General features: G+C 77.0%; 40 protein-coding genes (1 of these 40 running past the window's edge). 22 read left to right on the top strand and 18 right to left on the bottom strand.

The features are described 5' to 3' along the window. The 3 genes from uidA to ACYQBY_RS14800 all read right to left on the bottom strand — a co-directional run. A protein-coding gene (gene uidA / locus ACYQBY_RS14810) for a beta-glucuronidase (protein WP_459644647.1) crosses the window boundary here: on the bottom strand, positions 1-822 show its 5' portion. It extends 960 nt beyond the left edge of the window; the window shows 822 of its 1,782 coding nt (coding positions 1-822); it begins with the start codon at positions 820-822; its stop codon lies beyond the left edge, outside the window. A 111-nt stretch (positions 823-933) separates the two neighbouring features. Further along, complete coding sequence (locus ACYQBY_RS14805) at positions 934-3,141, bottom strand: putative bifunctional diguanylate cyclase/phosphodiesterase (RefSeq protein WP_459644646.1); 2,208 nt, start codon at positions 3,139-3,141, stop codon at positions 934-936. Positions 3,142-3,279: 138 nt separating this feature from the next. Continuing rightward, complete coding sequence (locus ACYQBY_RS14800; protein ID WP_459644645.1) at positions 3,280-4,044, bottom strand: SDR family NAD(P)-dependent oxidoreductase; 765 nt, start codon at positions 4,042-4,044, stop codon at positions 3,280-3,282. A gap of 261 nt (positions 4,045-4,305) precedes the next feature. Here ACYQBY_RS14800 and ACYQBY_RS14795 point away from each other — a divergent pair, with 261 nt between their 5' ends. Further along, complete coding sequence (locus tag ACYQBY_RS14795) at positions 4,306-6,789, top strand: SpoIIE family protein phosphatase (protein WP_459644644.1); 2,484 nt, start codon at positions 4,306-4,308, stop codon at positions 6,787-6,789. 10 nt (positions 6,790-6,799) lie between these two features. Continuing rightward, complete coding sequence (locus ACYQBY_RS14790; protein ID WP_459644643.1) at positions 6,800-8,239, top strand: lipopolysaccharide biosynthesis protein; 1,440 nt, start codon at positions 6,800-6,802, stop codon at positions 8,237-8,239. A gap of 17 nt (positions 8,240-8,256) precedes the next feature. Here the strand turns inward: ACYQBY_RS14790 and ACYQBY_RS14785 are convergent, their stop codons facing one another. Both ACYQBY_RS14785 and ACYQBY_RS14780 read right to left on the bottom strand, forming a co-directional pair. Further along, a complete protein-coding gene (locus ACYQBY_RS14785; RefSeq protein WP_459644642.1) occupies positions 8,257-9,399 on the bottom strand; it encodes a glycosyltransferase family protein in 1,143 nt (380 codons plus the stop codon). Beyond that, entirely contained in the window at positions 9,396-10,442 is a 1,047-nt protein-coding gene (locus ACYQBY_RS14780) for a glycosyltransferase (protein ID WP_459644641.1), read from the bottom strand. The genes ACYQBY_RS14785 and ACYQBY_RS14780 overlap by 4 nt, the downstream gene beginning before the upstream one ends. Before the next feature lie 144 nt (positions 10,443-10,586). On the opposite strand from ACYQBY_RS14780, the gene ACYQBY_RS14775 reads away from it, so the two are divergent. The 11 genes from ACYQBY_RS14775 to ACYQBY_RS14725 all read left to right on the top strand — a co-directional run bounded on the left by ACYQBY_RS14775 (position 10,587) and on the right by ACYQBY_RS14725 (position 24,448). Then, positions 10,587-11,909, top strand: a complete 1,323-nt coding sequence (locus ACYQBY_RS14775; protein ID WP_459644640.1) for a nucleotide sugar dehydrogenase — start codon at positions 10,587-10,589, stop codon at positions 11,907-11,909. Next, positions 11,906-13,969, top strand: coding sequence for a DUF6541 family protein (locus tag ACYQBY_RS14770; RefSeq protein ID WP_459644639.1), 2,064 nt, complete (start codon positions 11,906-11,908; stop codon positions 13,967-13,969). Before ACYQBY_RS14775 ends, ACYQBY_RS14770 begins: the two co-directional genes overlap by 4 nt. A gap of 3 nt (positions 13,970-13,972) precedes the next feature. Beyond that, positions 13,973-15,985 carry a glycosyltransferase gene (locus ACYQBY_RS14765; protein WP_459644638.1) on the top strand — a complete coding sequence of 671 codons (2,013 nt, stop codon included), beginning with the start codon at positions 13,973-13,975 and terminating at the stop codon, positions 15,983-15,985. Between the two features lie 99 nt (positions 15,986-16,084). Then, complete coding sequence (gene glf / locus ACYQBY_RS14760; RefSeq protein ID WP_459644637.1) at positions 16,085-17,272, top strand: UDP-galactopyranose mutase; 1,188 nt, start codon at positions 16,085-16,087, stop codon at positions 17,270-17,272. Beyond that, positions 17,269-19,380 carry a glycosyltransferase gene (locus ACYQBY_RS14755; protein WP_459644636.1) on the top strand — a complete coding sequence of 704 codons (2,112 nt, stop codon included), beginning with the start codon at positions 17,269-17,271 and terminating at the stop codon, positions 19,378-19,380. The genes glf and ACYQBY_RS14755 overlap by 4 nt, the downstream gene beginning before the upstream one ends. Before the next feature lie 5 nt (positions 19,381-19,385). After that, positions 19,386-20,282, top strand: a complete 897-nt coding sequence (locus ACYQBY_RS14750; RefSeq protein ID WP_459644635.1) for an ABC transporter permease — start codon at positions 19,386-19,388, stop codon at positions 20,280-20,282. A gap of 15 nt (positions 20,283-20,297) precedes the next feature. After that, positions 20,298-21,029 (top strand): ABC transporter ATP-binding protein, encoded by a 732-nt coding sequence (locus tag ACYQBY_RS14745; protein ID WP_459644634.1) that lies wholly within the window; start codon positions 20,298-20,300, stop codon positions 21,027-21,029. Positions 21,030-21,196: 167 nt separating this feature from the next. Beyond that, positions 21,197-21,793 carry a phosphatase PAP2 family protein gene (locus tag ACYQBY_RS14740; protein ID WP_459644633.1) on the top strand — a complete coding sequence of 199 codons (597 nt, stop codon included), beginning with the start codon at positions 21,197-21,199 and terminating at the stop codon, positions 21,791-21,793. Continuing rightward, positions 21,790-22,656 carry a decaprenyl-phosphate phosphoribosyltransferase gene (locus tag ACYQBY_RS14735; RefSeq protein WP_459644632.1) on the top strand — a complete coding sequence of 289 codons (867 nt, stop codon included), beginning with the start codon at positions 21,790-21,792 and terminating at the stop codon, positions 22,654-22,656. Before ACYQBY_RS14740 ends, ACYQBY_RS14735 begins: the two co-directional genes overlap by 4 nt. Further along, positions 22,653-23,117, top strand: a complete 465-nt coding sequence (locus ACYQBY_RS14730) for a GtrA family protein (protein ID WP_459644631.1) — start codon at positions 22,653-22,655, stop codon at positions 23,115-23,117. Before ACYQBY_RS14735 ends, ACYQBY_RS14730 begins: the two co-directional genes overlap by 4 nt. Next, the gene (locus tag ACYQBY_RS14725; protein ID WP_459644630.1) at positions 23,117-24,448 is read left to right on the top strand and encodes a glycosyltransferase family 87 protein; all 1,332 of its coding nucleotides are present in this window, start codon (positions 23,117-23,119) and stop codon (positions 24,446-24,448) included. Before ACYQBY_RS14730 ends, ACYQBY_RS14725 begins: the two co-directional genes overlap by 1 nt. A 19-nt stretch (positions 24,449-24,467) precedes the next feature. On the opposite strand, the gene ACYQBY_RS14720 is transcribed toward ACYQBY_RS14725, so the two are convergent. The 5 genes from ACYQBY_RS14720 to ACYQBY_RS14700 form a co-directional block, all read right to left on the bottom strand. Then, positions 24,468-24,674 (bottom strand): hypothetical protein, encoded by a 207-nt coding sequence (locus ACYQBY_RS14720; protein ID WP_459644629.1) that lies wholly within the window; start codon positions 24,672-24,674, stop codon positions 24,468-24,470. Between the two features lie 118 nt (positions 24,675-24,792). Beyond that, positions 24,793-25,284, bottom strand: coding sequence for a hypothetical protein (locus tag ACYQBY_RS14715; protein WP_459644628.1), 492 nt, complete (start codon positions 25,282-25,284; stop codon positions 24,793-24,795). A 274-nt stretch (positions 25,285-25,558) separates the two neighbouring features. After that, positions 25,559-26,971 (bottom strand): hypothetical protein, encoded by a 1,413-nt coding sequence (locus tag ACYQBY_RS14710; RefSeq protein WP_459644627.1) that lies wholly within the window; start codon positions 26,969-26,971, stop codon positions 25,559-25,561. A gap of 80 nt (positions 26,972-27,051) precedes the next feature. Continuing rightward, a complete protein-coding gene (locus ACYQBY_RS14705; protein ID WP_459644626.1) occupies positions 27,052-27,807 on the bottom strand; it encodes a decaprenylphospho-beta-D-erythro-pentofuranosid-2-ulose 2-reductase in 756 nt (251 codons plus the stop codon). After that, positions 27,804-29,174 (bottom strand): FAD-binding oxidoreductase, encoded by a 1,371-nt coding sequence (locus ACYQBY_RS14700; RefSeq protein ID WP_459644625.1) that lies wholly within the window; start codon positions 29,172-29,174, stop codon positions 27,804-27,806. Before ACYQBY_RS14700 ends, ACYQBY_RS14705 begins: the two co-directional genes overlap by 4 nt. A 151-nt stretch (positions 29,175-29,325) precedes the next feature. Between ACYQBY_RS14700 and ACYQBY_RS14695 the strand changes: the two genes are divergently transcribed. The 3 genes from ACYQBY_RS14695 to ACYQBY_RS14685 all read left to right on the top strand — a co-directional run bounded on the left by ACYQBY_RS14695 (position 29,326) and on the right by ACYQBY_RS14685 (position 36,618). Then, on the top strand, positions 29,326-31,179 hold the full coding sequence (locus ACYQBY_RS14695) for a SpoIID/LytB domain-containing protein (protein ID WP_459644624.1): 1,854 nt from the start codon (positions 29,326-29,328) through the stop codon (positions 31,177-31,179). 382 nt (positions 31,180-31,561) lie between these two features. Continuing rightward, entirely contained in the window at positions 31,562-33,547 is a 1,986-nt protein-coding gene (locus ACYQBY_RS14690) for an arabinofuranosyltransferase (protein WP_459644623.1), read from the top strand. Positions 33,548-33,579: 32 nt separating this feature from the next. Continuing rightward, complete coding sequence (locus ACYQBY_RS14685; RefSeq protein ID WP_459644622.1) at positions 33,580-36,618, top strand: arabinosyltransferase domain-containing protein; 3,039 nt, start codon at positions 33,580-33,582, stop codon at positions 36,616-36,618. A gap of 124 nt (positions 36,619-36,742) precedes the next feature. Here ACYQBY_RS14685 and ACYQBY_RS14680 read toward each other — a convergent pair whose 3' ends face one another. The 5 genes from ACYQBY_RS14680 to galE all read right to left on the bottom strand — a co-directional run bounded on the left by ACYQBY_RS14680 (position 36,743) and on the right by galE (position 45,517). Continuing rightward, complete coding sequence (locus ACYQBY_RS14680) at positions 36,743-38,947, bottom strand: cell wall-binding repeat-containing protein (protein ID WP_459644621.1); 2,205 nt, start codon at positions 38,945-38,947, stop codon at positions 36,743-36,745. 188 nt (positions 38,948-39,135) lie between these two features. Next, positions 39,136-40,968 (bottom strand): family 43 glycosylhydrolase, encoded by a 1,833-nt coding sequence (locus ACYQBY_RS14675; RefSeq protein WP_459644620.1) that lies wholly within the window; start codon positions 40,966-40,968, stop codon positions 39,136-39,138. A 124-nt stretch (positions 40,969-41,092) separates the two neighbouring features. Then, positions 41,093-42,190: an LGFP repeat-containing protein gene (locus ACYQBY_RS14670; RefSeq protein WP_459644619.1), complete on the bottom strand. Its 1,098-nt coding sequence runs from the start codon at positions 42,188-42,190 to the stop codon at positions 41,093-41,095. Next, positions 42,187-44,205, bottom strand: coding sequence for an N-acetylmuramoyl-L-alanine amidase (locus ACYQBY_RS14665; protein ID WP_459644618.1), 2,019 nt, complete (start codon positions 44,203-44,205; stop codon positions 42,187-42,189). Before ACYQBY_RS14665 ends, ACYQBY_RS14670 begins: the two co-directional genes overlap by 4 nt. Before the next feature lie 343 nt (positions 44,206-44,548). Next, positions 44,549-45,517: a UDP-glucose 4-epimerase GalE gene (gene galE, locus ACYQBY_RS14660; protein ID WP_459644617.1), complete on the bottom strand. Its 969-nt coding sequence runs from the start codon at positions 45,515-45,517 to the stop codon at positions 44,549-44,551. Positions 45,518-45,554: 37 nt separating this feature from the next. Here galE and manA point away from each other — a divergent pair, with 37 nt between their 5' ends. Continuing rightward, positions 45,555-46,724 carry a mannose-6-phosphate isomerase, class I gene (gene manA, locus ACYQBY_RS14655; RefSeq protein WP_459644616.1) on the top strand — a complete coding sequence of 390 codons (1,170 nt, stop codon included), beginning with the start codon at positions 45,555-45,557 and terminating at the stop codon, positions 46,722-46,724. 77 nt (positions 46,725-46,801) lie between these two features. Here manA and ACYQBY_RS14650 read toward each other — a convergent pair whose 3' ends face one another. From ACYQBY_RS14650 to ACYQBY_RS14640, 3 genes are all read right to left on the bottom strand, one after another. Further along, on the bottom strand, positions 46,802-47,725 hold the full coding sequence (locus tag ACYQBY_RS14650) for a hypothetical protein (protein WP_459644615.1): 924 nt from the start codon (positions 47,723-47,725) through the stop codon (positions 46,802-46,804). Positions 47,726-47,942: 217 nt separating this feature from the next. Beyond that, on the bottom strand, positions 47,943-49,646 hold the full coding sequence (locus ACYQBY_RS14645; RefSeq protein WP_459644614.1) for a methyl-accepting chemotaxis protein: 1,704 nt from the start codon (positions 49,644-49,646) through the stop codon (positions 47,943-47,945). After that, positions 49,643-50,398 carry a TIGR03089 family protein gene (locus ACYQBY_RS14640; RefSeq protein ID WP_459644613.1) on the bottom strand — a complete coding sequence of 252 codons (756 nt, stop codon included), beginning with the start codon at positions 50,396-50,398 and terminating at the stop codon, positions 49,643-49,645. Before ACYQBY_RS14640 ends, ACYQBY_RS14645 begins: the two co-directional genes overlap by 4 nt. 65 nt (positions 50,399-50,463) lie before the next feature. Here ACYQBY_RS14640 and ACYQBY_RS14635 point away from each other — a divergent pair, with 65 nt between their 5' ends. The 5 genes from ACYQBY_RS14635 to ACYQBY_RS14615 all read left to right on the top strand — a co-directional run bounded on the left by ACYQBY_RS14635 (position 50,464) and on the right by ACYQBY_RS14615 (position 57,242). Beyond that, positions 50,464-52,623 (top strand): hypothetical protein, encoded by a 2,160-nt coding sequence (locus tag ACYQBY_RS14635; protein WP_459644612.1) that lies wholly within the window; start codon positions 50,464-50,466, stop codon positions 52,621-52,623. 220 nt (positions 52,624-52,843) lie between these two features. Continuing rightward, a complete protein-coding gene (locus ACYQBY_RS14630) occupies positions 52,844-53,302 on the top strand; it encodes a helix-turn-helix domain-containing protein (protein ID WP_459644611.1) in 459 nt (152 codons plus the stop codon). 50 nt (positions 53,303-53,352) lie between these two features. Next, positions 53,353-54,363 carry a glycosyltransferase family 2 protein gene (locus ACYQBY_RS14625; protein ID WP_459644610.1) on the top strand — a complete coding sequence of 337 codons (1,011 nt, stop codon included), beginning with the start codon at positions 53,353-53,355 and terminating at the stop codon, positions 54,361-54,363. Then, positions 54,360-56,291: a glycosyltransferase gene (locus tag ACYQBY_RS14620; RefSeq protein WP_459644609.1), complete on the top strand. Its 1,932-nt coding sequence runs from the start codon at positions 54,360-54,362 to the stop codon at positions 56,289-56,291. The genes ACYQBY_RS14625 and ACYQBY_RS14620 overlap by 4 nt, the downstream gene beginning before the upstream one ends. Before the next feature lie 3 nt (positions 56,292-56,294). After that, positions 56,295-57,242: a lysylphosphatidylglycerol synthase domain-containing protein gene (locus ACYQBY_RS14615; RefSeq protein ID WP_459644608.1), complete on the top strand. Its 948-nt coding sequence runs from the start codon at positions 56,295-56,297 to the stop codon at positions 57,240-57,242. The last annotated feature ends 429 nt before the right edge of the window (positions 57,243-57,671 follow it).

The raw sequence follows: 57,671 nt of genomic DNA, 5'->3' as shown, positions 1-57,671 counted from the left end.
GCGCACCCCGACGCTCTGGTGGTACTCGTCGAGCAGGTCCTCCCCGCGGTGCAGCCGCAGCTCCAGGTCGTGGAGGTAGCCGTCGCCCGGCGCCCAGCGGTGCACGCCCGGAACCTCCAGGACGCCCGAGTCCCCGGTGCCGGTGGCGACGACGGCGCCCGCGGCGTCGCGCAGCACGACCCCGACCCGGAGGTCGCCGGCGCCCACCACCTCGCTCGTCCAGCGCACCAGGCCGAGGTCGCCGTCGAGGTCCGTCACGACGGTCACGCCGGTGAGGTGGGCGGGGTCGGTGCTGTACAGCCACACCGAGCGGTGCAGCCCGGAGTAGTTGAAGAAGTCGTGCCAGTACTTCTGCCGCCGGCCGTGCGGGGTGTCCAGCACGACGCCGGGCGGGATCGTCTGGAACGTCAGGGTGTTGTCGACCTCGACGGTGAGGCGCGCCGGTTCCCCGGGGCTGACGTGGTCGGTGACGTCCACCTCGAACGGCGTGTAGCCGCCCTCGTGGCGGACCACCTCCGCGTCGCCGACCCAGACGGTGGCCCGGTGCGTGGCCGACTCCAGGTGCAGCACGATCCGACGGCCCGCCCAGCCGCGCGGGACCCACACCTCCCGCTGGTACCACGCGGCCCCGATGTGGTCGCGCACCGCGGCGTCGACGTAGAGGTCGTTGTAGCTGGCCGGGACGGGCACGTCGCGGGCCTGCGCGAGCGGCCCGGCGAACCAGGCCTGGTCCCTGCCGTGCCCGCCGGGGTCCAGGCGCAGGCGCCACATCCCGTCGAGGTTCTTGCGCTCACGGCACCGGTTGTCCTGCGGGCGCAGCATGCGGGTGTCCCTCCGTGGTGCGGTGGCCGCAGGTCCGGTCCTGGGCGGCCCGCGACGGCAAACGCTTTCCGGAGGCCGCACCGTATCCCCGCCCCCCGGGGCGCACAAGGCTCAGCGCGGCAGGCACACCGGCGCGGCCAGCAGGAGCTCCGTCTCCGCCGCCGGCTTCGGCCGCCCCAGCAGGAAACCCTGCGCCGACGGGGAACCGAGGCGCCGCAGCACCGCCAGCTGCTCCGGGCGCTCCACCCCCTCCGCGATCACCGGCAGCCCCAGGGCCCCCGCCATCGCGATGACCGCCGTCACGATCTGCTCGTCCGACTCCTGCTCGTGCAGCCTCGTCACGAACGAGCGGTCGATCTTCAGCAGGTCCACCGGCAGCTCCTTCAGCGCGCTGAGGCTCGACCAGCCCGTGCCGAAGTCGTCGATCGCGATGCGCACGCCCAGCCGCCGCAGCGCCTGCAGCGCGGTCCGCGCCGCACCCGGCTCCGCCATCACCGCGCTCTCGGTGACCTCCAGCCCCAGCCGGTCCGCGGGCACCCGGTGCCGGCGCAGCAGCATCGCCACCGTGTCCAGCAGGCGCAGGTCCCCCAGCTGGTGGGCCGAGACGTTCACCCACAACGTCACGTCCCGCGCCTCCGGGGCGCGGGAACGCCACGAGGCCAGGTCCGCCACCGCCGTCTCCAGCACCCGCTGCCCCAGCGCCACGACCAGCCCCGCCTGCTCCGCCAGCGGCACGAACTCCGCCGGGCTCACCGCGCCGTGCCCCGGGCGCCACCACCGGCACAGCGCCTCCACGCCGAGGATGCGGCCCGTGGCCACCTCCACCTCCGGCTGGTACGCCACGGTCGTCTCGCCCCGGTCGATCGCCTGCCGCAGCGCCAGCACCAGGTCGCTGCGGAAACGGGCCCGCGCCTGCAGCGCCGCGTCGCAGCGGCGCACCCGCGCCCGGCCGGCGTCCTTGGCGGCGTGCATCGCGAGATCGGCGTCGCTGAGCATCGCCTCCACCTGCTGGCCCGCCCCGCCGGCGTCCCGCGTCACCGCGCTCGTCGTCATGCCGACGCTCGCGGACAGGCGCAGGTCGTGCCCCGCCAGGCGCACCGGCGCGGCGAACGCCGCGGACGCCGTCTGCGCCAGCACCCCCGCCTCCTCCGGCGGGACGTCCAGCGCCAGCACCGCGAACGCGTCCCCGCCGTAGCGGCACACCAGGTCCCCCGGGCGCAGCCACGCCTGCAGGCGGTTCCCCGTCACGCGCAGGTACTCGTCGCCGGGCCCGCTGCCCAGGGAGTCGTTGAGCTGCTTGAAGCGGTCCATGTCGCACAGCAGCAGGACGTGCTCGCGGCCCCGCGCGGGCGGGCGGACCAGCGCCCGCTCCGCCTGCGCCAGGAACGCCGCCCGGTTCAGCAGCCCCGTCACGGTGTCCCGGGTCGCCAGGCGCGTCAGCTGCGCCTGCGCGCGGGAGCGCTCGATGACCAGCCCCGTCAGGTCACGGAAGTCCTCCAGCGTCGCCCACTCGTAGGCGGCCGGAACCCCCGGCGGGTCGCGGAACAGGGCGAAGGCGCCGAGGACCTGCCCGTCCGAACCCAGCACCGGCAGCGAGGCGCAGAACTCCTCCTCGTGCCCGTCGGCGGGGCAGGCCGCACCCGCGCCGAGGCGCACCGAGCAGCGCACCCCGGAGCTGAACAGCGCCTCGACCTCCCGCACCAGCAGGTCCAGCACGGCCTCCAGGGGACGCCCGGCCGCCACCGCCGCCAGCACCCGCCGCTGCGCGCTCTGCTCCGCCGCCCGCCGCCCCCGCGCCAGCAGCGTGCCCACCTGCGAGGCGATGTCCACCAGGGCGGCCAGCCGGCCGTCGTCGAGGTGCCCGTGCGGCAGCGCGTCCAGCGCGCACACCGTGCCGAGGACCTCCCCGTCGGCGTCGGTCACCGGCACGCCCGCGTAGAAGCCCAGCCGGCCCGCCACCACCTCCGGGTTCCCCGCGAAACGCGGGTCGGCCCGGCAGTCCGGGACGACGAGGGGGCGGCCGCGGGCGACGACGTGCGCGCACACCACCTGCCCCAGCGGGTACCGCGTGCTCGCCGGCAGGTCCGGGGAGCTGCGCCCCACGAACGTCTGCACGTCGGGGGCCAGCAGGCCCACCAGGCCGACGCCCGTCCCCGCCACCTGCGCGGCCAGCCGGGCCAGGCCGTCGAGGTCGGCGGACATCGCCGACAGGTGCAGCGCGGCGCGCTCCACGGCACCGGTGCGGGTGGACGAGGCGACGAGCCGGAGGACCGCCTCGGCCTCCGGGAGCACGACGTGCGTGCCGTCCGTCCGTGCCACCGTGCCACCGTCCCCCCGCCGCGGCCCCCACCGCACGTCCCGGAGGGTACCGCCGGGAGGGCGTCCGGCAGCCCGGGCCCGGTGGACCGGGGGAGCCGGACGGGTGGAAAGCGCCCGTCCGGACCTCCCGGGCCGCCCTCAGCGCGGCGGCATGCGCAGCGCGCCGTCCAGCCGGACCGTCTCCCCGTTGAGGTAGTCGTGCTCCACGACCATGCCCACGAGCTGTGCGAACTCCCCGGGCCGGCACAGCCGCCGGGGGAAGGGCACCCCCGCGGCCAGCGCGGCCCGGAACCGCTCCTCCACGCCCGCGAGCATCGGGGTGTCCACCACGCCGGGCGCGATCGTCACGACCCGCACGCCCACCGAGGCCAGGTCCCGCGCCAGGGGCAGCGTCATCCCCGCCACCGCCGCCTTCGACGCCGCGTACGCCACCTGCCCCACCTGCCCGTCGAACGCCGCCACCGACGCGGTGTTCACCACCACCCCGCGCTGCCCGTCGGGACCGGGCAGCGGATCCGTGGCCGCCATCGCCTCCGCCGCCGCGACGGTCACCGCGAACGTGCCCGTCAGGTTCACGTCGAGGACGCGCCGGAACAGGTCCACGTCGTGCGGGCCGGAGCGGCTCAGGACCCGCGCCGCGGGGGCGATGCCCGCGCAGTTCACCGCGATCCGCAGCGGGACACCGCCGCCCGCCGCCCGCTCGACCGCCGAGCGCACCTGCACCGGGTCCGTCACGTCCGCCGCGAGGAACGTGACGCCCTCGACGGGTTCCGCGCGCTCGCACGCCGCCGGCAGGTCCACGGCGTGGACCTGCGCGCCCCGCGCGGCCAGCAGGCGTGCCGTCGCCGCCCCCAGGCCCGAGGCGCCACCCGTGACGAGCGCTGCCGTACCGGTGCAGAGCACGGGGACCTCCCGAGGGCCGGTGCCGACGACGGCGCCGCGCGACGGTGCCGCCGGCGCCGGCCGGTCCGGCGCCGCGCCCATGCTCCCGCGGGCGGGGGCGCCGCGTCACGGGGCGCGCCGGGTGCCGGCCGGGGCCGGGCGGGGTCCCTCCGGGGCGCGGCGCGGACGGCCCGGCACCTACGCTGTAGCGCGGTCGCCCTGCGGCCGGGCCCGTGACGAGCAGCCACGGGCGGGGACCAACCCTGGAGCGGTGTGCGGTCGGTGGAGGAGCGGGAACGGCAGGAGCCGGCCGCCGAGCGCGTCGAGGCGCTCGCGGCCCGCCTGCTCCAGACGCCGTGGGCGCACCTGAACCTCCTGGGGGCCGGCCCCACCGCCGGCGACGACCTCGACGTGCTCGCCGCGCTCGCCGTCGGCGCCGCCGAGCCGGTGCTGGTGTCCGACGCGGGCGCCGACGGGCGCCTGGCGCACCTGCCGGCCGTCGCCTCCGGCCGCATCGGCGCCTACCTCGGCATCCCCCTGCTGCGCGAGGACGGCAGCGTCGCCGGGGTCCTCGGCGTCCTCGACGCCGCGCCCCGCACGTGGACCCTCGCCGACGTGGCCCTGCTGGAGCAGCTCGCGGCCTCCGCGATGGCCGAGCTGGAGCTGTCCGCGCTCTCCCTGGAGGTCGAGGCCAACCGGCTGCGGTGGGGGCTGGCCATCGACGCCGCCGGGGTCGGCGGGTACGACTGGGACCTGCGCACCGGGGTGCTCACCTGGGACGAGCGCCTCATCGAGCTGTTCGGCTACGAGCAGGACACCTTCGACCACAGCATCGACAGCTTCACCCGCCGGGTGCACCCCGACGACGTCGAGCGCGTCGGCCGGGACCTGCGGGCGGCGATCGACGCGTGCAGCACCGTGGACATGGAGTACCGCATCGTCCGGCCCGGGGGTGACGTGCGCTGGGTGCAGGCACGCGGCCGGGTGCTCGCCGACGCGGAGGGGGCCAGCGCCCGCGTCCTCGGCGTCGCCTACGACACCACCGACGCCAAGGACGCCCAGGCCCGCGTCGTGCGGGTCCTGGAGACCATGCAGGAGGCGTTCTTCGCCGTCGACCGCGACTGGCGCTTCACCTACGTCAACGCCCAGGCCGAGCGGCTGCTGGGCATGGACCGCGACCGGCTGGTCGGCGGGGTCCTGTGGGAGCTGTACCCCGCGGCCGTCGGCTCCCCGTTCGAGGAGCACTACCGCCGCGCCGCGGCCAGCGGCGAGGTCGCCACCTTCGAGGCCTACTACCCCCCGCCCCTCGACGCCTGGTACGAGGTGCGGGCCTGGCCCGGGCCCGACGGGCTGTCCGTGTACTTCCAGGACGTCACCGAGCGCCGCGCCGCCCGGCTCGCGGCGGAGACCTCCGCGCGGCGCCTGGTGCTGCTCTCGGAGGTGAGCGCGCAGCTCGCCGCCACCCTCGACGCGGAGGAGGCGGTCGCCAGCCTCGCCAAGCTCGTCGTGCCCGCCCTGGCGGACTGGTGCGTCGTCACCCTCGTCGGTGACGACGGGACGCTGCGCGACGTGGGCTGCTGGCACCACGACGAGACGCTGCGCCCCCTCGTGGAGCGCTACGCCGAGCTGCGCCTGGACGCCCTCACCGACGCCTCCTACGTCGCCAGCGCCCTGCGCACCGGGCACACCGCGCTCGTGCAGACCCCCGCCGTGGACGCCATCGCCACCGTGCTGCGCCCCGGGGAGGCCCAGGACCTGCTGCGGGCCCTGGACCCCGTCGGCGCCGCCGTCCTGCCCCTGCGCGGGCGCGACCGCACCGTGGGGCTGCTCACCGTCTTCACCGGCCCCGACCGGGGCGTCCTCGAGACCGAGGACCTCACCACCGCCCGGGAGGTCGCCGCCCGGGCCGGGCTGGCCCTGGACAACGCCCGCCTCTACGCCCAGCAGCGCGGTCTCGCCGAGGGGCTGCAGCGCAGCCTGCTCACCGCCCCGCCGGAGCCGGACCACCTCCAGGTCGTCGTCCGGTACGAGCCCGCCGCGGAGGCCGCCCAGGTCGGCGGGGACTGGTACGACTCCTTCCTCCAGCCCGACGGGGCGACGGTCCTCGTCATCGGCGACGTCGTCGGGCACGACACCGCCGCCGCGGCCGCCATGGGCCAGCTCCGCAGCCTGCTGCGCGGCATCGCCTTCACCACCGGGGAGGGACCCGCCGGGGTCCTGCAGCGCCTGGACCGCGCGGTGGAGGGCCTGCAGGTCGGCACCACCGCCACCGCCGTCGTCGCCCGCCTGGAGCAGGACGCGGACCTGCTCGCCCGGCACCTGACGCGGCTGCGCTGGTCGAACGCGGGCCACCCGCCGCCCATCGTGCTGCGCGCCGACGGCCGCATCGAGGTGCTGGCCGGGGAGGACGCCGACCTGCTGCTGGGCCTGTGGTCCGGCGTGCCGCGCGCGGAGGCCACCGTGGACCTGGAGTGGGGGGCCACCGTGCTCCTCTACACCGACGGTCTCGTGGAGCGGCGCGGGCAGTCCCTCGACGAGGGCCTCGCCGCCCTGCGCGACGTGCTCACCGAGGTGGCCGGCGGAACGCTCGACCAGCTGTGCGACGGGGTGCTGGAGCGGCTGCGCCCGCAGGTCCCCGAGGACGACGTCGCGCTCGTCGCGGTCCGCCTGCACCCCCAGGACCGGCCGCGCCCCGCCGAGGCCGGGCCCAACCGCATCCCGCCCGAGGTGCCACCCGGGCCGCGCCCCGCAGACGTCCCCCGGTGAGCGGGCCGCCGTGAGCGGTGCCGTGGCGGCGCTGCTGCGCCCCGTGGACCTCACCGCCCCCGCCCAGGGCACCCTGCGCACCCGGATGCTCGCCGGCACCGTGGGCCTGGCCGCGCAGGGGCTGACGCGGCTGCTGTACAGCGTGCTCGTGGCGCGCCTGGCGGGCGACCAGCGCCTCGGCGAGGTCAGCGGCGCGATCTCCCTGGCCCTGCTCGCGGCCCTGTTCTGGCCCACGGCCACCGGCAGCGCCGTCGCGAAGTTCGTGGCCCGCGAGCGGGGGGCCGGCTCGCCCGAGCGCGCCGCCGCCGCCGCCCGCCTGCTGCGCCGGCGCACCGCCGCCACCGCCGCGGTGCTCGCACCCGCCGCCGCCGCGGCCTGGCTGCTGCCGCACTTCGCCGGCAGCGCCGCCTCCGCCGCCGGGGTCGGGCTGCTCGTCCTGGCCTGGTCGGGGTACACCTTCACCCGCGGGGTGCAGCTCGCCACCGGGCAGGCGCACCGCGCCGCGGCGTGGGACGTCCTCAGCGCCCTGCTCGCGCTCGGCGCCCTCACCGCGGTCCTCGCCGGCGGCCGCGAGGACCTGCTCCTGCTGCCGCTGGCCGCCGGGTACGCCCTCTACGCGGTGGCGAACCTGCCGCGGCTGCCGCGCGCCGCGGCCGCACCGGAGCTGCGCCGCGAGGCGGACGCGTTCACCGCCCTGGCCAGCGTCGGCACCCTGGCCAGCACCGGTTTCCTGCAGCTCTCGATGGTCCTGGCGGCCACCCTGCCGGGCAGGGGCCAGTACGCCGCCGCCCTGCAGCTGGCCACCCCCGCCGCGATGCTGTCGCAGTCCCTGAGCCTGGTGCTGTTCCCCACCATGGCCGAGGCCCACGGGCGCGGGGACGAGACCGGGCTGCGCGCGCGCACGGACCGCGCCACCCGCGGGCTGTTCGTGACGATGACGTCGGTGTTCGGCCTGCTGGTCGTCCTGGCCCCGCTCGCCGTGGGCGTCGTCTTCGGCGCCGGCTACCCCGACGCCTCGCGTGTGCTGCCGTTCCTGCTGGTGGCGGTCCTGGCCTCCACGCTGTCCGTCGCGGCCGTCAACAGCATGACCAGCCGCGGCACCCGCGGCATCGCGCTGTCCGCGGCCTCCAGCCTCCTCGGCCTGCTCGTGGGCGCCGGCGCGTGGGCGGTGCTGGTCGGTGCGCAGGGCCGCGGGGTGGACGGGATCGCGCTGGGCTACCTCGCCGGGGCCCTCGTGGTGGGGCTGCTGCCGCTGGGCGTGGTGTGGCGCCGCGACGCCCACCGCTGGGGGGACCTGGCGTGGCGGCTGGCCCTGTGGGTGCTGCTCGTCGCGGGCTGCCGCGTCCTCGCGGGGGACTCGGTGCCCGCCCAGCTGGGGCTGGCGGCGGCGTTCGCCGCGGTGTGGGCGCTGGTGTGCCGCCGGGAGCTGGGGGCGCTGCTGCGGCGCTGAGCTGGTCCGCCGCCGGCTCAGCCCCGCAGCAGCCCCGAGGCCAGCCGCAGGCCGTGCTCCCACTGCGCCTGCGCGCTCAGCTCGTGCGCCGCCGCGGCCGAGGCGGCCTTGGCCCGCGCCACCCCCGCGTCGTCCAGCGCCGCGATCGCCCGCCCGAGGTCCGCGGCGGTGAAACCGTCCGCCACCCACCCCAGGGAGTGCCTGCGCACCAGCCGCGCCATCTCCGGGGAGGGGCCCACCAGGACCCCCAGCCGGGCCTGGACGAAGTCGAAGAACTTGTTCGGCAGCGCCAGCCGCGCGTTCGTGTTCGACGGCGGCAGCAGGAACACCCCGACGTCCAGGCCGTTCATCGCGCGCGGCAGCTCCGCCGGGGGCACCGGGTCGCGGAAGGTGATGCGCCCGCACCCGGCGGCCTCGCGCCGCAGCTGCGCCAGGTAGCGGCCGCCGTCGCCCGCGGGCATCAGGAACAGGTCCAGGCTGACGTGCTCGCCGGCCTGCGCGACCGCCTGCAGCATCAGGTCCAGGCGCCGCGCGCGCAGCGCGATCCCCGAGTGCACCAGCCGCAGGCGCCCCGGCTCCGGCAGGCTCGGGTGCAGGTCCTGCGCGTCCGGGCAGTTCGCCAGCACCGAGCAGGCCACGCCGTACCGCGCGGTGTACAGCTCCGCGATGCCGTCGCACACCGTCGTCACCGCCGCCGAGCGCGGCAGGTACACCTTGCACAGGTGGTCCGCGAAACCCGACACCAGCAGGCGCCAGCGCAGGTCGTGGGAGAACTCCTCCGCCGCCCACTCGTGCATGTCCGCCCACACCGGCGCGCCCGCGGCCACGTCGTGCGCCAGGGGCAGCGCACGGGCGTCGTTGGCGACGACGAGGTCGAAGCGGCGGCCCGCCAGGCGCCGGGCCGCCGCGGCCAGCGCCGGTGCGGCGCGCTCGGCGCGGCGGTAGCGGCGCAGGCCGAGGTCGGCGACCCCGGCGGGCGTCAGCGGCAGCGACGGCAGGCCCGCGGGGACCTGCAGGTGCTCGGTGGCGGGCTCGGGGTGCGGGCCGAACCCGCACGTCGTCACGTCCCCCAGCGACGACAGCTGCCGCACCTGCCGCAGCACCCGCGCGTCGGTGGCGATGGGGGAGAACGACAGCACCAGGATGCGCGGCCGGCTCACGCGGCACCCCCCTGCCCGGCGCGGGAGGCCAGCCGGGTGCGGGCCCAGCCCGCGGCGGGCAGCGCGAGGGCGGCGGGCACCGCGGCGGCCACCGCCCGCGGGGACATCCCCGCCGCCCGGGCCGCGGCGGCCAGCGTCACCGGCGGGCGCCCCCGCGAGCGGCCCACCGCCAGGCTCCAGCGCAGCGCGACCAGCCGCGCGGCGCGGCGGGAGGCGCGGCGGCGGGTGGCCGCCGGGGCCGAGGCGGCGGCGCGGCCCACGATCGAGGCGTGGTCCAGGACGCTGACCGGCTCGTTGCGCGACTTCGACGTCGGCACCACCCGGTAGCGGCCCACCGTGCGGCCGGTGTAGCGGAACGGGTGCTCGCGGCCCAGGCGCAGCCACAGGTCGAAGTCCTCGGTGGTGCGGACCTCCGCGCGGAAACCACCCGCGGCGCGCACCGCCGCCGCCGAGACCATCGTCATGCCGCCGGGGACGAAGTTGTTCCACGTCAGCAGGTCCAGCCACGGCCGGGCGGGCGTGAGGTAGCGGCGGGCCACGGCGCCCTGCCACGTCTGGGCGGGGCGGCGGTAGCCCAGCGGGCGGCCGGCGACGTCCACGACGTCCAGGTCCCCGAAGTGCACGGCGCACCCGGGGTGGGCGGCGGCGGAGGCGGTGAGCACCTCCAGGGTGCCGGGGACGAGCTCGTCGTCGGCGGCCACCACGAGGAACCAGTCGGTGTCCACGACCTCCAGCGCCTGGTCCAGCCGCGCGGCGAGGCCCGCGTTGGGGCCGGAGTCGATCACGACGGTGCGCGCGGGGTCGAGGTGCGCGGCCGCGGCGGCGCGCAGGGCGTCGGCGCTGCCGTCCCCGGAGGCGTCGTCGAGGAGCACGAACCGCTCGGCGGGGCGGGTCTGCGCCGCCACGCTGCGCACGCAGCCCTCGACGAGCGCGGCCTGCCGGTAGCAGGCCACGACCACGGTGACGCTCGGGGCGGCGCTCCGCCCGCGCGCCGCCGGGAGGTCCGCTGCCGGGGTGTCCTCCGCCGGGGTGTCCGCTGGCACGGGCGACGACCCTAGCGGGCCCGGCGCCCGGCGCGGCGGGGGCGGCCCGGCGCGGCGGGGGCGGCCGCGGGCGCTGGTTAGGGTGGACCGGCCCCGGCCCCGGGAGCCGCCCCGCCGAACGCCCTGGAGCAGGAGGTCGCCCGCGTGGACGTCGCAGTCGTGGCCCTCGGCAAGATCGGACTGCCGCTGGCCGTGGAGTACGCCGCCAACGGGCACGACGTCGTCGGCGCCGACATCGACGCGCGCGTGGTGGACCTCGTCGCCGCCGGCCGCGCGCCGTGGGACGAGGAGGCGCACCTCGCCGAGCGCCTCGCGGACGTCGTCGCCGCAGGGCGGCTGGGCGCCACCACGGACACCGCCGCCGCCGTCGCGCGCAGCGAGGTCGTCGTCGTGGTCGTGCCGCTCGTGGTGGACGGGGCCGCCCGCCCGGACTTCACCGCGATGGACGCCGCCACCCGCGCCGTCGCCGCCGGCCTGCGCCCCGGCACCCTCGTCGTGTACGAGACGACCCTGCCCGTCGGCTCCACCCGCGAGCGCCTCACCCCGCTGCTGGAGGCGGGCAGCGGCCTGCGGGCGGGGGAGGACCTGTTCGTCGCGTACTCCCCGGAGCGGGTGCTGACCGGCCGGGTGTTCGCCGACCTGCGCCGCTACCCCAAGCTCGTCGGCGGCCTCGACGCCGCCTCCGCAGAGCGGGCCCGCGCGTTCTACTCCGCGGCGCTGCGCTTCGACGAGCGCCCGGACCTGCCGCGGGAGAACGGCGTGTGGGACCTCGGCAGCACGGAGGCCGCGGAGCTGGCCAAGCTCGCCGAGACGACGTACCGGGACGTGAACATCGCCCTGGCCAACCAGTTCGCCCTGTACGCGCAGTCCCGCGGCATCGACTTCGCGGCGGTCGCGCAGGCCTGCAACTCCCAGCCGTACAGCCACCTGCACCGCCCCGGCATCGCCGTGGGCGGGCACTGCATCCCCGTCTACCCGCAGCTGTACCTGGCGGGGGACCCCGACGCCGACGTCGTCCGCACCGCCCGCGCCGCCAACGCCCGCATGCCGCGCGCGGCGGTGGACCTGCTGGCCGCGGACGCGCAGGCGGTGGGGCTGTCCCTGGCGGGGGCGCGGGTGGCGGTGCTGGGCGCGGCGTACCGGGGCGGGGTGAAGGAGACGGCGTTCTCCGGGGTGTTCCCGCTGGTCGCGGAGCTGGGCGCCCGCGGCGCGGTGCCCGTGGTGCACGACCCGCTGTACTCCGCCGACGAGCTGCGCGCCCTCGGGCTGGAGCCGCACACCGCGGGTGAGGCCGTCGACGCGGTGGTGGTGCAGGCGGACCACGCGCGGTACGCGCAGCTGTCCGCGGCGGACTTCCCCGGGGTGCGGGTGCTGCTCGACGGCCGGGACGTGACGTCGCCGGCGGGGTGGCCGGGCGTGCGGCGCACCGTGCTGGGCCGGGGGAGCGCGGCCGGCGCCACCCCGTGACCTGGCCGCAGGCCGTGCCGGCGGTCCTGCTGGGGACCGCGGTCCTGCTCCTGCCGGGTGCGGTGGTGGGCTGGGCGCTGCGCCAGCGGGGCCTGGCGCTGCTGGGCGCGGCACCGGGGCTGTCCACCGCGGTGGTGGCGCTCGCGGCGCTGCTGGCCCCGCGCGCGGGCCTGCCGTGGGGGCCGCTGCCGGTGCTGGCCGCGACGGCCGCGGCGGCGCTCGCGGGTGCCGGGGCGTCGCTGCTGCTGCGGGCCGCGGACCGCCCCGGGGCGGGTGCCGCCCGCCCGGCGCGCGCGGGGGAGCCGGCGCAGGCCCCGGCGCGCGGCGCGGCGGCCGAGGGGCCCGACGACCGGGCCGCGCTGGCGGCCGGGATCGCGGGGCTGCTGGTCGCCCTGGTGCTGGCGGCGGCCTCCACCGCGCGGGGGCTGGGCCGCCCGGACGCCGTCTCGCAGACGTTCGACGCGATGTTCCACCTCAACGCGGTGCAGCGGGTCGTGGACACCGCCGACGCCTCGCCCCTGTCGGTCGCGCAGCTCACCTCGCCGTTCTCGGACAGCGCCTACTACCCGGCGGCCTGGCACGCCGTGGCGGGGCTGCTCGCCCAGACCGGGGTGCCGGTCGTGGTCTCCGCGAACGTGCTGGTGCTGCTGATCGCGGGACTGGTGTGGCCGCTGGGGTGCGTGCTGCTGGTGCGGCGCCTGGTGGGCCCGCGCCCGGTGCCGCTGCTGCTCGCGGGGGTGCTGAGCCAGGGGTTCGTGGCGTTCCCCTGGCTCATCGACCGCTGGGGCGCGCTGTGGCCGCAGACGCTGGGCACGGCGCTGCTGCCCGCGGCCCTCGGCGCCCTGCTGCACGCCACCGCCCCCGCGCCCGCCGCCGCGCACGCCACAGCTGCGCCCGTGCCGGCCGGGGACCGGCTGCGCTCGCTGCTGGTCGCGGCGGCCGTGGCGCTGGCGGTGGTGCTGGCCCACCCCGGCTCCTTCCTGCTCGGCCTGCTGCTGGCCGCGGCCCTCGTGCTGGTCACGGCCCTGCCGCAGGCGCTGCTGCCCTGGCGGGCCCGGCCGGCGCAGTGGCGGGCCCTGGCCGGTGCCGCCGCGGGGGTGCTGGCGGCGGCCGGTGCGCTGGCGGTGCTGAGCCCGCGCCTGCGGAACATGACCGCGGCGGACTGGCCCGCGACGCGCACGCTCGGCGAGGCCGCGCTGGAGGAGCTGCTCCACGCGCCCGCGGGCGCGGCCGTCAACGTGGTGGTGGCGGTGCTGGTGGTGGTGGGGCTGGTGGTGGCCGCGGCCCGCCCGCGGTGGCGGTGGCTGGTGGCCGGGCACCTGCTCCTCGCGGCGCTGGACGTGGTGGCCGCCGGCACCGACGCGCCGTTCGCGCAGGTCGTGACCGGTCCCTGGTACAACGACCGGTTCCGGCTGGCGGCCGCGGTGCCCGTCACGGGTGCAGCGCTGGCGGTGCTGGGCGCGGTCGCGCTCGCGGGCCGGGCGGCCGGGGCCGGCGGGGCGGGCAGGACGGGTGCGCACCGGGCGGGTGGGCGCCGGGCGGTGCCGGTGCTCGCCGTGGTGCTGGCGCTGGCCGCGGCCGTGCCCGCGGTGCGCGGCAACGGCGACCAGCTCGGGGCGACGAACGCGCGGGCCGAGCGGCACCCGGTCCTGTCGCTGGTCTCGCCGCAGGAGCAGCGCTTCCTGGAGGGGCTGCGCCGGCACGTGCCGCCCGGCTGGGTGGTGGCGGGCACCCCGTGGGACGGCAGCGCCTACCTCTACGCCCTCTCCGGCGGGGTGGAGGCCCTCTACCCGCACATGCGCGGCAACCTCGGGGAGGACGCCCGCTTCCTCGCCGACCACCTGCAGGACGCCGCCACCGACCCGGCGGTCTGCCCGCTGCTGCAGGCCCGCCGGGTGCGCTACGTCCTGGACATGGGGCCGCTGTGGGACCCGCCGGGCCTGGACCCCGCCGGGTACACGGCGTTCCGGCTGTTCCGCGAGCGGCCCGGGTTCACGCCCGTCGCCTCCGGTGGCGGGGCGCGCCTGTACGAGATCACCGCCTGCGACTGGAAGGGTTGAGCCGTGCCGAGCCCCGCCCCCGACCCCACCGGACCCGACCCCACCGGCCCGCGCGGCGCCGGCCCCCGGGTCGTCGCCGTCGTCGTGGCCCACCAGCGCCGCGAGCTGCTGCTGGCCGGCCTGGCGGCGCTGGCGGCGCAGACCCGCCGGCCGGACGCGGTCGTCGTGGTGGACAACGCCTCCACCGACGGCAGCGCCGAGGCCGCCGGGGCCGCCGCGGAACCCCTCGGCCTCACCGGCCGGCTGGAGGTGGTGCGCCTGGCCCGCAACACCGGCGGGGCGGGCGGTTTCGCCGCGGGCCTGGCCCGGGCCGTGCGGGCGCACTCGGCGGACCTGGTGTGGCTGATGGACGACGACACGGTGCCGCTGCCCGGCGCGCTGGCCGCCGCGCTGGCCGCGCGCGAGGCGGCACCCGGCCGCCCGCCCGCCGTGGTCGCCAGCCGGGTGGTGTGGACGGACGGGCGCGAGCACCCGATGAACACCCCGCGCCGGCGCCCGCGCGTCTCCGCCGCCGAGCTGCGCGACGCGCGGGCCGCGGGGGGCGTGCCGGTCCGCTCGGCCTCCTTCGTGGCGGTGCTGGTGGACGCCGCCGCGGTGCGCGCCGAGGGGCTGCCGGTGGCGGACTTCTTCCTCTGGAACGACGACTTCGAGTACACGACGCGGCTGCTGCGCCACCGCCGGGGCCTGGCGGTGCCCGCGAGCACCGTGGAGCACCGCACCCGCGTCTTCGGCGGCACCGACGCCGACCCGGGCGAGCGGTTCGTGCTGGAGGTCCGCAACAAGCTGTGGACGTACCTGCGCTGCCGGACGCTGGAGCCGGTGGAGCTGGCCCTCTACGGCGGGGCGACGCTGCGCCGCTGGGCGCGGACCCTGGCGCGCTCGCAGCGCCGCGACGTCCTCGTGCGCGGCCTGGTGCGCGGGCTGCGGCAGGGGCTGCTGTCCGGGCCGCGGCCGACGGCGGAGGTGCTGGCGGGCCTCGGGGAGGTCTCCGGGGACGTGGCGGCGGTGGAGGCCGGCGCGGGGCGGGCCACCGGCACCGCCGAGCCGCCGCGCCCGGTCGTGGCCGCCGCGGACCTGCCGCCGTTCTCGGTGCTGCTGCCGGTGTGGGCGGGCGACGACCCGGCCTGGCTGCGCCGGGCGCTGGTCAGCGTCACCGCGGAGCAGGAGCTGCGCCCCGACGAGGTGGTCGTGGTCCGCGACGGGCCGGTGCCGGCGGCGCTGCAGCGGGTGCTGGCCGCGCTGCCCGCCGACGCGGGGGGCGTGCCGGTGCGGCTGGTCCCCCTGGAGCGCAACGTCGGCCTGGCCCGCGCCCTGGAGGAGGGGCTGGCGGCCTGCGCGCACGACGTGGTGGCGCGCATGGACGCCGACGACGTGAGCCTGCCGCACCGCTTCGCCGTGCAGCTGCCGTTCGTCGCCGCGGGTGCGGACCTCGTCGGGGCGGGGCTGCTGGAGATCGGGGCGACGGAGGACGACGTCGTGGCCCGGCGCACGCCCCCGGTGGGCGCCGCGCGGATCGCGGCGTACGCGCGCTTCCACGACCCGTTCAACCACCCGACGGTGGTGTACCGGCGCTCGGCGGTCGCGGCGGCCGGCGGCTACCGCGACCTGCCGCTCATGGAGGACTACTGGCTCTTCGCCCGCATGATCGGCGCGGGCGCGGCCGTGGCGAACGTCGCCGAGCCGCTCGTGCTGTACCGGGTGGGCACGCCGGGCGCGGGCTCGTACGCGCGCCGCGGCGGGCTGCGGCTGCTGCGCTCGGAGCTGACCCTGCAGCGGCACCTTCGCGCCGAGGGCTTCACCTCCCGGGCGCAGCGGGCGCGCAACGTGGCGGTGCGCGGCGGGTACCGCTTCGTGCCCGAGGGGCTGCGGCGCGCGGCGTACCGGCGGCTCATCGCCGGCTCCCAGCGGGGCACCGCCCAGGGGCTCCCGCGGGAGGCCCTGCAGGGGGTCGCCCGCGGGGCCGGGCCGGCCGGCGGCGCGCTTCACGGGTCGCCCACATCCCACCGGCTACCCTGACGGCACCATGCGAGGGCTGACGAGCAGGACCACGGGCAGGCAGGGGGCGGGCGGCGCGCCGGCCCGCGGGACGGCACCGGCGACAGGGGGAGCAGGAGCGTGAACGTCGACCTCGTCGTCGTCGGGTCGGGGTTCTTCGGCCTGACCGTGGCGCGCCGGTGCGCGGAGGAGCTGGGGCTGAAGGTCCTGGTCATCGACCGCCGCGACCACATCGGCGGCAACGCCTACTCCGAGGCGGAGCCGCAGACGGGCATCGAGGTGCACCGCTACGGCGCGCACCTGTTCCACACCTCCAACGAGCGGGTGTGGCAGCACGTCAACCGCTTCACGAAGTTCACGAGCTACCAGCACAAGGTGTTCTCCACCTACCGGGGAGAGGTCTTCCCCATGCCGGTGAGCCTGGCCACCATCAACCAGTACTTCCGCAAGGCCCTGTCGCCGTCGCAGGCGCGGGCGCTGGTCGCGGAGCAGGCGGCCGAGGTCGACACCGCCACCGCCTCCAACTTCGAGGACAAGGCGATCTCCCTGATCGGGCGCCCCCTCTACGAGGCGTTCTTCCGCGGCTACACCGCCAAGCAGTGGCAGACGGACCCGCGGGAGCTGCCCGGGGAGACCGTCACCCGCCTGCCCGTGCGCTACACGTACGACAACCGCTACTTCAACGACACGTACGAGGGCCTGCCCGTCGACGGGTACACCGCCTGGCTGGAGCGCCTCGCCGACCACGAGAACATCGAGGTCCGGCTGTCGACGGACTTCTTCGACGGCGGCCAGGAGGTCTCCAAGGGCAACGTCGTCGGCAACGTGCCGGTCGTCTACACCGGCCCCGTCGACACCTACTTCGAGGACGCCGAGGGCCGCCTGACGTGGCGGACGCTCGACTTCGAGCAGGAGGTCCTGCCCATCGGGGACTACCAGGGCACCTCGGTGATGAACTACGCCGACGAGGACGTCCCCTTCACCCGCATCCACGAGTTCCGCCACTTCCACCCGGAGCGGGACTACCCGAAGGACAAAACGGTCATCATGCGGGAGTTCTCCCGCTTCGCCGGCAACGGCGACGAGCCGTACTACCCGGTGAACACCCCCGAGGACCGCACCCGGCTGCTGGCCTACCGCGACCTGGCGGCCGGGGAGAAGGGCGTGCTGTTCGGCGGCCGCCTCGGCACGTACAAGTACCTGGACATGCACATGGCCATCGGCTCCGCGCTGTCGGTGGTGGACAACAAGCTGACCCCGCACTTCCGGGACGGGGCGGCGCTGACGAGCGGTGGGGTGGACGCATGAGCACGGTCCTGACCGAGGTCCCCGGCGCGCTGTGGCGGACCGTCGCGCGGGTCGTGATGCCCTCCGACAACGACGCCGACGCGCTGCCGCTGTACGTGGACTTCGACCAGGCGGTCTCCGCACCCGGCGTGCAGTCCGCGGACTCGCCCACCACGGGCGGCACCGGCCAGGGCGCGGCCACCGCCGCGGCGCAGGTGTTCTCCGTGCCGCAGGAGCGCCACACCGAGGACGTGCGCGGCCGGCGGGGCCTGGTCGTGCACGCCGGGGACCGGGTGTCCTTCGCGACGTACTTCAACGCCTTCCCCGCCAGCTACTGGCGGCGCTGGACGAGCGCGACCGCCGTGCGCCTGCGGGTGGAGCTGGAGGCCGAGGGCACCGTCACGGTCTACCGCTCCAACGCCCGCGGCCTGCGCCAGCGCGTCACCAGCCGCACCGCCGGCCCCGGTGCGCCCCTGGAGCTGGAGCTCTCCCTCGCCTCCTTCGGCGACGGCGGCTGGTACTGGTTCGACCTCAGCGCCGGGCGCGCCGACACCGCGCTGGTGCGCGCGGAGTGGCAGGTCGCGGACGCCGCCGGCGCGGTGAGCCGGCACGGGGGGGCCGACGGGAAGCCCCCGACGCTGTCCATCGCGGTCACCACCTACAACCGGCCCGACTTCTGCCTGGCGCTGCTGCGCGCCCTGGCGGAGTCCCCGGAGGTCCGCGAGGTCGTCGACGAGATCCTCGTCATGGACCAGGGCACCCAGCTCGTGCAGGACCAGCCCGGCTTCGGCGACGTCGCCGCCGCGCTCGGCGCGCAGCTGCGCATCATCCGGCAGGGCAACCTCGGCGGCTCCGGCGGCTTCTCCCGCGGCATGCGCGAGACCCTGCGCACGGGGCGCAGCGACTACGTGCTCCTCCTGGACGACGACATCATCGTCGAGCCGGAGGGCATCCTGCGGGCGCTGCAGTTCGCCGCCTCGTGCCGCACGCCCACCGTCGTCGGCGGGCACATGTTCGACATGTTCGACCGCAGCGTCCTGCACTCCTTCGGCGAGCGCGTCGACATGTACCGCTTCTTCTGGGGCGCGCTGCCCGGCCTGGCCGAGCGGCACGACCTCGGGGCGCAGAACCTGCGGGTGACGCCGTGGATGCACAAGCGCGCCGACGTGGACTACAACGGCTGGTGGATGTGCCTCATCCCCGTCGAGGTGCTGCGCGAGGTGGGCCTGTCCCTGCCGGTGTTCATCAAGTGGGACGACGCCGAGTACGGCCTGCGCGCCGCCGAGGCCGGTTTCGCCACGGTGAGCCTGCCCGGTGCGGCGGTGTGGCACGTGTCCTGGATCGACAAGGACGACTCCACCGACTGGCAGGCGTACTTCCACGAGCGCAACCGCATCGTGGCGGCCCTGCTGCACTCCCCGTACGAGCACGGCGGGCGGATCTTCCGGGAGAGCGTCTTCACCGACGTCAAGCACCTGATCTCCATGCAGTACTCCACGGAGGCGCTGCGGCTGCTGGCGCTGGAGGACGTGCTGGCCGGGCCGGAGCACCTGCTGCGGACGCTGCCCACCCGCACCGCGGAGGTCCGGGCGCTGCGCAAGGAGTTCCCCGACGCGGCGACGTCCACGGACGTGGAGGCGTTCCCGCAGGCGCGGCGGCGCAAGCCCCCGAAGAAGGGGAAGGAGCCGGAGTCGCCGAACAGGTTCACGCTGCTGCCGTGGGCGGCCTCGGTCGTGGCGCGGCACCTGGCCACGGACCCGGACCCGGCGGCGCTGGAGCGCCCCGAGCGGCGGCTGGCCGCCATGGACTCCACCTGGTGGCGCCTGGCGCACTACGACTCCGCCGTCGTCTCCACCGCCGACGGCACGGCCGCGGCCTGGTACAAGCGCGACCCCAAGCGGTTCCGGGAGCTGCTCTCCCGCAGCGCCGCGGCCCACCAGGCGCTGTGGCGCCGCTGGGCGGAGCTGTCGAAGGCGTACCGCGAGGAGCTGCCCCGCTTCACCTCGCCCGAGGCGTGGGACGAGGTGTTCGACGCGAGCACCGTCTCGGACACCCGGCCCGGTCTGGCGGCGGGCGTGCCCGGGCAGGGCGCGGGCCGCGTCGGCGCCGTCGCGGGAGAGGGGCGCTGAGCCCGGTGACGGGCGCCCCCGCCCGGGCGCCGCGCGCGGGGGAGGACGGCTTCGAGGTCCCCGGCCGCGGCCGGGGGCTGCTCGACGTGCTGGAGCGGCGCTACCTGCTGAAGCTGCTGGTCCGCAAGGAGCTGCGGGTCCGCTACCAGGGCTCCACCCTGGGGCTGCTGTGGTCGTACGTGAAGCCCGCGGTGCAGTTCTGCGTCTTCTACTTCGCCCTCGGGGTCTTCCTGAAGATGGGCGAGACGGTCTCCGACTTCGCGGTGTACCTGTTCTCCGGCATCGTGGTCATCAACTACTTCTCGGAGAGCTTCGGCAACGCCACCCGCGCGGTGGTGGGCAACGCGCCCCTGGTGAAGAAGATCTACCTGCCCCGGGAGCTGTTCCCCGTGGCCTCCGCCTGGGTGGCCGCGGTGCACTTCTTCCCGCAGTTCGTGATCCTGGTGATCGGCACGCTGATCGCCGGGTGGCGGCCCACCCCCGGGCAGCTCGCCGGCGGGGCGCTCGGCTTCGCGATCATCGTGGTGCTCTCGATCGGGCTCGGGCTGCTGTTCGGTGCGATCAACGTCCTGTACCGCGACTTCGAGAACATCGTCGACCTGCTGCTGCTCGTCGTGACGTGGACGTCCCCGGTGCTCTACGCCTGGTGGCAGGTCCGTGACGCGATCTCCGAGGCCGGGCTGCCGGGCTGGCTGATGACCCTCTACCAGCTCAACCCCGTGACCTCGGCGGTGGAGCTGTTCCACTACGGCTTCTGGTACGGCGCGATCGACGAGCCGTTCGAGCTGCCCCCGAACCTGCTGGAGAACGGCCTGCTGTCGCTCGCCATCGCGGCCGGGGTCCTCGTCCTCGGGCAGTTCACCTTCCGCCGGCTCGAGGGCCGCTTCGCGCAGGAGCTGTAGGAGCGCGTGACGACGATGAGCACCACCACGGCCCGGACCACCATCGCGGTGCAGTCCGTCTCCAAGCGCTTCGTGCTGCGCCACGACCGCAGCCTGAAGAACCTCGCGGTCTCCGCCTTCCGCGGCAAGGACCTCGGCAACTCCTTCCTGGCCCTGGACGACGTCAGCCTCGAGGTGGGCGAGGGCGAGGCGGTGGCGCTGCTCGGCCTCAACGGCTCCGGCAAGTCCACCCTGCTCAAGCTCATCTCCGGTGTCATGAGCCCCGACGCCGGGCAGGTCCTGCTGCGCGGGCGCATCGCCGGTCTCATCGAGGTCGGCGCCGGCTTCCACCCGGACCTCACCGGCCGGGAGAACGTCTACCTCAACGGCGCCATCCTGGGGATGGACGAGGCGACGATCCGGCAGCGCTTCGACCAGATCGTGGCGTTCTCCGAGATCGAGCGCTTCATCGACACCGAGGTGAAGTTCTACTCCTCGGGCATGTTCCTGCGCCTGGCCTTCGCGGTGGCGGTGCACACCGACCCGGAGATCTTCCTCATCGACGAGATCCTCGCGGTCGGTGACGCGCCGTTCCAGCAGAAGTGCCTGGGCCGCATCCGGGAGCTGCGCGACGAGGGCCGCACCCTCGTCATCGTCAGCCACGACCTCGACATGGTCTCCACCCTCTGCTCCCGCGGCGTGGTGCTGGAGCGCGGCAGGCTCGTCGCCGACGAGGACATCACCGCCGCCGTGGCCCGCCTGCGGTGAGCCCCACCGCCGGCCCGAGCGCCGGCTCCGAGGACCAGCCCGACCACCAGCACGACCGCCGGCACGCCGGCACGACGCCTGACCGCCGGCACGCCGGCACGACGCCTGACCGCCGGCACGCCGGCACGACGAGGCCCCGCGACGCGGGGCGGGGGAGGACCGACGACGTGACGACGACCGAGGCGGCGACCGGGCTCACGGGCACGGGGGAGACCCCGGCCGTGGCCGTGCCACCCCAGGAGCCACCCACGGGCGCGGACCTGCGGCTGCTGCTGGCCGTGCAGTCCGGGTTGCGCGGCCCCGCCGTGGTGCGCACCGCGCAGCTGATGAGCCACGCCGGGGAGCACGCCGCGGTGTGGATCGCCGCCGGCGCCCTCGGCGCGCTGGCCGACCGGCCGCGCCGACGGGAGTGGGTGGAGGCCACCGCGGCGGTCGTCGCGGCGCACGGCGCCAGCGTCGTCCTCAAGCGCGTCACCCGCCGGGTGCGCCCCCGGCACGACGACCTCCTCGTCCACGCGGGCACCCCGAGCCGCTGGAGCCTGCCCTCCTCGCACGCCACATCCACCACCGCCGCGGTCGTCGCGTTCGGCCGGCTCGTCGGGACCCGGCGCCTGGCGCCGCTGGCCCCGGCGATGGCGCTGTCCCGCCTCGTCGTCGGCGTGCACTACCCCACGGACGTCGCGGCGGGCAGCGCGCTCGGCGCCGCGGTCGCCGCCGCCGCACCCCGCGTGCTGCGCGCGCTGCCCCTCGGGCGGCGCCGGTGAGCACCGCCGCCCTCGTCAAGGCCGGCCGGCCCCGCCAGTGGGTCAAGAACGTCCTGGTCGTCGCGCCCCTGCTGCCCGCCGGCTGGTCCCAGCTCGACGGGAACGCCTTCGCCGGGGTGGGGGTGGCCTTCGGGGTGTTCTGCCTCGTCGCCAGCGCCATCTACATGATCAACGACGTGCGGGACGTCGAGTCCGACCGCGCGCACCCCAAGAAGCGGTTCCGGCCCATCGCCTCCGGCGCGGTGTCCCCGCGCACCGCGTCCGTCACCGCCGTGGTGCTGCTCGTCGTCGCCCTCTCCCTGTCGGCCTGGTGGTCCACGGACCTCCTGATCGTCATGGGCGCCTACACGGCCATCCAGCTCGCCTACTGCTTCGGCCTCAAGCACGAGCCCGTCCTGGAGCTGGCGTGCGTGGCGTCCGGGTTCCTGCTGCGGGCGCTGGCCGGGGGCGTCGCCGCGGGCATCCACCTCTCGCCCTGGTTCCTCATGACCACCGCGTTCGGCTCGCTGTTCATGGCCGCCGGCAAGCGGTACGCCGAGGCGCGCCAGGGCGAGCTCACCGGCCGCAAGGTCCGGCGCGTGGTGGAGCGCTACACCCCCACCTACCTGCGCTTCGTGTGGACCCTGTCCGCCACCGTCGTCGTCAGCGCGTACTCGCTGTGGGCGTTCACCGTCCTGACCAACGGCAGCGCCCGCTGGGCCGTCGTCTCCATCGTGCCGTTCGTCCTGGCGATCATGAGGTACGCCGTGGACGTGGACAAGGGGGAGGCGGAGGAGCCGGAGGAGATCGCCCTGCACGACCGGGTCCTGCTCGTCCTGGCCCTGACGTGGGTCGCGGTCCTGCTCGTGGCGGTGTACCTGTGACCACCTCCGCCTCCGACGGGCCGGCGGGCCGGCTCCCCATCCTGCGAGGTCTCATGCGCGACGAGCGCTTCGGGGAGGTGTTCCGCTTCCTCATGACCGGCGGGATCGCCTACGCCGTCGACGTCATCCTGTTCAACGTGCTGCTGCTCACCGGCACCGACTACATCGTCGCCCGGGTCGTGGCCGCGGTCGTCGCCATCGGCGTCGCCTTCGTCGGCAGCCGGTACTACACGTGGGCGCACCGGCGCAGCGCCCACCCGGGCCGCGAGTACGCGATGTTCTTCCTGCTGTCCGCGATCGCCGCCGGCATCCAGCTGCTGTGCCTGTGGATCTCGCACGACCTGCTGGGCTTCACCAGCGTGCTCGCCGACAACATCTCCAGCAACATCATCGGCATGGCCCTCGCGATGGTCTTCCGCTTCGTCACCTTCCGCTCCCTGGTCTTCCCCGACCGCGGCTGATGCCGGCCCGGCTCCTGCGGCGCTGGGCGGGACGGCTGCGCAGGTTGCCGCCCGCCCTGGTGCTGCCCGTCGCCCTGGCGGTGGCGTGGTGCGCGGTCGTCGTCCTCACGCACCTGACGGCGCAGTGGTGGCAGCCCGGGTACGACATCGCGATCTACCGCCGCGGGGGGCAGGACCTGCTCGCCGGGCGCGACATCTACCTCGCCGCGACCGAGCAGGGCCACTACTTCGTGTACCCGCCGCTCGCCGCCGTCCTGATGGCGCCGCTGCTGGTGTTCCCGCCGGGCGTGGCGCTGCTGGTGTGGGACGCGGTGCTGGTGTTCGCGGTCGTCGTGGGCACCGGCTGGCTGCTGCGGCTGGCCACCCCCGCCTTCCGCGCGGCGCCGCTGGCGTTCGGCCTGGGCACCGCGGCCGTCCTCGTGAGCGACCCCTTCCGCGAGTCGATCGTGCTGGGACAGATCAGCCCGCTGGTCGTCCTCGGGCTCGTCGGCGGCTGCACCCTCGGGGGGCGGCCCGGGGCGGTCCTCGCCGCCCTCGCCGCGTCCGTGAAGGTCACCCCCGCCCTCGCGCTGACCGCGCTGGCCAACCCCGGGGCGCGGCGCCGGTTCGCCGTGCCCCTGGGCGTCGCGGGGCTCCTGCTCACCCTCGCCGGGGCGCTGGCCGCGCCGGCGTCGTGGCGGCACTACTTCACCGACCTGCTGTGGAACTCCGCACGCGTGGCGGAGCCGGACACCCCGTCGAACAACTCCCTCGCCGGCGCCCTCGCCCACGCCGGCGTGCCCGGGGACGTGGCCCTGCCGCTGGCCGGGGCGCTGGCCGTGCCGCTGGTGCTGCTCGTGGTGGCCGCCGTCCGGCGCAGCGACTGGTCCTCGCCCGTGCAGCGGATGCACTTCGGCCTGCTCGTCAGCCTCGTCACGGTCCTCGTCTCGCCCATCGCGTGGAGCCACCACGCCCTCGCCGCCCCGCTGGCGGCGGTGGTCCTGGCGCTGGACCGGCCCCGGCGGGTGCCGCTGCTGCCGGTGCTGCTCGTGGGCCTGCTGCCGTGGCTGCTGCCGGTGCTGGAGTTCGCGGCGGACATGCGCGGCGGCTGGCGGGTGCTCACCGCGCCGCTGGCGCTGACCCGGCCGGTGTCGCTGCTGCTGCTGGTCGCGCTGCTGCTGCCGTGGCGGGCGGGCAGGAACCCGGCGCGGGTGGACCTGCGCCTCGTGGACCTGGTGCGCCCGCGGCAGCGCACCGGGGCCGGGGAGGCGCCGGGCCCGGGGCGGCAGCGCGACGGCGGGCCGGTGGACCGCGATCCGGGCCAGCCGGACCGCCGCAGCGGCGTCGGCTGACGGGCCCGCCCGCGCCAGGTCAGGGGCGGGCGGCGGTGCGCGGCCAGGACGCGGGCAGCCGGTCCCCGTCGTGCGGGGCCGCGGTGGACCGGGACGCCGGGACCTCCGGGGGCAGCACGGAGGCGACACCGGCCGCCGCGCCCACGAGCAGTGCGATCCCGAGGAGCAGGGCGGGCAGGCCGAGGTCCTCCCGCCTCCCGGCGGGAAGGGGCTGCAGAGCGGACACGGGACCTCCCCGGGAGCGGCGGACGCTGGTGACCTCCCATCGGCAGCCGCGGCCCGCTCCACGACCGGTGCGGGTCCCGCGGGCGCCGGAACCACCCGCCCGGCCCAGCACGGACCGCTCAGCCCTCCCCGGGGGTGGTGGGCTCCTCGACCACGGGCGACGGGCGCTCGCGCAGGTAGGCGAAGTTCGGGTGGACATACGCGCGCGGCCGCGGCGGGGCATCTTCCCCGGCCGGTGGCGTCGCGGGAGCCGGGCCGGTGCCGGCCGCGGTCCGCTCCCGGGGCCCCGCCGCCCACACCTGCCGCAGCCACCACCGCAGCGCCCACAGCAGGGGCAGGCCGAAGGACACGGTGATCGTGGTGAACGGCCCGACGGGGCTCGCCAGCCCGGGCAGCATCCACACCGACACCACGAGCGCGGGCGGCACGCTGAGCAGGATCTTGCCGCGCCAGCCGAAGGTCGTGACGGTCGGGCGGGTGCGGCTCGTGCGGTGCAGGTCCGTCCAGGCGATGCTGCCGCTCACGTCGCGCGGGTCCCGCACGTGCGGGGAGGCGGTACCGGCCGCTCCCGGCGCCGTGCCCTCCGGCGAGCCGGGTGCTGACAGGTCCACACCCCCGCATCGGCACGCTCCGCCCGCGCCCTGAGCCGCGGCACGGCCCCACCCGCCCCGTCCCGCCCGCTCGTCCCCATCGCGCCCGCTCCATCGCGCCCGCTCCATTCCGCCCATCTCCGGGTTTCGGCGGGTGAGGGGTGGTGCTGGTGCGCGCAAACCCGGAGATGGGCGGGGTGAGGGGTGGTGCTGGTGCGCGGAAACCCGGAGATGGGCGGGGTGCGGGTGGTGCTGGTGCGCGGAAACCCGGAGATGGGCGGGGTGGGGGCGGCGCTCAGCGCGCCACGAACAGCCGCACCGTCCAGTCCCGCAGCTCCACCTGCTCCACCTGCCGGTAGCGGCGCGCCAGCAGTTCCAGCTTGCGCACGTCCCCCGGCTCGGCGGTGATCATCTCCCCGGGGCGGCCGACCACCCACACCCGCCGCGTCCCGCGCAGCGCGGCCTCGACCCCGGCCGGCCCGTGCTCGACGCCCACGAGGGTCGCGGACTCCACCGGCCCGGCCGCCAGCGCCACGTCCCGCACGTTCCGCAGCGCCCCCGGGTACACCTGCGCCAGCACCCGGTACCGGTACTCCCCGTTCGGCACGAACAGCACCGCATCGCCCGGCCGGGAGCGCTCCGCCAGCAGCCGCGCCGCGCCCCGCATGTCCTCCACGTGCCCGAGCGGGCCCCGCAGGCGCTGCTGCGCGGGCAGCCCCGCCACCACGAGCGCCACCACGAGCGCCGCCGCCGGCAGGCGTCGCGCCAGCACGTGCCCACCCACGGCCAGCGCCGCCGCCCCCGCCAGCAGCAGGCAGAGCCCCGGCAGCGCCGGCACCAGGTAGCGCGTCGTCCAGAACGGCCGGACCTGCGACAGGCCCCACAGCAGCGGCAGCGGCAGCAGGCCCCAGGTCGCGCCCAGCAGCGCCAGGCGCCGGTGCCGCCCCAGCGCCAGGACCACCACCGCGGCGACCACCACGAGCACCGCCGCGAGGGGGGAGCCCGCCGTGACCACCAGGTGCCCGGTCAGGTCCCGGGCCCCCGGCGGGCGCAGGAACGCCACCTGCCCGCTCTGCCGCTGCGCCGCGAGCACCAGGGGAACGGCCGGTACCGCACCGGCCGCCGCGGCGACCAGCGCGCGGCGCCACTGCCCGCGCGGGCCGGTGAGCACCCACGCGGCGTGGCCCAGGACGACGAGCCCCGCCACGGTGTTCAGTGCCACGACCGCCGGCAGGGACAGCGCGTACAGCACCCACCAGCGCCGGCCGCCCGGGGGCCGCCCGGGGGCGGTGGGTGGGACGGGCCGCCCGGGGGCGGTGGGTGCGGGCGCGGCGGTGGTGGCGCGCAGCAGCGCGTACGTCGAGCAGGCCGCCAGGAGCGCCGCGAGCGCGTACGGCCGGGCCTCCTGCGCGAAACGGGTCACCAGCGGCAGCGCCAGCCAGCAGCCCACCGCCGCCGCGCCCACCGCGCGGTCGGCGGCCCGCCGGGCGGTGCCGTAGAGCACCGGGCCCGTCAGCGCGGCGGCCACCACGGACACCCAGCGGGCGTCGGGAACGGTGACGTTCGCGCCGAACAGGGCGTGCACGAGGAGGTAGAAGGGGGCGTGGACGAGGTCCACCGCCCGCACCAGCGCGAGGATGTCCGCGACGTCGCGGGAGGCGACGGCCACGGTGACGGCCTCGTCCCGCCAGGGGCTCGGGCGCGCCACGCCCCGGCCGAAGACGACGAGGCCGGCGAGCGCCGCGAGGACCCCCGCCAGGAGGTCCGCGCGGCGCCGCGGCGCGCGGGTCAGAGGGGCAGGCGCCGGAACACCGGGGCCGGGACGTGCCGCAGGCCCGACATCACCCAGCGCATGGGGGCCGGGGCCCACACCGTCTCCCTGCCCCGCCGCACCGCGTCGGCGGCGACCTCGGCGACCTGCTCCGGCGTCACCGCCAGCGGGGCCTCCTTCAGCCCCTCGGTCATCTTCGACTTCACGAACCCGGGGCGGACCACGACGACGCGCACCCCGTGGGGGCGCAGCGCCTCCCGCAGCCCGGTGTAGAACGCGTCGAACCCGGCCTTGGTGGAGCCGTAGACGAAGTTCGAGCGGCGGGCCCGCTCACCGGCCACCGAGGACAGGGCCACGATCGTGCCGTGCCCCTGCTTCTGCAGCCGCTCCGCCAGGCGCACGCCGAGCGCCACGGGCGCGGTGTAGTTCACCGTCGCCACCCGCACGGCGGCCTCGGGGTCCTGCCACAGCTGCTCCGCGTCGCCGAGCTGGCCGAACGCCACGACGGTCACGTCGACGTCGCCCTCGGCGAAGGCCTCCTCCACCACCCGGGCGTGGCCGGGCAGGTCCTCGGCGTCGAAGTCGACGGTGCGCACGGTGTGCCCGGCGCCCGCGAGGCGCTGCACGGCGGCGTCGCGGCGCCCGCCCGGCCGCGCCGCCAGCGTCACCCGCAGGGTGCGGCCGTCGGCGAGGGCCTCCGCGGTGGCCAGGCCGATGTCGGAGGTCCCGCCGAGCAGCAGGACGGACTGCGGGTTGCCCAGGGCGTCGATCACAGCTCGAGTCTCCTCGCCAGGTCGGACGTGAACACGTGGGTGGGGTCGACCCGGTCGCGCACGGCGCGCCACTCGTCGATCCGCGGGTACATCAGGCGCAGCCGCTCGGGCGTGACGCGGGAGTCCTTGGCCAGGTAGACGCGGCCGCCGGCCTCCACGACGAGGTCGTCGAGGCGGTCCAGCAGCCGGGACAGCTCCTGCCGGTCCGCGGCGACGGGGATGTCCAGCGCCAGGGTCCAGCCGGGGGAGGGGAAGGACAGCGGGCCGGGGTTGCCCGGACCGAAGCGCTTGAGCACCGCCAGGAACGAGGCCTGCCCGGCGGCGGCGAGCGCGTCGATGCACTGGCGCATCGTCTCCTCCGCGCCGAAGGGCACCACGAACTGCCACTGCAGGAACCCGCGCGGGCCGTAGATGCGGTTCCACTCGTGGACGCCGTCGAGGGGGTGGAAGAAGGGGTGGATGCCCTGGACCTCCCCGCGCCGCTCCCTGGGGGCCTTGCGGAACCACATCTCGTTGAACGCCGCGACCGTGGCCCGGTTGAGCAGACCCGAGGGGAACACCGGCGGCGCCGTGAACAGCGACCTCGGCGCGAACGTCAGCGGGTCGCGCCGCAGCTTCGCCGGCAGGTCGTCCCGCTTGGCGAACCAGCCGCGGGTGAGGACCGAGCGGCCCATGCGGGCGCCGCGGGTAAGACAGTCGATCCACGCCACGGAGTACGTGTAGAGGTGGTCCGTCGCGGTGAGGCGGTCCATCAGGTCGTCGAGGCTCTCGGCGCGCTCGGTGTCCACGAGGCAGTACGCGCTCTCCACCGGCTGCATCCGCACCGTGGCGCGCAGGATGACGCCCGTCAGGCCCATGCCGCCCGCGGTGGCCCAGAACAGCTCCGGGTCGTCCTCCGGTGTCACCGTCCGCACCGAGCCGTCGGCCAGCAGCAGGTCCATGCTGGAGACGTGCTGGGTGAAGGTGCCCGCGACGTGGTGGTTCTTGCCGTGGATGTCCGCCGCGATGGCCCCGCCGACGGTCACCTGCCGGGTGCCGGGGGTCACCGGCACGAACAGGCCCAGGGGCAGCAGCTGCCGCATCATGGTGTCCAGCGACACCCCGGCCTCCACGACCACCGTGGCGCCGGGCACGTCCACCGACAGGATGCGGTCCATGCGCGTGGCGTCGAGGACCGTGCCACCGCTGTTCTGCGCCGCGTCGCCGTAGCTGCGGGCCAGGCCGCGCGCCAGCACGCCGCGCCCCGCCGCCGCCTCCTTCACGGCCGCGACGGCCACGTCCTCGCCCGTGGTCTCGACGAGGCTGGCGACGGTCGGTGCCGTGCCTCCCCATCCGGTGAGCGACTGCCCCTTCGTGGAGCTCTGCACGAGTCCGCCGTCCCCTCCCGGGCCGCGGAACACGCCGCCGCCCGCACCTGACTGTTCCCGCTGCAGCGGCCGACCCTAGCAACCGCCCCGGACCCCGCCCGCCGATCCGCGGCTGCCTTGACCTACTGTCACAAGCGTTTCACAATCCGATGTGACCATCCGTCGCGCCACCGTCGCCGCGCTCGTCCCCGCCGCCGTCTGCGCGCTCGTGCTCCTGCCCGCGCCCGCCGCCTCCGCGGCCGAGGTGTGGCCGGCCCCGGCGTCGGGTTCGTGGACCGTGACCGGCCGCGGGTGGGGCCACGGTGCGGGCATGTCGCAGTGGGGGGCGCACTCCCGGGCGCTGGCCGGGCAGGACCACCGCCGGATCCTGGCCGACTACTACCCCGGCACGACGGTGGGCACCCGCCCCAACCGCCCCCTGCGGGTGCAGCTGTCGCGCCTGGCCGGGCCCGAGGTGTGGGTGGAGAGCCCCTCGTCGTCCCCGCTGACCATCTCGGTGTCCGCCACCTCCGCCCGCGCCCTGCCGCCCGGTCAGCGGCTGCGGATCACGTTCGAGAACGGCGCGCTCGTCGGCGCCGCCTTCGACGGGGCGGCCGAGCAGTGGCGGGAGACCTGGACCGCCCCGCCGAGGGTGAGCACCCCCGAGGGCGTCTGGGTCACCCGCGCCGACCGCTCCGGCAACCGCTACCGCGGCACCCTCACCTTCCCGGTGATGAGCCCCGTCACCGCCGTCAACGACACGTGGCTGGAGGACTACCTGCTCGGGGTCGTGCCGCGGGAGTCGCCCGCCTCCTTCGCCCAGCAGGCGCTGCGGGCGCAGGCCGTCGCCGCCCGCAGCTACGCCCTCTCCACGCTGCGGCCGCAGGCGAACTGGGACATCTGCGACACCGACGCCTGCCAGGTCTTCGAGGGCAGCGCCGCCCGCGACGCCGCGGGGAACGTCACCCCCAAGGAGGCGCCCACCACCACCGAGGCCGTGCGCGCCACCGACGGGGAGATCCGCGAGCACGAGGGCGCCCCCGCCTTCACCCAGTTCTCCTCCAGCAACGGCGGCTGGTCGATCAACGGCAGCCGGCCCTACCTGCGGGCGAACGAGGACTTCTGGTCCTCCCCGGAGGGCCGCGCCCCGGGTGACCCGGTCGCCTCCTGGACGGCGTCGCTGCCGGTGTCCACCGTGGCCCGCTCCTGCCCCTCGGGCGGGCAGCCGCAGTCCCTGGAGATCACCCGCCGCGACGGGCGCGGGCAGTGGGGCGGGCGCATCGCCGAGCTGAGGGTGCGCTGCACCACCGGCACCGCCACCCTCACCTCCTCCTCCGCCACCCGGATGGGGCTGCGCTCGAACTGGTGGGTGCCGCTGCCCGGCGGGATGGCGGCGATCACCGAGCGCTGGCGGGCCCTCGGCGGCGACACCGGCGTCCTGGGCCGGCCCGTCGGCCCGCACTTCGCCCTGCCGACCGTGGAGGGCACCTACCAGGTGTTCGAGCGCGGCTCGGTGTACTGGTCCCCGGCCAGCGGCGCCCGCTCGGTGCGCGGCGCGATCCGCGACAGGTGGGGGGCCCTGGGCTGGGAGACGTCGGCGCTGCGCTTCCCCGTGACCGACGAGTTCGCCGTGCGCGGCGGGGCCGGGCAGCACTTCCAGGGCGGCTCGGTGTACTGGTCGCCGGCGACGGGTGCCCACGAGGTGCGCGGCGCGATCCGCGACGCCTGGGCGCGCCTGGGCTGGGAGACCGGCCCGCTCGGCTTCCCCGTCACCGACGAGGTGCGGCTGGGCGGCGGCGCCTTCACCCACTTCCGGGGCGGCTCGGTGTACTGGTCGCCGGCGACGGGTGCGCACGAGGTGCGCGGCGCGATCCGCGACGCCTGGGCGCGGCAGGGCTGGGAGACCGGGCGGCTGGGGTACCCGACCTCCGACGAGTACGCCGTGCCCGGTGGGCGGCGCAGCGACTTCGCGGGCGGCTGGATCGTGTGGACCCCCGCGGGCGGGGCGGTCGTCACGTACCTCTGACGCGGCGGGTCCGGGGTCCCGTCCGCCGGGCGGGGACGTCCTGCCGCTCCCAGGGCGGGGACGTCGTGCCGTGACACGCCCGCGCGCCGGGCGCACGACGTCCCCGCCCACCGGCGCGCACGCCCCGGGTGGGGACGTCCTGCCGCGACACGCCCGCGCGCCGCGCGCGGAACGTCCCCGCCCACCGGCGCGCACGTCCCGGGTGGGGACGTCCTGGCGCGACACGCCCGCGTGCCGGGCGCGGAACGTCCCCGCGACGGTCCGCGGCCACCCGCGCCCAGCGCGCCCCGCCCGGGCAGGCGCCCCGCTGGCCTACCCTCGACGACGGCCGGGGGCGCGCAGCGCGCCGCACCGGCCGACGGCCGAGGCGATGGGGAGGACCGTGACCGGCGCACGATCGGTGGAGGCGCCCGCCGGCGCCCCCGACGGGGCACAGCAGCACCAGCCCGGGCGCACCCGCACCGGCGGGCGGGCCGCGACCGGCGGCGGGCGCCTGGCGGTCGAGGTGCCCGCGGTCGTCGTCGCCGCGGTGGCCGTCAGCGCGGCCGTGCAGGCCGCGGTGTCCCGCCTGCCCGTGCTCCACCCGTCGAACGTGCCCACGGCGCTGACCGTCCTGGCGGCCCTGGCCGTCACGGGCGTGGTCCTCGCCGCGTGCGCCGCCCGGGACCTGCCGCGCTGGGTCCTGCCCCTCGGGCTCGTCGCCCTGCCCGCGCTGGCCACGCTCGTCCTGGCCCTGCCCCTGCACGGCACCCCCTGGTACCTCGGCGGCAACACCGAGGACCAGACGTTCCGCGCCCAGTACGTCGGCCGGTACGCCGACGACCCCGCGCTGGCGGACATGAACTACGCCGACACCGCGCCGTTCTACCCCGCGGGGTGGTTCTGGATCGCCGGGCGCTCCGCCGCGCTCACGGGCACCCCCGCCTGGGAGGCGTTCAAGCCCGTCGCGATCGCCACCGTCGCCGTGGTGCCCGCAGTCGTGGCGCTGGTGTGGGCGCGGCTGGCCGGGCCCCGCCGCGGCCTGCTCGTCGGGCTCGTCACCACCGCCGCCGCCGTGCACGAGGCCGGTGCCGGCCCGTTCGCGGGAGAGGCGTACTCCTGGTGCCTGGCGGCGCTCGTGCCCGCGGTCGCGGTCGCGGCCGTGCGCGCGTTCGAGCCCGCCCGGGTGGCGGGCCGCTGGCGCGCCGCCCTCGGCATCGGCGTCTTCCTCGGCCTGGCGGCCATGACGTACACCCTCTACGCGGGGTTCGCCGCGCTCGTCGTCGCCGCCGCCTGCGCCCTGGGCGTGGTGCGGGGCCGGCGCTCCGGCGAGGGCGTGGGCGCGGCGCTGCGCACGCGGGTGCCCGCCCTGGTGCTGGCGGCCGTGGTCTCCGCCGCGCTCGCCGCGACCGTGTGGGCGCCGTTCGTGCTGGCCCGCCTGTCCGGTGCGGGCGGGCAGGCCGCGGCGCAGCGGTTCCTGCCGCGGGCCAGTGCGGTGCTGCCCACGCCGATGCTGGAGGCCTCCGCGTGGGGCGCGCTGCTCCTGGCGGGTGTGGTGTGGATGGTGCTGCGCGCCCGCACCGACACCGCCGCCCGGGGCCTGCTGCTGCTCACCGCCCTCCTCTACGCCTGGTACCCGCTGTCCACCCTCGCCCTGGCGGCGGGCACGTCGCTGCTGGCGTTCCGCCTGGAGGCGGTGCTCGTGGCGACCCTCGCGGCCGCGGGCTGCCTGGCCGCGGCGGACGCCTGGCGCACCCTGCGCGGGCTGCGGGCGGAGCAGGTCGTGCGCGTGCGGCGGCCCCTGGCGGTGCTCGGCGCCCTCGCGGTGGCCGCCGCGGTCGTCGGCACCCTGCAGCAGGCACCCGTCGCGGCGGCCCGCGGCCTGGAGCACGCCTGGAACGACTACACCGCCGACGGGCGCACCCCCGCGGGCGTGCGCGACGAGAACGCCGCCGGCGCCTGGACCCCCCAGGTCCTCGCCGCGGTCGACGACCTGACCGACCGCCCCGCCCGCGACCTCGTCGTGCTGTCCTCCCTCTACGAGCTCACGACGTTCGCGCCGTGGCGCGGCTACCAGCAGATGACCGCGCACTACGCCAACCCGCTCGCGGACTTCGACGCCCGCCGCGAGGAGATCCGCTCCTGGGCGCAGGCCACGTCGCCCGGCGACCTCCTGGAGCGGCTGGACTCCGGCCCGTTCCGCGCGCCCGACGTGTTCGTCCTGTTCCGCGGCGCCGAGGACCTGGAGATCGGCGTGACCCACGACCTGTTCCCGCGGGAGCCGAACGTGGGCTGGGAGACCGTCCGGTTCGACCCGGCGCTGTTCGGCCCGGAGCACTTCACCACGCGTGAGGTCGGGCCGTTCACCGTGGTCGCGCGCACGCGCTGACGGCCTCCCGCGCCCCGGTAGGTTCCCTCCCCGTGCTCCGAGCCCGCGCCGCCCGCCTGCTGCCCGCCGCCGGGCTGCTCCCGCTCCTCCTCGCGGCCCTGGCGTGCCTGCTGTCGGTCTCGCTGCCGCTGGCGCCGGTGACGGTGCAGACCCCCGAGGTGCGCTGGCCGCAGGCCGGGCAGGCGCCCTCGTCCACGGTGGCGCTGTTCATGCCGTACCGGCCGCTGGACCTCACCGCGGAGGTGCCGTGCGCGGCGCTGCGCGCCCTGGCCGCGCGGCCGGGGGAGGAGGCGGCGACCGCGCTCGGCACGGCCCTGCCCGGTGAGCCGCGCGGCGTCCAGCGGGCGCTGGCGGTGACCGTCACCGGAGGCGGCGCCGGGGAGGTCCGGGTGCGCTCCTCCGCCGGGGAGCTGCCGGACCTGGCCGTCGTGCCCGCCGCCGACCCCCGCCTGGCCGGGGAGTGCACCCTGCGGGTGGTGGCCGACCAGGCCGGCACCCGCGCGGAGCTGGTGCGGGACGGGCGCGCCGAGGTCCTCGGGGCCGCGCCGGGCCGGCCCGTGCCGGAGGTCACCGCCTTCGTCAGCGACGCCCCGCCGGAGTCCTTCCCCGCGGTCGTCGCGCACCCCGACGCGCGGTTCGAGAGCACCCCCACGGCGCTGAAGAGCGCGCTGCTGGCGGCCCACGGCCTGCTCGTCGCCGGCTGTCTGCTGCTGCTCGTGCGGGCGGCGCCGCGCGGTCCGGCCCCGGAGCGCACCGCCCGCCCGGCCTCCGCGCGCACCGCCCGCCCGGCCTCCCCGCGCGGCCGGCGCACGGCCGCCGCGGTGGCGGACGTGGCGGTCGTCGGCGGCCTCGCCGGCTGGGCCGTGGCCGGGCCCCTGCAGACGGACGACTTCTACTACTCCCTGCAGGCCCGCACGATCGACCAGGCCGGCTACGTCGGCAACGTCGTGCGCTACTTCAACGTCCCCGAGATCCCCTTCACCCTCTGGCAGCACGTGCTGTCCGCGTTCGCCGCGTTCTCCGCCGCGCCGGTCGTGCTGCGGCTGCCCGCGCTGCTCGCGGGCCTCGGGACGTGGCTGCTGCTGAGCCGCGTCGTGCTGCCCCGCCTGGTGCAGGACCCGCCGGCGTGGGTGCGGCCGCTCGCCGCGCTGGCCCTGCTCGCCTGGTACCTGCCCTTCGCGGTGGGCGGGCGGCCCGAGGCGCTCGTGGTGCTGGCCACCACCGCCGCGCTCGCCCTGGTGCTGGAGGCGATCGCCCGCCGCCGCCTCGTGCTGCTCGGCCTGGCGGCGCTGGTGGCGGGTGCCTCCGTCGCGATCACCGCCTCCGGGGCGCTGGCCGCGGTGATCGCCCTGGTGCTGGCGCCGCGCTGGTGGCCGCTGCTGCGGGAGAGCCGGTACGGGGTGGTGGCGTCGGCGGCGCTGCTCACCGCGTGCGCCTCCGTCGCGGCCCCCGCCGTGTTCGCCGACGCCACCCTCGCCGCGGCCCTGACGGCGCTGCGGGTGCACGACGAGGTCGGCCCGAACCTGTCGTGGTGGATGGAGCCGCTGCGGTACTGGTACCTCACGCAGGGGCCGGACCCGAACCAGCGCCTGTTCTCCCGCCAGCTCGTCGTGCTCGTCACCCTCGCCGTGGTCGTCGGCGTCAGCACCGCCCTGCTGCGCTCCCGGGTGCCCGCCCCGGCCCGGCGCACGTCGTGGGTGGTGCCCGCCGCGGTGGCCCTGGCCGGGTACGCGGTGCTGGCGCTGGCGCCCACGAAGTGGTCCCACCACTTCGGGGCGGTGGCGGGGGTGGGCACCCTCGCGCTGGTCGCCGGGTGCGTGGCGCTGGTGCGGCGCCGGCCGAACCGGTGGGCGTGCCTGGGGCTGGCGGCGGCGGTGGCGGCGGTCGCGGGCCTCGCGCTGCACGGGCCGGACGCGCAGGTGGAGCTGTCCGCCTACGGCACGGTGCCGGAGCTGCCGGGCGTGCTGGGGCTGCCGCCGCTGTGGCTGGCCCTCGGCGCGGTGGCCGCCGGCGGGGTGGCGCTGCGGCGCCGGCGCCGGGCCGCGGAGGGCGGGCCGGACGCGTGGCCGGAGCTGGTGGTGCTCACCACGGCGGGGGTGCTCACCGCGTCGCTGGTGCTGCAGGTGCTGAGCGTCGCGCGCGCCACGTACGTCCTGCGCGACACCTGGTCGGCAGCGGGCTCCTCCCTGGCGGCGCTGCGCGGCGACGGGTGCGGGTTCGCGGACTCGGCGGTCGCCCTGACCGGCGCGCGGGCGCTGCCGGAGGTGCCGGGCGCCGCGCAGGGGGCACCGGAACGCCCGCAGGCCCCCGGCGACGACCCCGGCGGCCTCCCGGCCGGGACCCGCGCGTGGGTGCCGGACCCGGCGGGCACGCAGGGCGCCTGGCACGAGCTGGGGCCGCGCAGCGCCTCCGACGCGCTCGTCGTGGCGGTCCGCGAGCCGGTCGCCCCCGTCGTGGTGGACCTGGCCGACGCCGCGGGGGGATCGCTGGGCCTGCTGGTCGTGACGGTCCCGCCCGGCGAGGGCTGGCGGGTGGTGCGCCTCACCACCCTGGACCGGCTGGAGCCGGAGGTGGCCCGGGTGCGGGTCAACGTCTCGGCCGGATCCCCGGCCGGGTCGCCCGACCAGCCGGCGGCGGGCGCCGTGACCGACCCGTGGGTGGCCACCGGCGAGAGGCTCAGCTCGGTGCTGCCCCGGGAGCAGGCCGTGCTCGTGGACTGGCCCATCGGTTTCGACCTGCCCTGCGCCCGGCCGCCCCTCGTGGCCGGCGGCATGGTCGAGCCCGTCGAGTGGGTGGTGCAGAGCGCCACGTTCGAGCACACCCCGATGCTCACGATGATCGACGGCGGCGGCTCGTACGCGACGCTGCCGACGGTGGCGACCCTGACCCCGTACCGCGGGTTCCTGCCCGGTGCGCCGTACCGGGAGTGGGGCAACCTGCTGCGCGTGCGGTACCAGCTGCCGCGGGAGCGCTACGACGTCGTCGAGGGGGAGCGGACGGTGCCGGGCTGGCGCTGGTGGGACGGCGCCGGGCCGGGGCCGAGCCCGCAGGAGTTCCTGCCCATCACGTAGCCCCCGCATCCCCCGCGGCGGGGACGTCCCGCTCGCGACACGCGGGCGTGTCGCGACAGGACGTCCCCGCCGGGCCGCGCAGCGTCTCGCCGGGGCGCGGCGCCCGGCGGGGGAGGTGCCGGCCTCAGCAGGGCTGCCACGCCGCGGCGCGCTCGCTCACCACGTCCGGGCCGCCGAGCAGCAGCAGCGGCGCGCCGGGCGCCACCTCCCGCGCGGCGGCCGCCGTCGCCACGGGCGTGCAGCCGGGCTTCGTCAGCAGCAGCGGCCCCCCGGTGAGCGCCGCGAACGGCACCCCGGCGAGGGCGTCGGGGAAGTCGGTGCCCGTCGCGAGGAACACCGCCTCCGGCGCGTCGGTCGCGAACGCCCGGGCGGTCAGCGCCGACGTTTCGTACCGGTCGCGCCCCGCCAGGCGCACCACCGGCTCCACCACCAGCTCCTGCAGCTGCGCCTCCACGGCGGGCGAGACGACCGTCTCCCCGCCGACGACGACGATCACGGCGGGCTGGGTCGCGACCAGGGCGTCGAGGGTCTCGGCGGGCAGCCGGTCCCGCCCGGTCAGCACCAGCAGGGCCCCGCTCGCCGCGGCCGCGGCACCGGCGGACAGCGCGTCGGGGAAGTCCGTCCCCGCGGCGACGAAGGCCACGACCGGTGAGGGCTTCACCGCCTGGGCCAGGGCCCCCGCGGTGGCGTAGCGGTTGGGCCCGGCGATGCGGCGGACGGGGGCGACGCGGGCCAGTTCCGCCGCCGCGCGCTCGCCGACCGCGGAGGTGCCCCCGGCGATGACGACCTGCTGCGGTCTGAGCCGGCGCAGCTCCTCGGCCACGACCACGGGCACCGTGTCGCCGTTGACGAGCAGCACGGGCGCGTCGACCTCGGCCGCGAACGGCCCCGCGGCGAGGGCGTCGGCGTACCCGCGCCCCGAGGCGACGACCACGGTGCGGGCGCCGTCCGGGTGGGAGGCGCGGGAGACGGCGACGGCCGTGGCGTAGCGGTCCGGGCCCTCCAACCGCTCGACGAACCGCACGTCGGGTCCGGGCCGCACGAGGAGGTCGGTCGCGTTCCAGGCGATCGACCCGTGCCGGTGCGGGAGGTCCCCGCAGGCGGCGGAGAAGGTCGCGGACAGCCGCTGCAGGCTCCCGTCGGCGGCGAAGGCCGCCTGGTGCACGGTGAACCCGCCGGTGCGGGCCTCGCAGCGGAACCCGCCCTCCGTGAGGGTCAGCCGGGGCAGTTCGGCGGGCACGTCGGCGCCGGTGGTCGTGGCGTAGTGCCGGCCGGCTTCGAGGGCGTCGCCCGCGCCGGGGTCGAGGGTCACCGTCCACGTCGGGGTGTCCGGCGGCGTCGCGGACACCGTGATCCCACGCGCGGTGCCGCGTGCGGACAGCGTCGGCTCACCGGGACCGACGCGCAGGTCGGTCACGCCGCGCCAGGGCAGCTCGGGGTCGTCCTGCACGAGCAGCCCGGAGTACCCCTCGAGCCCGGTGCCGCGCAGGGCGACTCGGCGAACGCCACCGGGGGCGGGGACCACGAGGTCGGCCGTGCGGGCGCCCGCGGCGGTGGGCAGGTGCTCGACCTCGACCTCGCAGGTGCCGCCCGGGGTGAGGCCGCGCCCGACGCAGCCGTCCGCGATCACGGTGAAGTCGTCGCCGGCCGGGCCCTCGACGTGGCTGGGGCCGGGCGTCCACGAGGTGGTGCCGGTGTTCCGCAGGTACACCGTCGCGGACGGGACGACGACGCGGGCGTCGGGCACCGGCCACGACACCGCGCGGGGCGCCAGCAACGCATCCCCCCCGGGGTAGCCGACGCGGACCTCTCCGAACGCGTGCTCCGCGTCCAGGCCCACGCCGCAGTGCTGCTCCACCAGCGCCCACAACCGCTCGACCCGGCCGAGGCCGTCGCGGGCGATGTCGAGGACCTCGAAGCGACCGGTGGACCTGCCGCACCCGTTGCCGGTGTGCGACATGTCGATGACCGGCTGGTGGGGCCCGGCCCACTGGGGGGTGGTCGCCCCCTCGTAGCCGCCCCGCTCGAGGCGCCCGCCCTCGGCGGCGGCCAGGAGGACCTGAAAGTGGTAGCCGACCTGGACGTGGACGCTCCGCGGCCCGCTCGTCATCGTGATGGGTGCGTCCGCCTCGGTGTACAGCCTGGCGCGTGGCCCGACCAGACCGTCCCGCTCCGTGCCGCTCAGGGCGAGGGTGCCGGTCACGGGGACCGGGGCGGTGGGGTCCATCGCGGTCGCGGTCGCGGTCGCGGCCGCCGGGGCCGTGGCGGCCGTGCCGCCGGCGAGCAGGGTCAGTGCGGTCAGCAGTGCGGGCAGGCGCAGGCGCGCCATGGTGCTCTCCAGGAGGTGTGGTGCAGCGGCGGGCCGACGTGCGCGCCCGCGCCCGCGACGCGGGCCTGGAGCAGGGTAAGCAGCGCCGCCACGCCGCGTGACCGGTTCCCGGGAACTCCCCCCGAACGCCCGCAGGCCCCGCGCTCGGGGAGCGCGGGGCCTGCGGGTGCGGTGCGGCAGCCAGCGGCTCACCAGTACCGGACGACCGCACCCGTGGCGGGCGTCCAGGTGATCTCCCCGCGCTGGAAGAAGCTGCGCCGGCCGCCGGGGACGTCGTGCTCCTCCGACGTCGGGAAGCCGAGCCGGCCGCCCTCCCAGCCCTGCCGGGCCCAGGCGTCGCGGATCGCGCCGCGCACGCTGTGCGCGCCGGTCGCCGCGGACCAGTACACCGAGCCGCCCTGGAAGTGGTTGAACGCGCCGCCGCGGACGCCGGTCTCGTCGGTCACCGGGAACCCGAGCCAGCCGCCCTCCCAGCCCTGGTTGGCCCAGCGCTCGCGGATGGCGCCCCGCACGGAGCGCGCACCGGTCGCCGCGGACCAGTACACCGAGCCGCCCTCGAAGTGGTTGTACGCACCGCGCGGCAGCATCGCCTCGTCCGTCACGGGGAAGCCGAGGTAGCCGTTCTCCCAGCCGAGGGCCGCCCAGCGGTCCTTGATGGCGCCCTTGAGGACGTGGCTGCCCGTGGCGGGCGACCAGTAGAGGGAGCCGCGCTGGAAGTGCTGGTAGGCGCCGAACCTGGCCGGTGTGCGCAGCTCCGCGGAGGTCGCCGCGCCGAGGAAACCGCCGGCCCCGCCCAGGGCGAGCCACTTGGCGCGGATCTCCGAGCCGGTGGCGGCGCCCTCCACGCGCAGGGTGCGGTCGGGGTTCTGCACGAGGGTCGCGATGCCCATGCGGCGCGGGTGGGGCTGGGCGCCGCCGAGGTTCTCCCCGAGCCAGAAGGAGGCGTACGCCAGGCGCAGGCGGCCGTTGGCGTCGACGAAACCGGAGGACCCGCCGGGGCCCTGCACGGTGCCGGAGCTGCTCAGCAGCGGGAACGTGGAGGGCCGGCGGCACGGGCCGACCGGTCCGTCGCAGATGGCGTAGCCGCTGCCGTAGTTGCTGTGGCCCTGGGAGTCCAGCGGCTCGGACAGGTTGCCCGAGTAGAACAGGTACCAGGTGCCCTTGTGGTTCACCATCGAGGGGTTCTCGATGCGGTTGCCCTCCCACGGCGAGCGCGGGTCGGTCTCCAGCACCTTGACCCACGGCGCGCCGGGCAGCGGGAAGCCGTTGCCGCCGAGCTCGACGACCTGCAGGGAGGATGGGTGCGAGCCGACCTTGCCGGAGGCGCTCCACACCAGGTAGTTCCGCCCGGTGGCGGGGTCGCGGTAGGGGAAGGGGTCGATGGAGCCGCCCGGGTCCACGGCCAGCGGGGCGCACTGGATGGGCCCGGCGCCGGAGATGTCGCGGAAGGGGCCCAGCGGCGAGGGGGCCGAGGCCACGGTCAGGCAGAACCGGCCGGGGGCGACGCGGACGGGGGAGTACGCGTACCAGGTGCTGCCGATGTTGAACACGCCCGGCGCCCAGTAGTCGCGGTTGACCCACGGGCCCTGCTGGTGGTGCACGCCCCAGGAGGCGAACCGCACGAGGCCGTCGTTGGTGTCGTACTTGGCCCAGTCGCCCATGGGGGCGGCCTTGATCTCGGCGGGGATCTTCGGGTCGGCGGCGACGCTGTAGCCGCCGCGGCCGGGCGGGCCGTCGTTGGAGTAGCGGTCGCGGACCCGCCAGGTCACGGTGTCGGTGCTCGTCAGGACGGGCAGGACGCGCCCGCCCACGGGGGAGGCGTAGGCGTAGTAGGTGCCGCCGACGCGCACGACCGTGGGGTCGCCGAAGTCGCCGTTCCACACGCTGCCCGGGGCGAACCAGGCGGGCAGCGGGGGCGGCGTGGCCGCGGTGGCGGGCGTTGCCGCGACCAGGCCGGTCAGGACGGCGCCGGTGGCGGTGACCGCCGCGGCGGTGCGACGGACGAGGGAGGACAGGCGCACGAGCTCTCCTGCTGATCCGGGTGGTCACCCTGGGCCGTCCGGGTGACGCGATGCCTCAGTGTCGGCAGGATCGCACGGGAACTTGAGCCCTCCACCACCACAGGGCCCGGAGGTGACGCACCTCTCAGCGCGGGACGGTCACGACCTGCCCGTCCGCCCAGGTGAAGACGAGGGAGCCGCCCTCGAAGTGCGAGCGCCGCCCGCCGGGGACCTCGTGCTCGGAGGAGGTGGGGAAGCCCAGCGGACCCGTCTCCCAGCCCTGCCGCGCCCACGCGTCGCGGATCGCCCCGCGCACCGCGTGCGCACCGGTGGTGGGCGACCAGTAGATCGAGCCCGCCTGGAAGTGGTTGTAGCGGCCGAAGCGGCGCGGGGTGGGCAGCTCTCCCGTCGTCGGCATCCCGAGGGCCGCGGCGTGGTCACCGCTGAAGTAGCACCCCGCGATGGCCCCACGGACCTCGTGGGCCAGCGTGGCGCGCGAGTGCAGGATGGAGCCACCCCGGAAGTCCTGGCGCAGCCCGCCGCGGAAGGAGCGCTCGGCGCTCACGGGCAGGCCGAGGTGGGAGCGCTCGGCGCCCAGGCGCACCCAGTGCCCGGCCACGGGCGAGGCCGCGCCCGTCCACCACGACGTCTCGGCGCGCCCGCCGCGGCGGGTGAGGGAGATGTGGATGTGGTCGGTGTGCGGGTTGGAGCCGGTGTAGGGCTGCCAGCCGGCGTCGGCGCGGTAGGACTTCCAGACCCGGTGGTTCCAGATGACGTACATGACGCCGAGGCGGCGGGCCACCGCGGCAGGCCGGCCGGCCGCGTCCGGGGCGAGCAGCCACGCCAGGAACGTCTCGGCCAGCACGAGCTGCACCGGGTCGGCGACGTCCAGCGCCCAGTCCAGCGCGCGGCCCTCGTGGTGCTCGCTGGTGGGGACGCCGTTGACGGGGCAGGCGCGGGCGGTGCCGATCGTCTGGCGGCCGTAGGTGGCCGTGATGAGCCTGGCCAGCGCCTGGGTGCCGGGCTGCACCGGGCCGCACGCGACCGGGCCCTCGTGGTGGCCGAGGTCGTCGAGGGCGCCGGGCAGGTGCCCGGGCAGGGCGGGCAGCCGCACGGGCAGCGGGACCGCGGCGGCCGCGGCGGTGCGCGGGGCGACGAGGCCGGCCGCGGCGGACAGGGCGCCCGCGAGCAGCAGGGAGCGCCGCGCCGGCAGGCTGGCCGGCGCGGTGTGCACCGCGCTCACCGGGAGAGGACCTTCGTGACGGTGCCGGTGGCCGCGTTCCAGGTGAGGGAGCCGCCCTGGAAGTCGCTGCGCCGGCCCACGGGCACGTCGTACTCGTCGGAGGTGGGGTAGCCGAGGCGGCCGTTCTCCCAGCCCTGTGCGGCCCACGCGTCGCGGATGGCGCCGCGCACGGACCTGGCCCCGGTGCGGGGCGACCAGTAGATCGAGCCGCCCTGGAAGTGGTTGAAGGCGCCGCCGGGCAGGGAGATCTCGCCGGTGGTGGGGTAGCCGAGGGGGGAGCGCTCCCAGCCCAGGGCGGCCCACCGGTCGCGGATGACGCCGCGGACGACCTGGGCGCCGGTGCGGGGCGACCAGTAGATCGAGCCGCCCTGGAAGTGGCTGTAGAAGCCGCCGGCCGCGGGGCCCTCGTCGCGCGTGGGGTAGCCGAGGTAGGAGCTCTCCCAGCCCAGGGAGGCCCAGCGGTCGCGGATGGCGCCCTTGACGATGTGCGCGCCGGTCGCCGCGGACCAGTAGATCGAGCCGTTCTGGTAGTGCTGGTAGGCCCCGCCCCGCAGGGCGGTCTCCGGGCCGCTGGCCCCGCCGAGGGGGCCGGAGCGCCCGCCGAGGGCGGCGTACCGGGCGGCGATCGCGGAGACCGGCGCGCCGCGCAGGAGCTGGTTCACGCGGTCGCGGATCCACGGCATCTTCGTGAAGCCCACGTTGCCGGGGCACGCGGTGAAGCCGACGTCGCGGTGCGCCATGACGATGGGCATGCTGACGACGGTGCCGGCCTTGTAGCGGGCGGTGCCGCCGCCGGCGGACATCAGCTGCACGCTGGCGCCGGGCTGCACGTTGTACAGGGACAGCTTCCAGGCGGTGACCTGCGCGACGGACTCCAGCATCGCGGCGGAGGGGGAGACGGAGGAGAAGTCGCCCATCATCGACACGCCGAAGGTGTCGGTGTTGAAACCACCGGCGTGGGCGCCCATGACGGCGCGGGTGATGCCGCCGGAGCGGCCCTCCCAGATGCCGCCGAAGCGGTCGACGACGAAGTTGTAGCCGAGGTCGCTCCAGCCGAGGCTCACCGTGTGGTAGCGGTACATGCCGCGGATGACGGCGGGCACCTCGGACTGGCTGTAGGAGCCGGGGTCGGCCGTGTGGTGGATGACGGCGGCCTTGATGGTGTCGGAGTAGCCGGTGCCGCCGTGGCGCAGGCTCTCGTCGGCGCCCCAGGAGGCGCGCGAGCCGATGCGCGGGCGGGCCAGGGCCTTGGGGACGATCTCCTCGCCGGCCGGGGTCTCCGCGGCGGGCGGGGTCTGCCCGGCGGGCGGCTCGGCGCCGGTGCCGGGGTCGACGGGCACGACAGGCGTCCCCTCGTCGCCCTCCTCCAGGCCTGCGGCGAGGAAGGAGGTGGCGCGGGTGTCGGCCGCGTCGGAGCGCATGAGCCGCACGGCGCGCGCGTCGCCCGCGGCGGCACCGGGGTCGACGACGTGCAGGCTGGCGGTGGCGACGTCGGCGGCGGCGAGGCGGACCTGCACGCGGGAGCCGCGGGGGAGGTTCCCGACCCACACCGGGTCGGTGGCCACGACGGCGTGCCGGGCCTCCGCGGTGGAGGCGTCGGGCTCGCTGTCCAGGACGGGGAGCGTGGTCCAGGAACCCCAGGTGCCGGCGGTACCGGTGCGCACGGCGACCTCGGTGGCGGCGGTGCCGGCGGGGAACGTCACGCCGAGCATGCGGCCGGAGTCGACCGGCACGGTGACGGTCACGGTCCCGTCGACCGCGGCGGCGAGGCGCTGGGTGCCGCCGGAGCGGGCGGCCTCGGCCAGGGGGAAGGCCTGGGTGGTGCCGCTGCTGGTGGCCAGGCCGGCGCCGAGGGCCGGGGTGGCCGCGCGCGCGACGGTGGCGGAGAGCAGGGAGAGGGCGCCGAGGGAGCCGCCGGTGGCGAGCGCCAGGCGGCGAGTGACCCCTCGGGGTGCCGTGCGGGACTCCTGCCCCGCGTCCGCTACCCGGCGGGAGTCCTTCGGTGTCCAGCGCATGCCAAGCCTCGCTCTTCGTCCGACTGCTCCGACTCAGGGCCACCCACACGGGTGCACCCTCGTCCCTGCATCGGCGCCTCTGGCCGCGTCCTTGAGCGAGGCACCGCATCCGCACGTCCCGCACGAGATCAGCCCGGTGTGCTCCCGGCCCCGCCGGGACCACAACCCTGGCTCAAAGTAGTCACCTCATAACCACAAGTGACGTGCGCCACGCCGGTGGACGGGGTGCTCGCCTCCGTGCGATCACGACCCGTCCACCGGCGGACACCGTAGCCACCGCGGTCGCGGGATCGCGGGTGGACGCGGAAAAGCCCCGGCGAGCCCACCGCCGGGGCGGGCCCGCTCAGTGCGCCGCGCGCCAGGACTCCCACGCCGAGGAGACGATCGACGTCAGGTCCTCGCGCGCCGTCCACCCCAGCGTCTCCCGGATGCGGCTGACGTCCGCGACCAGCTTCGGCGGGTCGCCGGCGCGGCGCTGGTGCACCACCGGCTCCACCTCCCGGCCCGAGACCGCCCGCACCGCGTCGATCACCTCGCGCACCGAGGCGCCCGTGCCCGTGCCGACGTTGAACACGTCGTGCGGGTGCTCCCCGCCCCCCAGGGCGTCCAGCGCCACCAGGTGGGCCTTCGCCAGGTCCAGCACGTGCACGTAGTCCCGGATGCACGTGCCGTCCGGGGTGGGGTAGTCGTCCCCGAAGATCGCCGGTGCCTCACCGCGCTCCAGCCGGTCGAACACCATGGGGACGAGGTTCATCACCGCCCGGTCGCCCAGGTCCGGCCAGCCCGCGCCCGCCACGTTGAAGTAGCGCAGGTTCGCCGCGCGCAGCCCCCAGGCCACGCCCGCCGCGCGCGTCATCCACTCCCCGACGAGCTTGGTCTGCCCGTAGGGGTTGATCGGCTCGGCGGGACCGTCCTCCCGGACCAGGTCCACGTCCGGCGCGCCGTACGTCGCCGCCGAGGAGGAGAACACCAGCTCCCGCACCCCGGCGGTCTCCATGGCCTGCAGCACGTTCGCCGTGCCGCCCACGTTCTGCTTCCAGTACCACGCCGGCTTCGCGACGGACTCGCCGACCTGCTTGCGCGCCGCGAAGTGGACCACCGCGGTGACGCCGTGCTCGCGCAGCACCTCCGCCAGCACCCCCGGCGCGGCGTCGACGGCCAGGTCGAGCTCGACCACGGGGGCCCCGCCCACCCGGTCGGCGGATCCGTTCGACAGGTCGTCGACCACCACCACGTCCTGGCCGCGCTGCTGCAGCAGCCGCACGACGTGGGATCCGATGTAGCCCGCTCCTCCGGTGACCAGCACGCTCATGCCCGGAACCCTACGGCCTGCCCTATCCTCCGGAGCCGTGCGCCGCCTCGACAACCGTGTCCAGCCCTACGGCTGGGGTTCTGCGACCGTCATCCCCGACCTGCTCGGCCGCGAGCCCGACGGCACCCCGCAGGCGGAGATGTGGATCGGGGCGCACCCCTCGGCGCCCTCGCTCGCCACGGGTCCCGACGGGACCGCGGTCCCGCTCGACGAGCTCCTCGCGGCGGAGGGCACCCGGCTGCCCTTCCTCATGAAGGTCCTCGCCGCCGACGCCCCGCTGTCCCTGCAGGTCCACCCCGACCTCGAGCGCGCCGGGCGCCGCTTCGCGGAGGAGGAGGCCGCCGGGGTGCCGCGGGACGCACCGCACCGGCTGTACAAGGACGACCAGCACAAGCCCGAGCTGATGTACGCGATGGTGCCGTTCGACGCGCTGTGCGGTTTCCGCCCGCCCGCCGACGCCCTGGCGCTGCTGGCCTCCCTGGACCTGCCCGGGCTGGACGCGCCCGCCGCCGGCGCCCTGGCCGGCCTGCGGGAGGACCTCGCCGACCCCGACCCCTCCACCGCGCTGCGCCGCGCCACCGGCCGGCTGCTCACCCTGCCCGCCGACGTCGCCGGCGCGCTCGTCACCGCCGTGGCCGCGGCCTGCGAGGGCGTGGACGACCCCTCCGCGCAGTGCGTGCGCGACCTCGCCCGCCACTACCCGGGCGACCCGGGCGTGCTGGTCTCCCTGCTGCTGAACCGGCTGCGGCTGGCCCCCGGTGAGGCGCTGTTCATGCCCGCGGGCAACGTGCACGCCTACCTGTCCGGCTGGGGCGTGGAGGTCATGGCCAGCTCCGACAACGTCCTGCGCGGCGGGCTGACGCCCAAGCACGTGGACGTCGCCGAGCTGCTCGACGTGGTCGACTTCCGGGTGCTGCCCCCGCCGGTCCTGGTGCCGCAGCGGGTCTCGGACGACGAGGTGCTGTTCGCCCCCGACGTGGAGGAGTTCTCCCTGCACGTGCTCACCGCCCGCCCGGGGGTCGCCACCACGTGGGAGCAGCCGGTGCCGCGCGCGCTGCTGTGCCTGGAGGGGGAGGTGGAGGTGTCGGCGCGGGGCGAGCGCCTGGTGCTGCGCCGCGGCGGGTCGGCGTTCGCCGCGGCCGGCGAGCACCCGCTGACCGTCATGGGCGACGGCGTCCTGGCCGCGGCCGCGCCCCGGCGCGCCTGAGGCCCGGCGCGCGCGGCACCCGGCGCGCCTGAGGCCCGGCGCGACCGGCACCCGGCGCGACCGGGACCCGCGGCGGGTCAGCCGCCCGTCGAGGTGTGCGAGACGCGGTCCAGGGAGAAGGAGCCGATCCCGGTGTCGTCGGCGTCGTCGCCCACGACCGCCACGCCCACCGAGCCCGTCACCGACGCCTGCTCGGCGCTGCGCCCGCGGCTCGTCACCCGCACGCTCGACTCCCCGTCGTCCCACGTCCAGGCGTACGAGGTCCGCGCGATGCGGCCGGTGTTGCGCAGCGTCAGGTCGACGGGCACCTCCGCGCCCGGGCCGTCCGCGGGTTCCCCGTCGGCGGGGAGGTGGTGCACCGCAACGGTGCCGCGCACCGTGGCCGTGCCGCGGGACATGTCCACGACCAGCCGCAGCGACACCGGCTCCACCCAGCGCTCGCCGACGAGGTCGCAGGCGGGAGCGGACTCCTCGGGGTCGAGCGGGTGCGGCAGCCGGATCCGGGCCCGCTCCCCGTCCTCCCCGTCCTCTGAGGAGGAGGGCACGTGCGGCAGGTGGTCCGGTTCCTCCCCGGGGTCGCACCGCCAGTCGGTGATCCGGCCGTGGCCCGACGTGGTGCCGTCCTCGCGGAGCACGTGCAGGTCCCCGACGTGCACGTTGCCGTGCGCACCCGGGGCGCCGGCGTCGCGCTCGACCCACTCCAGCGCCGCCGAGCGGGTCCAGCGCCCCTCCCGGCCGCCGGCGCGCACCGTCCCGGCCTGCGCCGCCGCCGCGACCGGCCGCTGCACGGACGGTGCGGTCACCGCGGCGGGAGCGGGCGGGGCGGCCAGCGCGGCGGGCGCGCCGAGCAGACCGGGGACGGCGGCGGCGAGGGCCGCGCGCAGGACGCGGCGTCGGGCCGTGCGCGGGGACGTCCACGGGAACCGTGCAGCGGACGTCCACGGGAACCGTGCAGCGGACGTCCACGGGAACCGTGCGGCGCGGGGCGCGGGAGAGGGCATCGGCGGGCCTTCGGGGAGGGGGTGCGCGCGGACTGCGCGGCCCGGGAACCGTAGGTCCGCCCGGGGCACCCGCCGGGGACACGCGGTGCCCACCCTCCCCGAATGCCACGGGCGGGCCACCCGCTCGGCGCAACCGCGCCGGCCGGGTGGCCCGCCCCCTCCCGCCCTCCGGGTCCGGGTCCGGGTGTGCGGCGTGCGGTGTGCGGCGTGCCGGGGATCAGTACCGGAAGCGGCCGACCAGCTCCTGCAGGCCGCCGGCCACCCGGGCCAGCTCGTCCGCGGCACGCGCGGTCTGCCCGGCGCCGGACGTGGTCTCGTCGGCGGCGGCGGAGACCACCGCGACGTTGCGGGCGATCTCGTCGGCCCCGCCGGCGGCCTCCCCGACGTTGCGGCTCATCTCGTTGGTGGTGGCGGCCTGCTCCTCCACCGCGGAGGCGATCGTCATCTGGCTCGCGTTGATCCGCTCGATGATCTCGGAGATCTCCTCGATCGCGTGCACCGCGGCGGCGGTGTCGCTCTGGATGACCTCCACGCGGCGGGAGATGTCCTCGGTGGCGCGGGCGGTCTGCTGGGCCAGCTCCTTCACCTCGCCGGCGACGACCGCGAAGCCCTTGCCGGCCTCACCGGCGCGGGCCGCCTCGATGGTGGCGTTGAGGGCGAGCAGGTTCGTCTGCTCCGCGATGGAGGTGATGACCTTGACGACGTCGCCGATCTCCGCGGAGGACTCCCCGAGCTTGGAGATCGTGGTGTTGGTGCTCTGGGCGACGCTGACGGCCTGCGCGGCCACGGCGGTCGCGTTCGTGGCGTTGTGCGCGATCTCCTGGATGGAGACGCCCATCTCCTCCGTGCCCGCGGCGACCGTCTGGATGCTGGCGGACACCGACGCGGCGGCACCGGCGACCAGGCGCGACTGGGTGGCGGAGGACTCCGCGGAGCCGGCGAGCTGGGTGGACGTCGCCGACATGGTGTGCGAGGAGTCCGACAGCGTGCGGGCGCTGGTCGCGATGGAGGACATCGCCTCGCGCAGGGTGCCGATGGTGCCGTTGAGGGAGCGGGCCATGTCGGCGACCTCGTCGGAGCCCTCGACGGTGAGCGGGGTGGTCAGGTCGCCCTCGGCGAGCCGGCCGAGGCGGGCCCGCACGGCCGCGACGGGGCGGGTGACGGAGCGGGTGATGAGGACGGCGACGACCACGGCGAAGACGACGGCGGCGGCGCCGAGGCCGTACATCAGGCGATCGCCGGTGCGCTCGGCGTCGTAGGCGTGCGCCTGGGCGGTGGCGAACTCCCCGCTCGCGTCCCCGGCCAGCTCGGCGAGCAGCGTCGCCACGGCGGAGTACAGCTCGATCTCGTCGACCAGCGCGAGCTCGGTGGCCTGCGCCACCCGGGCCGGGTCGCCGGAGCGGTAGTGCTCGGCGAGCTCCGCGTCGATCCGCAGGTACTCGGTGTAGGTCTCGCGGATCTGCGCGAGGTCGTCACGGGTCTCGGCGGTGCGCAGGAACGTCCCGAGGCCGTCGAGCGCCTCCTCGAACGCGGTGGTGCTCTCCAGGAACGCGCTGCGGTTGGGGGCCGAGTCCTCCGCCCCCGCGACGCCGAGGCGCACGGCGTCGAAGGCGTAGGCCGTCTGCCACCCGGCCATGTCGGCGGAGTGGTACTTCGCCTCCAGCGCGGCGGTGACGAACTGCTCCGCGCGCTCCATCTCCCGGGCGGCGGCGGACTGCGTGGAGGCCGTCCGCAGGCCGACGGCGAGCACGGCCAGCAGGAGGAGGACGACGACGGCGAACGCGGCGCCGAGGCGGTGCCCGAGGCGCAGGCGGGAGAGGAGGGTCACACCGGAGATGTCGGCAGCGCCGGTGGGCCCCTTGAGCCGGGTGGCGTAGCCCGGACGGGCCAGGCGCCCCGCCGCGGCCGGTCCCCCCGTCACCCCCGGGCGGGCAGCTCCGCCGTCACCAGCTCCTGCTCGCGCACCGCGGCGGGAAGGGCCGCGAGGTCCGGGGTGAGCACCACCGACCCGCCGCGCACGAACGCGGCCAGCACCCCCTCCACCGCGTGCCGCGGGCCGGCACCGCTCAGCAGCCGCACCCCGACGGGCCACGCGGCACCGGTCCCCAGCGCCGAGGGCAGCAGCTCCGCGAACGTGGTGCGGGCGCCGGGCACCAGCAGCGCGGGGGCCTGCGGGTCGGGGTCCTCGGTGGGGCGGAAGACGTCGCCGTAGCCGGTCACGACGCCCGCGTAGTCCACCGTCCCGGCGGGGGCGCCGCCGGGGAAGGAGCGGGCCAGCGGCTCCAGGGCCACCAGCACGGTGTCCTGCACCGCGGCCCGCGCCGCCTCCTGCGCGTCGGCCGTGACGTGCACGTCCGGCATCCCGCCGTCGTCCACCACCACGGTCGCGCCCACCGACCACGCGGCGAGCTGCCACACGACGGTGCGCCAGTGCACCGGCAGCGCCAGGGCGAGCGTCGTGCCGGGCCCGGCGTCGAACTCCTCCACCAGCAGGTTCGCCGTCTTGGCCACCCACATGTCGAGGTTGCGCGCGGACAGCTCCACCCGCTCCCCGTCCACCGCCCAGCGGGGCCCGTACCAGGTCAGCCGGGGGCGGGTCGGGTCGTCGGCGACCATCCGGCGCAGCAGCTCCGGCACCGAGGGGGGCAGGCCCGGGGGCGCGCTCGTGGTCACCGCGCCAGCGTAGGGCGGGCGCGGGAGGCCGGAGCGGCGGCCCGGGGCAACTACGGTCGTGTCCCGTGCCCGCCCCGACCGTCCGCCCCGACCCCCTGCCAGGTCCCGCGTCCGCCCCGCTCCCCGGGCCGGTGCCCGGGCCGTGGTCCGCGCTGCTGTGCCGGCTGCCGGTGGCGCTCGCCGCCGTCGTCGCCGCGGTCTGCGCGCTGGCCGTGCCGCTGGTCCTGCTGGACGTGTGGCGGCCGTGGACGGCGGTGCCGGTCGTCCTCGTCCTGGGCGCGCTGGCGGGCCGGCTGGGCTGGCAGGTGCCCGCCCCGGCGGTGCCCCGCTGGGCGGCCCTGGCCACCCTGGCCGTCGCGGTGGGCGCGGCGGTGTGGGCGGGCGCCACGCACGCCGAGCACCTCGTGCTGCGCCGGGACGCGGGGTCCCTGGCGCACTTCGCGCACCACCTGAGCGTCCACGGCGGCCTGCCCGTCGACGCGTCCGTGGCGGCGCTCGGGGGCCCGGAGACCCCGGCCGACCCGAACGTGACCGTGGCCAGCCCCGCCTTCTACGAGGTGGGCTCGGGGGCGGACGTGCGGATCGTGCCGCAGTTCCTGCTGGGCGCCCCCGCGCTGTTCAGCCTGGGGGAGTGGGCGGGCGGCTGGAGCGGGCTGTTCCTCGCGCCCGCGGTGCTGGGCGGGATGGCGGTGCTGGCGGTGGGGGGCCTGGCGGCGCGGCTGGTGGGACCGGCCTGGGCGCCCCTGGCCGCCGCGACCACGGCCCTGGCGCAGCCGGTGCTGCACGCCGCGCGCTCGACGTACTCCGAGCCCCCCGCGCTGCTGCTGCTCGCGGCGGCCGCGGCGCTGCTCGCCGCGGCGCTGGGGGAGGGCCACCGGGTGCGGGCCGCGCGCCTGGCCGGGGGTGCGGGCCTGCTGCTGGGGGCTGCGGGGTTCGTGCGGGTGGACGCGCTGCGTGAGGTGCTGCTCGTGCTGCCCGTGGCGGCGGTGCTGCTGGTGCGCCGGCACCCGGCGGGGCGGGCGCTGCTCGCCGGCGCGGGGCTGGCCACGGTGCTGGCCGTGCTCTCGGCGGTGGCGACCTCCCGGCCGTACCTGGCCACGATCGCCGGCTCGCTGCTGCCGCTGCTGGCGCTGGCCGCGGTGGTGGCCGCGGCGTGCGCGGGCGCGGTCGTGCTGGCCCGGCGGGGGGTGCTGGCGCGCCTGGCGCCGCTGACCTCCCCGCGCCTGCCGGACGTGGTGGCGGGGCTGCTGGCCGTGGTCCTCGTGGGCCTGGCGAGCCGGCCGCTGTGGCTGGTGGTGCGGCAGGACCCGGAGGACCCCGGCGCGAAGGTCGTCGCCGCGCTGCAGGCGCGGCAGGGCCTGCCGGTGGACGGGGGCCGCACGTACGCGGAGCACTCGGTGGACTGGGTCGCCTGGTACCTGGGCTGGCCGGCGGTCGCGGTGGCCGCGGTGGTCGCCGTGGTGCTGACCCGCCGCCTGGTGGCGGCGGTGCGCTCGGGTGCGCCGCTGCCGCCGTGGGTGGGGCCGTTCACGGTGGCGGCCGGTTCCGTGCTCCTGACGCTGTACCGGCCGGGCATCACCCCGGACCACCCGTGGGCGGACCGCAGGCTGGTGCCGGTGGTCCTGCCCGCGGTGGTGCTGCTGGCGACGGCGGGGCTGGCCGTGGCGGTGGCGTGGGTCCGGGCGAAGGCACGGGCGGGGGAGCGCGGCCGGGTCGTGGGCGGGGCCGCGGCAGCGGGTGCGGCGCTGCTGCTGCTGGTGCCCGCGGCGGTGGCGACCGCGCCGGTGGCGGGCCTGCGCACCGAGGCGGGGCAGCTCGCGGCGGTGCGTGCCGCGTGCGCGTCGTTCGCGCCGGGTGACGTGGCCCTCGCGGTGGACGCTCGGGCCCGCAACGAGTGGCCGCAGGTGCTGCGGGGGGTGTGCGGGGTGCCCACGGCGTCGGTGGTGGTGCGCACCTCCGTGGGGCCGGAGGGCTCGGCGGAGGCGGTGGCGCAGGTGCGGGAGGCCGCGCACCGCGCCGCGGAGCGCATCCGGGCCGCCGGGCGCCGGCCGGTGCTGGTGGCGCACGACCCGGCCTCGCTGGAGCGCCTGGGGGTGGCGGCCTCCTCGGTCCGGCAGGCCGTGCGGATCTCCACGACGGAGGACGAGCGGGTGCTCACGGAGCGGCCGGACGGCGCGCAGCGCCTCGACGTGAACCTGTGGACGGCGGAGGTCCCCCGCCGCTGACCCGCCGCGCTGCTGCCCGCCCTTCTCCGGGTTCGGGTGGTCTGCGCTGCGCTCGTGCCCGCCCTTCTCCGGGTTCGGGTGGGGTTCGGGCCCTTTGGGAGCGCCCGAACCCGGAGATGGGCGGGGCGGAACGGGCGGGGGCCGGGACGGGCGGGGGCCGGGTGCACGCTGTGAGCGAACGGCCGGGGCACCGCGCGCGCCGGGCACCTACCGTCGGTCCATGGTGCTCCTGCGGTCCCTCCTCGGCGCGGCCCTGCGCGGCGCCCGGCGCGAGAAGCGCCTGACCCTGCGCGACGTCGCGGCGATCGCCGGCGTCTCCCTCGGCTACCTCTCCGAGCTGGAGCGCGGCCGCAAGGAGGCCTCCAGCGAGGTCCTGGCCGCCGTCTGCGCCGCCCTCGGCCTGCGGCTGTCGGACCTGCTGCTCGCCGCGCAGAGCGAGCTGCAGGCGGAGGAGGTGCGCCTGCTGCAAGAGCGGCGCCGCGAGCTGGTGGTGCACCAGCTCGCGGGGGCACGGCCGGCGTCGGTGGTGCGGCACCGGCTGGCCCGCACGCAGCTGCGCCCGGCGGCCTCCCCGCGCGCGGCCGCCGGTGCCGCCGCGGGCGCCGCCCCGCAGGCGGTGCCGGTGCGCCTGGGAGGGCCGGCCGCGACCGGTGCCCGCGGGGCACGGCTCGCCGCCTGACCCCTGGCGGGGCCGGGGTGGGGCGTCCGGCGGCTAAGCTCCCCAGCGCCATGGCTCCCGAACTCCCCGCCCCCAGCGCCACCGCCCCCGTGCCCGCGGTGCCCGTCGTGCCCGCGGGCCGCGAGCCGTCCGGCTCCCTCGCCGCGGCCGCCGCGGCCGGGGAGCAGCCCGCGCCCGTCGCCACCGTCGTGCTGCCCTGCTACAACGAGGAGCAGAACGTCCTGCTGGAGCTGCGGCGCATCACCGCGGCCCTGGACGCCGACGGCATGGCCTACGAGATCCTCGCGATCGACGACGCCTCCACCGACGGCACCCTGGCGGTGCTGCGGGAGGCGGAGAAGACGATGCCGCACGTGAAGGTCGTGGCGTTCCGCCGCAACGGCGGCTCGGGCACGGTGCGCCGCATCGGGACGCAGATGGCCCGCGGGCAGGTCGTCGTGTGGACCGACGCGGACCTGACCTACCCCAACGAGCGCATCCCCGAGCTGGTGCGGATGCTGCTGGAGGACGACTCCTACGACCAGGTCGTGGGCGCGCGCCTCAGCGAGGAGGGCTCGCACAAGATCCTGCGGGTGCCCGCGAAGTGGGTGATCCGCAAGGTCGCGGAGACCCTGACGAACGAGCGCATCCCCGACCTGAACTCCGGCCTGCGGGCGTTCCGCCGCTCCGTGGCGCTGCCGTACCTGCGGCTGCTGCCGGCCGGTTTCAGCTGCGTCACCACCATCACGCTGTCGTTCCTGTCGAACCAGCACGACATCCGGTACGTGCCGATCGAGTACGCCAAGCGCTCGGGCCGCTCGAAGTTCCACTTCGTGAAGGACGCCTACCGCTACATCCTGCAGGTGCTGCGGATGGTCATGTACTTCGAGCCGCTGCGCGTGCTGATGCCCCTGGCGCTGTTCGTGTTCGGCGTCGGCGCCGTCAAGGCGGTCGTCGACGTGATCCGCTACCAGGGCGTCTACTTCACGTCGAACACGCTGCTGCTCATCGTCTCCAGCCTCATCATCGGCTCGATGGCGCTGCTGGCCGACCTCATCGTGCGCTCCCGGGACGGCGCGTGAGCGCGCTGCGCACGGCGGTCGTGGGCCCGGCGCACCCCGCCAAGGGCGGTGTCGTCGCCCACACCACGGAGCTGGCCCGGCATCTGGAGGAACGCGCGCCCGGCACCGTCGAGGTGGTGTCCTGGTCCAAGCTGTACCCGCAGCTGCTGTACCCGGGGGAGCTGACGGTGCCCGGCGGCCTGCCCGACGTGCCGCTGTTCGCCCGCACGTCCTACCCGCTGCGCTGGGACCGCCCCGACACCTGGTTCCGGGCGGGCCTGCGCCTGGCGCACCGGCAGGACCTCGTCCTGGCGCACGTGGTGCCGTTCCAGGTGCCCGCGCTGCTGTCGGTCCTGGCGGGGGCGCGCAGCACCGGCACGCCGCGCACGGTGGTGGTGGCGCACAACGTGCTGCCCCACGAGCCGGGCCCGGCGGACGCGGTGCTGGTGCGGCGGCTGCTCTCGGCGGTGGACGGCGTGCTCGTGCACTCCGGGGAGCAGGCGGAGCTGGCCCTGGCGCACGGCGCGCGCCGGGTGCAGGTGGCGCCGCTCCCGCCGCACCTACCGGTGGCCCGGCCGGCGGCGCGCCTGCCGCACGGGGGACCGCTGCGGCTGCTGAGCCTGGGGGCGGTGCGCGGCTACAAGGGCCTGGACCTGCTGCTGGAGGCCATGGCCCGCGTGCCGGACGTGCGGCTGACCATCGCGGGGGAGTTCTGGGGCGCCGAGGGGCAGCGGATCGCCCAGCTCGCCCCGCAGCTCGGCCCGCGGGTGGAGCTGCGCGCCGGGTACGTGCCGGTCGCGGAGCTTCCCGCGCTGCTCGCCGCGCACGACGTGCTGGCCCTGCCGTACCGCAGCGCCACGGCCTCGCAGAACGCCCTGCTGGGTTTCGCGCACGGGATGCCGGTGCTGGCCTCCTCGGTCGGCAGCTTCCCGGAGCAGGTGCGCGACGGCGTGGACGGGCTGCTCGTGCCGCCCGCGGACGTGGCGGCGCTGGTGCGGGCCCTGGAGCGGCTGGCGGACCCGGCGGAGCTGGAGCGGCTGCGGGCCGGGGTGCGCCCCCCGGACGTGCGGGCACCGTGGCAGGAGTACCTCACGGCCCTGGAGGCGGCGGTGGACGGTGCCGCGGCCCCGCCGGGCGGCGCGCTGCTGTCCGTGGCCAAGCGAGGCGCCGAGCGGGCCCTGTGGACGCGGGTCGCGGTGCAGCGCAGGGTGTCCGAGCGCACGGGGACGGCGCCGTACCGGCCGGTGCCCAGCGGGGTGCCGCGCACGGGCGTGCTGCAGGACGCCGCGGAGGTCGCGGACGCGGTGGCGCAGGTGAAGCGCCTGCGGCTGCCCGCGCACCCCGACGCCCCGAAGAACTGGGACGCCCTGGGTGCGGTCGCGGCGGTGCTCACCCTCGCCGACGACGGCTCCCGCGGCGCGCGGGTCCTGGACGCGGGCAGCGCCCGGTACTCCCCGGTCCTGCCGTGGCTGCGGCTGTACGGCTTCGGCGCCGAGCGCGGCGCCCTGGCGGGCATCAACCTGGAGTTCGGGGCGCCGGTCCACCGCGACGGGGTGGAGTTCCGCCACGGCGACGTGACGGCCACGGGGCTGCCGGACGGCTCGCTGGACGCGGTGACGTGCATGTCCGTCATCGAGCACGGGGTGCCGGTCGAGGCCTTCCTCGCCGAGACCGCGCGCGTCCTGCGCCCCGGCGGGGTGCTGGTGCTGTCCACGGACTACGACTCCGACCCGCCGGACACCACGGGTGTCACCGCCTACGGCGCGCCGGTGCGGATCTTCTCCCCGGCCGACGTGCGGGAGCTGGTCGCGCAGGCCGCCGCCGCGGGGCTGGAGCTGGTGGGGGAGCTGGACGAGGAGGTGCTGTCCCACCCGGCGCGCCCCGTCCACTGGAAGCGCACCGGGCTGGACTACACGTTCGTGCTGCTGACGTTCCGCCGCCGGGGCTGAGGGGTGCTGCAGCGGCTGCTGCGCGCCCTGCGGTCCCCGCTGGTGCGCGGCGGTTTCCTGCTGCTCGCCCTGGGTTTCGCGGCGTGGGCGGTGGCGCGTGAGCGCGAGGCCGTGGCCGGTGCGCTGGCGCGGCTCGACACCGGCAGCGCCGCCCTGGCGCTGCTGCTGTCCGTGCTGAACGTGGCGCTGGCGGGCGCGTCGTGGCGGGCCGTCGTCGCCGACCTCGGCTCACCCCTGCCGTGGCGGTCCGCGGCGGCGGTGTTCTTCGTGGGCCAGCTCGGGCGGTACGTGCCGGGCTCGGTGTGGCAGTTCCTCGCCCAGGCGGAGCTGGGCCGCGACCACGGCGTGCCGCGCCGGCGCACGGCCACCGCGCTGGCGGTGTCGCTGCTGGTGTCGATGACCACGGCCGCGCTGCTGGTGCTGCTGGCGCTGCCAGAGGCGTTGCGCCGCAGCGGGTCCGGCGCGGAAGCCGTGCCCGGGTGGGTGTCCTGGCTGCCGTGGGCCGCGCCGCTGCTGGTGGTGCTGCTGCTGCCGCGCGTGCTGAACCCGCTGCTGCGCGCCTGCCTGCGGCTGGTGCGGCAGGAGCCGCCGGAACACGACCTGTCCGCGCGGGGGGTGGTGGCGGCGGCGGGCTGGGCGCTGGCGTCGTGGCTTGCCGTGGGCGGGCAGGTGTTCGTGCTCGCGCGGGCCGCGGTGCCCGCGGCGGGTGAGGCGGGGCTGCTGGGGCTGTCCGTCGGCGGGTACGCCCTGGCGTGGGTGGTGGGGTTCGTGGTGGTGTTCGCCCCGGCCGGTGCCGGTGCCCGGGAGGCCGCGCTGGTGGCGGTGCTGTCGGCGGCGTTGACGGGCGGCGGGGCGCTGGTCGTGGCACTGCTGTCGCGGGTGCTGCTGACGGTGGCGGACCTGCTGCTGGCCGCCTCGTCGCTGCTCGCGGTGCGGCGGGCGGCCCGCTAGGCACCTGGGTGGGTCCTGCCCTGGGTGGGTCCTGCCCTGGGCGGGTTGGGTCCTGGGCGGGTTGGGTCCTGGGTGGGCTGGGTCCTGGGTGGGGACGTTGTGCGGGGAACACACGGGCGTGTCGCGGCGGAACGTCCCCACCCGGGGCACGCACCCACCCTGGCGGGGACGTTGTGCGCGCGGCGCGCGGGCGTGTCGCGGCAGAACGTCCCCGCGGACGTCCCCGTGAACGTCCCGAGCGCGCCTCCGCGGGTCAGGCGCGCGGGTCAGGCGCGCGGGTCGGGGGTGGGCGGGGCCCAGCGGGGGCCGGCCTCGGCCGGGCGGGGGCGGTCCTGGGGGTGCAGGCGCACCGCGACGAGGGCGACGTCGTCCTCGGGGGAGGGGGGCAGCAGGTGGGTGAGGATGCCGTCGCACAGCTCCTCCAGGCCG

Source organism: Kineococcus anabasis, from assembly GCF_054590795.1.
The sequence above is the reverse complement of the archived record's forward strand: the minus strand, read 5'-3'. Positions and strand labels throughout refer to the sequence as shown.

Coding starts and splice junctions, on each gene's coding strand:
- ACYQBY_RS14755 (WP_459644636.1), top strand. CDS start 17,269: ATGAGCACGGTCCTGACCGAGGTCCCCGGCGCGCTGTGGCGGACCGTC.
- ACYQBY_RS14745 (WP_459644634.1), top strand. CDS start 20,298: ATGAGCACCACCACGGCCCGGACCACCATCGCGGTGCAGTCCGTCTCC.
- ACYQBY_RS14725 (WP_459644630.1), top strand. CDS start 23,117: ATGCCGGCCCGGCTCCTGCGGCGCTGGGCGGGACGGCTGCGCAGGTTG.
- ACYQBY_RS14680 (WP_459644621.1), bottom strand. CDS start 38,947: ATGGCGCGCCTGCGCCTGCCCGCACTGCTGACCGCACTGACCCTGCTC.
- ACYQBY_RS14665 (WP_459644618.1), bottom strand. CDS start 44,205: ATGCGCTGGACACCGAAGGACTCCCGCCGGGTAGCGGACGCGGGGCAG.
- galE (WP_459644617.1), bottom strand. CDS start 45,517: ATGAGCGTGCTGGTCACCGGAGGAGCGGGCTACATCGGATCCCACGTC.
- ACYQBY_RS14650 (WP_459644615.1), bottom strand. CDS start 47,725: ATGCCCTCTCCCGCGCCCCGCGCCGCACGGTTCCCGTGGACGTCCGCT.
- ACYQBY_RS14630 (WP_459644611.1), top strand. CDS start 52,844: ATGGTGCTCCTGCGGTCCCTCCTCGGCGCGGCCCTGCGCGGCGCCCGG.
- ACYQBY_RS14625 (WP_459644610.1), top strand. CDS start 53,353: ATGGCTCCCGAACTCCCCGCCCCCAGCGCCACCGCCCCCGTGCCCGCG.